This is a genomic window from Burkholderia seminalis (assembly GCF_001718535.1).
Lineage (GTDB): Bacteria > Pseudomonadota > Gammaproteobacteria > Burkholderiales > Burkholderiaceae > Burkholderia > Burkholderia seminalis.
In genome coordinates, this window is the sequence record NZ_CP013398.1 from 1,927,811 (window position 1) to 1,985,481 (window position 57,671).

The window sequence follows — 57,671 nt, forward strand, 5'->3', positions numbered from 1 at the left end:
ACGCGGTGTCGCATTCGGTCGACGACTTCCTCGAAGCCGTCGCCGAAGCCGTCGCGATCGTGCTGGTCGTGAGTCTCGTGTCGCTCGGCCTGCGCACCGGGATGGTCGTCGTGATCTCGATTCCGGTCGTGCTCGCGGTCACCGCCCTCTTCATGTACCTGTTCGACATCGGGCTGCACAAGGTGTCGCTCGGCACGCTCGTGCTCGCGCTCGGGCTGCTCGTCGACGACGCGATCATCGCGGTCGAAATGATGGCCGTGAAGCTCGAACAGGGCTACAGCCGCGCACGCGCCGCCGCGTTCGCGTACACGAGCACCGCGTTCCCGATGCTGACGGGCACGCTCGTGACCGTGTCGGGCTTCCTGCCGATCGCGCTCGCGAAATCGAGCACCGGCGAATACACGCGCTCGATCTTCGAGGTGTCCGCGATCGCGCTGATCGCGTCGTGGTTCGCCGCCGTCGTGCTGATCCCGCTGCTCGGTTACCACCTGCTGCCCGAGCGCAAGCGCCAGGCGCACGAGGCGCACCTGCCCGACGATCACGAACACGACATCTACGACACGCGCTTCTACCGCCGGCTGCGCGGCTGGATCGCGTGGTGCATCGAACGGCGCTTCGTCGTGCTGCTGATCACCGGCGCGCTGTTCGTCGTGTCGCTGATGGGCTTCTCGCTGGTGCCGCAGCAGTTCTTCCCGAGCTCCGACCGGCCCGAGCTGCTGGTCGACCTGCGGTTGCCCGAAGGCGCGTCGTTCGCGGCGACGCTGCGCGAAACCGAACGCCTCGAGAAGGCGATCGACAAGCGCCCCGAGATCGACCATTCGGTGAACTTCGTCGGCAGCGGCGCGCCGCGTTTCTACCTGCCGCTCGACCAGCAGCTGCAACTGCCGAACTTCGCGCAGTTCGTGATCACCGCGAAATCGGTCGAGGATCGCGAAAAACTCGCGACCTGGCTCGAAACCACGCTGCGCGACCGCTTCCCGGCCGTGCGCTGGCGCCTGTCGCGGCTCGAGAACGGCCCGCCGGTCGGCTATCCGGTGCAGTTCCGCGTGAGCGGCGACAGCATCGCGACGGTGCGCTCGATCGCCGAGAAGGTCGCGGCGACGATGCGCGGCGACGCGCGCACGGTCAACGTGCAGTTCGACTGGGACGAGCCGGCCGAGCGCTCGGTGCGCTTCGAGATCGACCAGAAGAAGGCGCGCGAGCTGAACGTCACGTCGCAGGACGTATCGAGCTTCCTCGCGATGACGCTGTCCGGCACGACCGTCACGCAGTATCGCGAGCGCGACAAGCTGATCGCGGTCGACCTGCGCGCGCCGAAGGCCGATCGCGTCGATCCGGCGAAGCTCGCGGGCCTCGCGCTGCCGACACCGAACGGCCCCGTGCCGCTCGGCTCGCTCGGCCGCTTCACGCCGACGCTCGAATACGGCGTCGTGTGGGAACGCGACCGCCAGCCGACCCTCACCGTGCAGTCGGACGTGCGCGCCGGTGCCCAGGGCATCGACGTCACGCATGCGGTCGACGCGAAGCTGAATGCGCTGCGCGCGCAGTTGCCGGTCGGCTATCAGATCAACATCGGCGGCTCGGTCGAGGAAAGCGCGAAGGCGCAGGCGTCGATCAACGCGCAGATGCCGCTGATGGCGATCGCGGTGTTCACGCTGCTGATGATCCAGCTGCAGAGCTTCTCGCGCGTGCTGATGGTGGTGCTGACCGCGCCGCTCGGGCTGATCGGCGTGGTCGCGACGCTGCTGCTGTTCGGCCAGCCGTTCGGCTTCGTCGCGATGCTCGGCGTGATCGCGATGTTCGGGATCATCATGCGCAACTCGGTGATCCTCGTCGACCAGATCGAGCAGGACATCGCGGTGGGCCACGGCCGCATCGACGCGATCATCGGCGCGACCGTGCGGCGGTTCCGCCCGATCACGCTGACGGCCGCTGCCGCCGTGCTCGCGCTGATCCCGCTGCTGCGCTCGAACTTCTTCGGGCCGATGGCGACCGCGCTGATGGGCGGCATCACGAGCGCGACCGTGCTGACGCTGTTCTACCTGCCCGCGCTGTACGCGACGTGGTTCCGCGTGAAGCGCGACGAACGCGACCCGCAGGACGGCCCGCCGCCAGGCGGCAGCGCATCGGCCGCGCCGTCGGGAGCCTGACCATGGATGAATCGATGAACCTGAAAACGAAAGCCGTGCGGGCGCTCGCGGTGGCGAGCCTCGCCGGCCCGCTCGCGGGCTGCGCGTGGTTCGCGCCGAGCGGCGAGCCGCCCGCGATGCCGTCGCCCGCGCACTACGGCACCGTGCCGCAAGTACAGCAGACCGTATCCGCGCAAGGCGTCGCACAACAGTTCGAAGTCGGCGCACAGCCGGTGCCCGACTGGTGGAAGCAGTACCGCTCCGACGCGCTGAACGCGCTCGTCGACGAAGGGCTGCGCAACAGCCCGACGCTCGGCGCGGCGTCGCATTCGCTGGACGCCGCGCGCGAACAGCTGCGCGGGCAGATCGGCAGCTCGATGCTGCCGTCGATCGACGCAGGCGCCCAGGCGACACGCCAGCGCGCGCTCGGCGTGCCGATTCCCGCGCTCGGCGCGCCGACGCTGCTGTACGACACGTTCGTCGGGCAACTGCAGGCCAGCTATACGATCGACCTGTTCGGCGTGTCGCGCTTCGCGAACCGCGCGCTCGCGAAACGCGTCGACGTCAGCGCGTTCCAGCTCGAATCCGCGCGGCGCGCGCTGGCCGCGAACATCGTCACCGCGTCGATCACCGTGTCGGTGCTCAACGCGCAGATCGGCACGACCGAGCGGCTCGTCGCGCTCGCGAACGACCAAGCGCACGACGCCGAACGCCGCTATGCGCTCGGCTCGGCGTCGCGCAGCGACGCGCTGAACGCGCGGCAAAGCGCCGACACGTTCGCGGCGAGCCTGCCCGCGCTGCGCCAGCAGCGCGACTCGGCGCGGCATGCGCTCGCGGTGCTGGTCGGCCGCACGCCCGACCGGCCGCCGGCGGATCTCGCGCTCGCCGATCTGCATCTGCCCGAGCAGGTGCCCGTCGTCGTGCCGTCGGACCTCCTGAAAAGCCGCCCGGACATCCAGGCGGCCGATGCGGGGCTGAAGGCAGCCGCGGCCGAAGTGGGCCTCGCGACCGCGCAGATGTTCCCGCAGCTGTCGCTGTCGGCCGCGATGGGACGAGGCGGCTTCAGCTGGCCGACGATGCTGTCGGGCGCCGGCGCGATCTGGAACGTCGGCGCGTCGCTGAGCCAGCCGATCTTCCACGGCGGCGCGCTGCTCGCGCAGCGCCGTGCGGCGAAGGCGACCTACGAGGCCGCGGTCGACCAGTACAAGCAGGCCGTGCTCGGCGCGTTCCAGAACGTCGCCGATTCACTGGCGGCGCTCGAACACGATGCGGAAGCGCTCGATGCGTCGTCGCGTGCCGCCCTTTCCGCGCGCGGCGCATACGACGACGCGGCGGCCCGCGTGCGGCTCGGCGCGCTGCCGCCGTCGGCCGCGCGCGCGAGCGAGCTGCAGTACCGCAACGCGCGGCTCGACGAGATCCGCGCGACCGGCGCGCGGTTCGCGGATACCGCGCGGCTGTACCAGGCGATGGGCACGCCGCCGGCCGGCAACGGCGACACATCCGCCAAGACCGGCAGCACGGCCGGCGATGCCGCAACCGGCCAGCAGGCCCACGCCGCCGCGCCCGACACCGCCCCTTCGACGCCATGACCGGCCCCTTCGGCCGGCCGCGTGCGGCGCCCCCGCACGCGGCCGGCCGCCGAATGCCGATCTTCCGCTTGACCCTCACGTAGCGTAACGTTCGAGACTCCAGTGTGCGCACCGAACGGAGGAACGAATGCGGCTGAAAGTGGGAGAACTGGCGAAACGCAGCGGGCTGACCGTCCGCACGCTTCATCACTATCACGCAATCGGTTTGCTGACGCCTTCGGCGCGCGCCGACAACGGCTACCGGCTGTACGACCGCCACGACATCGCCCGGCTCCACCAGATCCAGGCGCTGCGTCGCTTCGGCCTGTCGCTCGCCGAAATCGGCGATCACCTGAACCAGCCCGGCACCCCGCTCGTCGAGCTCGTCGCGAAGCAGATCGCGCTGCTCGACCGTCAGTTGGCGCAGACCGCGCAGCTGCGCGAGCGGCTCGTGAACCTGCATGCGCAGCTCGCGGCGGGCACGGAGCCGGAACTGGCCGATTGGCTCACCACACTGGAGTTGATGACCGTGTACGACAAATATTTCTCCGAGGAAGAACTCGCGCGCATGCCGATGTACCGGAAGAGCCAGACGGGCGACGCGGAATGGATCGCGCTCGTCGACGAGGTCCGTGCGCTGTATGACGCGGGCGTGCCCGCCGAGGACGAGCGCGTGCGTGCGCTCGCCGCACGCTGGATGGCGCTGCTCGTGCGCGACACGAACAACGATCCGCGGTTGCTCGCGAAGCTCAACCGGATGCACGAGCACGAACCGGCGATGCAGTCGAAGATCGGCATCTCGACCGCGCTGCGCGACTACGTGCTGCGCGCATCGTCGGAAACGAAGATGCGGCTCTTCGAGCCGTACCTCGCGCCGGACGAGATCCGCTTCATGCGCGCGCACTACGCCGAACGTGCGATGGAATGGCCGCAACTGATGGCCGACGTGCGCGACGCGATCGACGCGGGCACGCGGCCCGATTCGCCGCAAGGCCGCGCGCTCGCGCAGCGCTGGCTCGAACTGTTCCGCAGCTACGCGGGGCACGATCCGGCCACGCACGCGAAATTCCGCGCGGCGCTGATGAACGAGCCGGCGCTGACGAAGGATTCGTGGACCGACGAGACGCTGCTCGGTTTCGTGCGCGAAGCGATGGCGCAACTGGCGCCCGTGCGCTGAGCGCATGACGAGGCGGGCGGCGGACGGGCCGCGGTGTGCCGCCCGCTCACCCTGCACGCATCGGCCGCCGGTCTAGTCGTTGCGTGCGCTGATCCCGCGCCAGCGCTTCGTCATGTAACGCAGAAGCACGGGCTGCGCCTTCAGGTCCGCGTTCGGCACGGGCGCCGCGCCGCCGTCGACGAACTTGCCGTTGACCGTCACGGTTTCCTCGCCGCGCAGCACGTATTTCGTGCCGGCGTCCACCAGGAAATACTTGACCTGATCGGCACTGACGTCGCCGCGGCAGCCGATCTTGTACGCGAACAGGAACTGCTTGCGGCCGTTGCCGAGCAGGTCGCGCATTTCGATCGACTTCGGTACGACGTCGAGGATCACGTCGACCGGACAGGCCTTCACGTAGTCGCGCACCGTCCAGTCGGGATGGCCGTCAAGCGTCGCCGCCACCTTCAACTCGACATCGTCGCCGGACTCGGTCCTGGCCAGCGTCACCGCGTGCGCGCCGGCCGCATCGGTCCACGTATAGTCGGCGGCCTGGGCCGGGTTGCACGAGACGGCGGCCGCAAGAAACAGGCAAGGCGAAAGGAAGCGTCGGTTCATCGGCGAAGAGGCGGAACGGGAATACGTCATTATCGGCAAACCCGCGTACCGTTGCCAGCCGCGCGCGACATGCGTGTTCAACGCTCGCGCGAACCTACGCCGAGCGCCTTCATCCGCCGGTACAGCGTCCGCTCGCTCATCCCGAGCCGCTCGGCAAGCGCCTTGCGCGTGCCGTCGAACGTACGCGCGATACGCACGAGTTCCGCGTCCGGCACGTCGCGCGCGTCCGCCGCGGGATCTTGCGGCGCCGCCGCTGCCGCGACCAGTTCGGCCGGCAGATGCTCGACCCGGATCGTCCCGTCGTCCGCGAACAGGCACGCGCGTTCGAGCACGTTGCGCAACTCGCGGATGTTGCCGGGCCACGCATACGCGTCGAGGCACGCGCGTGCGTGTTCGGTCAGCCTGTACGGCCGCGCATTCGCGTCGCCTGCCTTGCCGCGCGCATTCGCGATCCGTCGCAGGATCGACTCGGCCAGCAGCGCGACGTCGCCCTGCCGTTCGCGCAACGCCGGCAGCGGAATCGGAAACGCGTTGATCCGGTAGTAGAGATCCTGCCGGAACCGGCCGTCGTCGATCATCTCGCGCAGCGGCTTGTGCGTGGCCGCGACGAGCCGGAAATCGGCGCGCAGCGCCTCGACGCCGCCGACGCGCCGGAACGTGCCCGACTCGATCAGCCGCAGCAGCTTCACCTGCATCGGCAGCGGCACGTCGCCGATCTCGTCGAGAAACAGCGTGCCGCCCTGCGCGGTTTCGACGAGGCCCGGCTTGCGCTGGTTCGCGCCCGTAAACGCGCCTTTCTCGTAACCAAACAGTTCGCTCTCGAACAGCGTCTCGGCGATCCCCGAGCAATCGACGACGACGAACGGCCCCATCGCGCGATCGCTCGCCTCGTGCAAGGCGCGGGCGAACAGTTCCTTGCCGGTGCCCGATTCGCCGAGCAGCAGCACCGGCAGCGTCGACGGCGCAACGCGCTGCAGCGCGCCGAGCGCCGCATTGAAGGCGTCGGAGCCGCCGACGAGCCCCTCCGCGCTCGGTTGCGCGGATGCACTGCGCACCGTCGTCAGCCGCTCGACATAGGCGATCACGTTGCCGTCCGCATCGAAGATCGGCCGCAGCTCGACGTCGACATGCTCGGGGCCGCGCGGCGTGTGATGGATGTGCAGCACGCGGTTCAGCCCGCGCGACTCGAGCGCCTGCTTCATCGGGCAATGCTCGCCGGCCTGGTCGCACGGCACGTCGTAGTGATGCGAAACCTGGAAACAGTGCCGGCCCACGTGCTCGACGCCGGCTACACCGAACTGGCGCCGGTACGCCTCGTTCGCCGCGAGGATGCGGTAGTCGGGATCGACCACGATCATCGGCTGCGGGTCCTGCTCGAGATAAGCGACGAGCGCGCGCACGTCCGGCAGCGCGTCGCGACGCGGCGCGGGAACGATCGGAATGGTGTCGTGCGGATGCATGCGGAGGCTCGCTCGGTAAAGAGGCGCCCGGGCGGACTGCCAGGCGGACTGCCAATTCTGCCACGACACTGCCAGTTGTGGCAGTCTTCGTCCGCCACCGGGTGTCGCTGCCACCATCACGAGGCCGCCGACGCACCGAAAACCCGAGCCGAATCAAGCCCCTGCCTGATCGGCCGATGCCGCACCGCTGGCTGGCACGCTTCTTGAAGTAAAGATCGCGATTGCAGATGCAGAACCCGATCGAGGACACCCCGTGAGCAACGCCCCCGCCCTGTCGGTCGAAGGCTTTTTCGACCCGGCGACCCACACCGTCAGCTATCTCCTGCTCGATACCGACAGCCGCGCGTGCGCGCTGATCGACAGCGTGCTCGACTACGATCCGACATCCGGCCGCACGCGCACGGCCAGCGCCGACCGGCTGATCGCCCGCGTCGCCGAACTCGGCGCAACCGTCGAGTGGCTGCTGGAAACGCACGTGCATGCCGACCACCTGTCGGCCGCGCCGTACCTGAAAGCGCGGGTCGGCGGCCGGATCGCGATCGGTTCGCACGTGCGCCGCGTGCAGCACGTGTTCGGCACGCTGTTCAACGCCGGCCCCGGCTTCGCGGAAGACGGCCGCCAGTTCGACCGGCTCGTCGACGACGGCGACACGCTCGCGCTCGGCGCGCTGACGATCCGCGCGCTGCACACGCCGGGCCACACGCCCGCGTGCATGACCTACTGCGTCGACGACGCGACGCAGCGCGCGGCATTCGTCGGCGACACGCTGTTCATGCCCGACTACGGCACGGCCCGCTGCGACTTCCCCGGCGGCGACGCACGCACGCTGTACCGCTCGATCGCGCGCGTGCTCGCGCTGCCGCCCGACACGCGCCTGTACCTGTGCCACGATTACCAGCCGGGCGGCCGCGACGTGCAGTTCGTGACGACGGTGGCCGAGCAGCGCCGCGCGAACGTGCACGTGAAGGACGGCGTGACCGAGGACGATTTCGTCGCGATGCGCACCGCACGCGACGCGACGCTCGACATGCCCGTGCTGATGCTGCCGTCCGTGCAGGTCAACATGCGTGCCGGCCACCTGCCCGAGCCCGAGAACAATGGCGTGCGCTACCTGAAGATCCCGCTCGACGCGATCTGAGCCGCACGCGCTGCCCCAACCGAGACCCCGACATGACCTCCATCCGCAAGCTGACCGACACGCTGTCGGTCTCGCCGCAAATCACCGCGGCCGACCTGCCCGCGCTTCACGCGGCCGGTATCCGCGCGATCGTCTGCAACCGGCCGGACGGCGAAGGCGCCGACCAGCCGACCGTCACCGAAATCCGCGCGGCGGCCGCGCCGCTCGGCATCGACGTGCTTTACCTGCCGGTCGATACCGGCAAGGTCACCGACGACCAGGCCGCGCAGTTCGGCGCGCTGCTCGCGTCGCTCGACGGCCCGGTGCTCGCCTACTGCCGCAGCGGCACGCGTTCGGCCACGCTGTGGGCGCTGTCGCAGGCGGGTCTGCGGCCGCTGAACGACATCATCGCGACGGCCGGCGCGGCCGGCTACGACCTGAGCGGAATCGCGTCGCGCATCGCACCGGGCGGGCGGCAAGCCGCGCCACCCGTCGTCGACGCACGGCACGACATCGTGATCGTCGGCGCGGGCGCGGCCGGCATCGCGGTCGCGTCGAGCCTGCTCGCGCGCGACGCATCGCTCGACATCGCGGTGATCGATCCGGCCGACGTCCACTACTACCAGCCGGGCTGGACGATGGTCGGCGCGGGCGTGTTCCAGCCGGAAACCACCGCACGCCGGATGACCGACGTGCTGCCGCGCGGCGTGCACCGGATCCAGGCCGCCGTCGCGGGCTTCGAGCCCGACGCGCACACGGTCGTGCTCGACGGCTGCCGCCGCATCGGCTACCGCAAGCTCGTCGTGTGCCCGGGACTCAAGCTCGACTGGCACGCGATCGACGGCCTCGCCGACACGCTCGGCCGCAACGGCGTCACGTCGAACTACCGCTACGATCTCGCGCCGTACACGTGGGAACTCGTGCGCGCGTTCCGCGGCGGCCATGCGCTGTTCACGCAACCGCCGATGCCGATCAAGTGCGCGGGCGCGCCGCAGAAGGCGATGTACCTGTCGTGCGACCACTGGCGGCGTGCGGGCCGGCTCGACGCCGCGAACGTCGAATTCCTGAATGCGGGCGCGGCGCTGTTCGGCGTCGCCGACTACGTACCGGCGCTGATGGAATACGTGAAAAGCTACGACATCGCGCTGTCGTTCGGCCACAACCTCGTCGCGATCGACGGCCCGGCACGCCAGGCGACGTTCGCGCGCACGCTGCCGGACGGCGGCAAGGAAACCGTCGTGCGTGGGTTCGACATGATCCACGTCGTGCCGCCGCAAAAGGCGCCCGACTTCGTGCGTTCGAGCCCACTCGCCGACGCGGCCGGCTGGATCGACGTCGATCCGGCGACGCTGCGGCACCGGCAGTTTCCGGACGTCTACGCGCTCGGCGACGTCACCAACACGACCAATGCGAAAACGGCCGCCGCCGCCCGCAAGCAGGCGCCCGTCGTCGCGCACAACCTGCTCGCGTCGCTCGGCCGCGCGCACGGCGATGCCGCGTACGACGGCTACGGCTCATGCCCGCTCACCGTCGAGCGCGGCAAGATCGTGCTCGCCGAATTCCTGTACGGCGGCAAGGTCGCGCCGACCTTCCCCGCATGGCTGATCGACGGCAAGCGCCCGTCGCGGCTCGCGTGGCTGCTCAAGGAGCGCGTGCTGCCGCCGCTCTACTGGAAGGCGATGCTCAAGGGCCGCGAATGGCTCGCGAAGCCCGCCGTCGCACGTTGACCGGAGCGCGATGACGTCATGCTGATTTCCCTCGTACTGGGCAGCTTCGTCGGCGCCGTGCTCGGGCTGACCGGCGCCGGCGGCGGCATTCTCGCGGTGCCCGCGCTCGTCGTCGGAATGAGCTGGCCGATGCAGCAGGCCACGCCCGTCGCGCTCGTCGCGGTAGCAGGCAGTGCCGCGCTCGGTGCGCTCGAAGGCTTCCGCCGCGGGCTCGTGCGCTATCGCGCGGCGCTGCTGATGGCCGTGGCCGGCGTGCCGCTGACCACGCTCGGCGTACGGCTCGCGCACATGTTGCCGCAGCGCCTGCTGCTCACGCTGTTCGCACTGACGATGCTGGTCGTCGCCGGCCGCCTGTTGCGGCAGGCGCTGCGGCAGGCGGCCGGCGACGCCGACGCGTCGCCGCTGTGCGTCGGCCGCGTGAATCCCGATACGGGCCGGCTGGTGTGGTCCTGGCCGGTCGTCGTGGCGCTGGCGTCGACCGGCGCGATGACGGGACTGATGACGGGGTTGCTCGGCGTCGGCGGCGGCTTCGTGATCGTACCGATGCTGCGCAAGTTCACGAATGTATCGATGCACGGCGTGGTCGCGACGTCGCTGATGGTGATCGCGCTGGTCGGCACGGGCGGCGTGCTCGCGACGCTCGTGTCGGGCACGCGTGCGCCGCTCGACGTGACGCTGTGGTTCACCGTCGCAACCGCGTTCGGCATGGCCGCCGGCCGCGGCGCGTCGCGCCGCCTCGCCGCGCGGCACGTGCAGGCCGGCTTCGCGGCCGTGCTCGTGTGCGTTGCGCTCGGGTTGCTGGCGAAAGCCGCGTTCGGCGCATGAGCCACCGGCGGTGCCGCGCACGCGCCGCCAAACGAAACGCCCGGCCCGACTCGTCGTCGGCACCGGGCGTTTTTCATCGCGGCCGCGGCCTGTCCGTCAGCCCGCGTAACCCGCCATCCGCTTGCGTTCCTGACGCAGCATCACGAAGTTCGCGATCACGACACCGGCCGTCACCGCGACGATGAACAGCGTCGCGAGCGCGTTCATCTCCGGATTCAGGCCGAGACGCACGCGCGAGAACACGACGAGCGGCAGTGTCGTCGAGCCGGGGCCCGACAGGAACGCCGACAGCACGAGGTCGTCGATCGACAGCGTGAACGACAGCAGCCAGCCCGCGATCAGCGCCTGCGAGATCAGCGGCAACGTGATCGTGAAGAACACCTTCAGCGGCGTCGCGCCGAGATCGAGCGCGGCCTCTTCCAGCGACGGGTTCAGCTCGCGCACGCGCGACTGCACGATGATCGCGACGTACGAGATGCACAGCATCACGTGGCCGAGCCAGATCGTGAACACGCCGCGCTCGGCCGGCCAGCCGATCCACTTCGCCAGTTCGATGAACAGCAGCAGCAGCGAGATCCCCTGAATGACTTCGGGGATCACGAGCGGCGCGTTGATCATCCCGCTGAACAGCGCGAAGCCGCGAAAGCGCCCCATCCGCGCGAGCACGAAGCCGGCCCACGTGCCGATGAACACCGACGCGAACGCGGTCAGCACGCCGATCTTCAGCGACAGCCACGCGGCCGTCAGCAGCTCGTCGTCCTGCACGAGCGCCGCATACCAGCGAAACGAGAAGCCCGACCACACGGTGACGAGCTTCGACTCGTTGAACGAATAGACGATCAGGCTGAGGATCGGGATGTACAGGAACGCGAAGCCGGCAAACAGCGCCGCGAACTGCAGGTAACGGTTCGGCTTCATCGACGGCCTCCCTGTTCCTTCGCCTGGAAGTGCTGGAACATCGCCATCGGCACGAGCAGCAGCAGCACCATCGCGCAGGTCACCGCCGACGCCATCGGCCAGTCCGCGTTGTTGAAGAACTCGTTCCACATCACGCGGCCGATCATCAGCGTGTTCGCGCCGCCGAGCAGCTCCGGAATCACGTACTCGCCGACCGCCGGGATGAACACCAGCAGGCAGCCCGCGATGATCCCGTTCTTCGACAGCGGCAGCGTGATCTGCACGAACGCCTTCCACGGCTTCGCGCCGAGGTCGTACGCGGCCTCGAGCAGGCGCAGGTCCATCTTCACGAGGTGCGCGTAGAGCGGCATCACGAGGAACGGCAGGTACGAGTACACCATCCCGATGTACACCGCGTAGTTCGTGCGGTACAGCTCGATCGGCGTGTGCGTGAGGCCAATCCACATCAGGAAGTTGTTCAGCAGCCCGTTGTTCTTCAGGATGCCGATCCACGCGTACACGCGAATCAGGAACGACGTCCAGAACGGCAGCATCACGCCCATCATCAGCAGGTTGCGGGTCGCCGGATTCGAGCGCGCGATGTAGTACGCCATCGGATAGCCGACCAGCAGGCACAGCAGCGTCGTGATCGCGGCCACCCACACCGAGTTCACGTAGGTCGCGAAATACAGGCTGTCCGTGAACAGGAACGCGTAGTGCGACAGGTTCAGCGCGATGTGCACGACGCCGTCGGTATACGACGCGAGTTCCGTGTACGGCGGGATGCCGAGCTGCAACTCCGCGAAGCTGATCTTGACGACCAGCACGAACGGCACCAGGAAGAACAGCACGAGCCACGTGAACGGCCCGGCGACGACCGCCGACGCGCCCGTCAGGTTGAAGCGCCGCACCGGCCACTCGAGCAGGGACTTGAACGCGCTCATGACGTCAGCACCACGCCGGCCGTCGCGCTCCAGCGCACGTAGATCTCGTCGCCGAGCCCCGGTGTGTCGAGCTCGGAAATCGCGAGGCTCGACACGTTCGCGATCACCGTCTTGCCCGCGTCGAGCTTCACGTGATACAGCGAATAGCCGCCCATGTACGCGACGTTGCTGATGCGGCCGCGCGCCCAGTTGAACGCGCCTTCGGGCGGCTTGCGCGTGAGCGCGATCCGCTCGGGGCGCACCGACACCGTGACCGGCATCCCGAGCGGGCCCGAGATCCCGTGGCTCACGTACAGCCGGCTCGGCAGCTCCGGCGATTCGATGTACACGTGGTCGGGTTCGTCCTCGACGGTCACGCCGTCGAACAGGTTCGTCGAGCCGATGAATTCGGCCGAGAAGCGGCTGTTCGGGTATTCGTAGACTTCGTTCGGCGAGCCGATCTGCACGATCTGGCCTTCGCTCATCACCGCGAGGCGGTTCGCCATCGTCATCGCTTCTTCCTGGTCGTGCGTGACCATGATGCAGGTGACGCCGACCTTGTTCAGGATGTTGACGAGCTCGATCTGCGTGCGCTGGCGGATCTGCTTGTCGAGCGCGGACATCGGCTCGTCGAGCAGCAGCAGCTTCGGGCGCTTGACCAGCGAACGGGCCAGCGCGACGCGCTGCTGCTGGCCGCCGGACAGCTGGTGCGGCTTGCGCTTCGCGTACTTGCTCATCTGCACGAGTTCGAGCGCGGACGCGACGCGTTCCTTCAGCTCGGCCTTCGGCGTGCCTTCCTGCTTCAGTCCGAACGCGACGTTCGACTCGACCGACATGTGCGGGAACAGCGCATACGACTGGAACATCATGTTCACGGGCCGCTTGTACGGCGGCATCTGCGCGAGGTCCTCGCCGTCGATCAGGATCTTGCCCGACGTGACCGTCTCGAGGCCCGCGAGCATCCGCAGCAACGTCGACTTGCCGCAGCCCGAGCTGCCGAGCAGCGCGAACAGCTCGCCCTGGCGCACGGTCAGGTTGACGCTGCGCACGGCCTCGGTGTCGCCGAATTTCTTGACGACGTCGACGATCTGGACAAAGTTCTCGGCGCGCGCATCGGCGCCGGAGGAGGAAACGGAGAACGGCGCGCCCGCGACCGGCGCACCCGACTGGCTATTCATGATGTGCTGCTTCTCTCCTGCGTTAGACGAACAAAGCCCCCGGGGGCACCAGGGGCTTCATGACTGCGGGTTCACTTCGGCTCGCGTCAGCGGCCCGACTTCAGCTCGGTCCACAAACGCGTCTGCAGACGCTGGATTTCAGGCGGCAGCGGCTTGAGCAGGAACAGCGTCTTCACGACGTCGGCCGGCGGGTAGACGGCCGGGTCGTTCGCGACGTCGGGCCGCACGTACTTGCGGGCCTCGGCGTTGGCGCTCGGGTAGTACACCGCGTTCGTGATCGCCGCGTGTACCTTCGGGTCCTCGATGTAGTTGATCCACGCGAGGGCCGCTTCCTTGTTCTTCGCGTCCTTCGGGATCGCCATCACGTCGAACCACACCGGCGCACCGCCCTTCGGAATGTAGTACTCGACCTTGTACGGCTTCTTCGCCTCGATCGCGCGATGCTTCGCGATCACGACGTCGCCCGACCAGCCGAACGCGAAGCAGATGTCGCCGCCGACCAGGTCGTTGATGTAGCCCGACGAGTTGAATTGCGTGATGTACGGGCGGATCTTCTTCAGCACGTCCATCGCGGCCTTGTAGTCGGCCGGGTTCGTGCTCATCGGATCCTTGCCGATGTAGTGCAGCGTCGCCGCGAACATCTGATCGGGCGCGTCGAGCACCGACACGCCGCAGGTCTTCAGCTTCGACAGGTTTTCCGGCTTGAACAGGATGTCCCAGTTGTCGAGCGGCACCTTGCCGAGCGCCTGCTGCGCCTTCGTCAGGTTGTACGCGAGACCGGTCGTGCCGTACGCCCAGGGCACCGAGTACTTGTTGCCCGGGTCCGCGCCGGCGACGAGCGCCATCAGTTGCGGATCGAGGTACTTGAGGTTCGGCAGCTTCGACTTGTCGAGCGGCGCGAAGATGCCGGCGGCGATCTGCTTGCCCGCGTAGTTGCTGGTCGGCACGACGATGTCGTAGCCCGAGCTGCCGGTCAGCAGCTTCGCCTGCAGCGTGTCGTCGCTGTCGTAGTTGTCGTAGCGGACCTTGACACCCGTCTGCTTCTCGAAGTTCGGGATCGTGTCCTTCGCAATGTAGTCCGACCAGTTATAGACATTGAGCTGCGTATCCTTCGCCGCTGCCGCCGACGCCCCCACGCACAGCGCGAGCGCTGCGAACCGGCCCACTACCTTTGCTTTCATCCCGTTCTCCCTCCGGCCGGACACGTTGCCCGGCTGTCGTCTGCCTCGTCATGGCGGCGCATTCTGGCGCGCCACCCCTCGAAAACCCCGAAAACTACCATCATTCGCGCGCCGTCACAAAAAAAACATGCCGGTGTCGCGCAAACGGAACAGATTCCCGCCGCCGGCCAGCCAGGCTGCCCGCGCGGCGGGGCGTTCCGGGGGAATTCTATCGGGTAATCGGCATCTGTCCACCGGGAAAAACGGTCAGGGGCGAAACCGCGGTCGCATACCGGGCGCGCGGCCGGACGGTCGCGCCGGCGCACCGGGATCGCATGCCGGCCGGCGCCGGCCGACCCGGCGGCCGCGATGCATTAAAATGGCGGTTCACGATTCAACCGCGCGAACCCTTCCGATGGCCTCCAATCTCCACGACCTGCCCGACAGCCCCTGCATCGGCGTGTGCTCGACCCTCTTCGACGAAGTCTGCAAGGGTTGCGGCCGCACGGCCGCCGAAGTGTCGAACTGGGTGTTCCTGAGCGACGACGAAAAGCGCGCGGTGTGGGAGCGCATCACGCGCGAAGGCACCGCGATGCGCTTCCAGTACGACAAGCTGTAAATCCGCCGCACAAAAAAAGAGCGGCATGCCGACCGCCATGCCGCCAACCCCAACTCTGTTCTTTTCCTGCCGCGTCAGAACTTCATCCCGACGCCCACGCCGACGATCAGCGGATCGATGTGCAGCGTGCCGATGCCCTTGTCGCCCAGCGTCGCATCGGTGCTCATCCAGATCTTCTTCACGTCGACGTTCATGAACACCTTCTTCGTCAGTTGCACGTCCACGCCGAACTGCAGTGCGGGGCCGAAGCTGCTCTTGTTGATCGACACGCCCTCCCCGCCGACGTTGAGCCCGTTGTTGTAGAAGTACGTGTAGTTCAACCCGGCGCCGACGTACGGCCGTACCTTGCCCGCGTGGTTGAAGTGATACTGCAGCAGCAGCGTCGGCGGCAGCACGCCCACGCCGCCGAGATTGCCGAGGCTCGACGTCATCTGGTGCCGCGACGTGCCGAGGATCAGCTCGACGCCGAGGTAGTCGCGGATCATGTACGTGAAGTCGAGCTCCGGCACGATCGCGTTGTTCACGCCCGTGTTGATCGCGCCGAGCGTATCGCTCGCGCGCTCGTTCGGCTGGATGCTGATCGCGCGAAGCCGGACCAGTACGTCACCCTGGTTGATGCCGTCACCGGGCGACGCCGCGTGCGACAGCGACGGCATCGCGACGAAGGTGGCCGCGACGGCGGCTGCGGTGACACAAGTTCGAATCGTTTTATGCATGGTACGGACCCCCAAAGAATGGTTTCCATTCTCCATGTAGGGTCTTTTCGTCATCTTGATATTGGTCAAGCCAGCGTAAACGTGGGACGGTTTGCCGCAGGCTCGGTCGCACTGCCCGTCAGCAGCAGGTCGAGCAGATCGCGCACGCTGCGGATCGCGCGGCCGAACGGCAACGCTTCGCGGCCGCGGAAGAACAGCCCGTTCGCGACGTCGCCGCGCAGCGCGGCCGCAAGCCGCGTGTCGATGCAGAAGTGGCCGAATTTCTCGATGCCGTCGCGCAGCCCGCATACGCTCAGGCATTCGAGCGCGGTCGGGCAACGCTGCTTGAACGCGCCGAGCTTGTTGCGAATGCGCGTCTCGTTGCGCAGGTAACGATCGAGCCACGGCGTCTTCACCGCGCGGGCGGGCAGCCCCGTCACGCTGACGAATTCGACGATGTCGTCGGGCGTCGCATCGGCAAGCACGCGCTTGAAGTGCGGATGCGCATCCCCTTCTTCCGTCACCGCGAACGGCGTTCCGACCTGCACGCCATTCGCGCCGGCCGCGAACGCCGCGCGCACCGTGTCGTGACTGTTTACGCCGCCCGCCACGATCAGCGGAATCGTTTCGCGTTCGAGACCGAGCGACGCCATCACCTGCGCGGTCTCGTCGAGCACCCGCGCGAAATCGAAACGCGCGTCGTGCATGTCGTCGATCTGCGTGACGCCGAGGTGGCCGCCCGCGTGCGCCGGATGCTCGATCACGATCGCATCGGGCAGGCGTCCCTTCTTCATCCACTTCTTCAGCACCAGCGCGATCCCGCGGCTGTCCGACAGGATCGGGATCAGCGCGATGTCGTGCCCTTGCGTGAGATCGGGCAGGTCGAGCGGCAGGCCCGCGCCCATCACGATCGCGTCCGCGCCCTCGTCGCACGCGACGCGCACGTAGTCCGCGTGCGCGCTCACCGCCTTCATCACGTTGACCGCGATCATCCCGCGCCCTTCGCTGTACGTCTTAGCGAGACGGATCTCGCGCGCGAGCGCCTCGCGGTTCGCGGCCTCGAGCGTCGCGCGATCGGGTTGCGCGCGGCAGCGTGCGAGCAGGTCCGCATGATGGTGGCGCAGGTCGATGCTCGCGATCGTGCCGACCGCGCCTTCGCGCGCGACGCTGCCGGCCAGCCGGTGTGCGGAGATGCCGACGCCCATGCCGCCCTGCACGACGGGCAACAAGGTGCGGCCGCGAATCGTCAGCGGCGGAAAGGAACTGCGTACGGTCATCTGAAACCTCGTCGGAACATCGGAACCGCGATGATCGACGATCCACCGACGCGCACCTTGACGGCCGTCAATAAAAAAACGGCACGCGAGCGTGCCGTTTCCGTTCCATGCGGCGCGCGGCGCTCAGGCAGGCTTCGCCGGCTTCAGCTGCATCGACTTGTACTCGAGATACTCCTCGAGCCCGTACACGCCGTTCTCGCGGCCGTGCCCCGACTGCTTGTAGCCGCCGAACGGCGCGGCGGCGTTCCACATGCCGCCGTTGATGTCGACCTGCCCCGTACGGAGGCGGCGCGCAACGCGCATCGCGCGTTCGTCGCTGCCGGCCCACACCGCGCCGCCGAGCCCGTACGGCGAATCGTTCGCGATGCGCACGGCTTCCTCTTCATCGCGATACGTGATGATCGACAGCACCGGCCCGAAGATCTCTTCCTGCGCGATCGTCGATTTCGGATCGACGCGGCCGAACACCGTCGGCTTCACGAAGAAGCCCTTCGCGAGGCCGTCCGGCAGGCCCGTGCCGCCCGTCACGAGTTCCGCGCCTTCGTCGATGCCGCGCTGGATGTACGCCTGCACACGCTGCTGCTGCACGGCCGACGCCAGCGCGCCGAGGCGCGTCGTATCCTGCCGCGGGTCGCCCGCGACGTACGCTTCGGCCGCGGCCTTCGCCAGCGCGCGCGCTTCGTCGTAGCGCGCTTCCGGCACCAGCATACGCGTGTGCGCCGAGCAGGTCTGTCCCGCGTTCAGGTAGCACGCGTTCACCGTACCCTTCACGGCCGTCGCGAAATCGGCGTCGTCGAGAATCACCGATGCCGACTTGCCGCCCAGCTCCAGCGCGACGCGCTTGACGCCCGCGGCCGCCAGCTCGGCCACGCGCTTGCCCGCGCGCGTCGAGCCCGTAAACGACACCATGTCGACGTCCGGATCGGTGGCCAGCACCTCGCCGACGACCGGTCCATAACCGCACACGAGGTTGAACACGCCGGCCGGCAGCCCGGCTTCGTGAATCGCTTCGGCGAGCATGAACGCGTTGAGCGGTGCGACTTCGGACGGCTTCAGGACGACCGTGCAGCCGGCCGCGAGCGCCGGCGCGACCTTCAGCGTGACCTGGTTCAGCGGGTAGTTCCACGGCGTGATCGCCGCGACGACGCCGACCGGCTCGCGCACCACGAGCGAGTTGCCGACCTGTGCCTCGAATTCGAACGACTCGGCGAGCTTCGCGTACGCCTTCCAGTTGTAGATCGGGCCACCGACCTGGATCGCGCGCGACAGCTTGATCGGCATCCCGACTTCGCCGGTGATCGATTGCGCGAGTTCCTCGCTGCGCGCCTGCAGATGCTCGACGATCTTGCGCAGGTAGCCCGCGCGCGTCGCGGCCGGCGTGGCCGCCCATGCGTCGAAGGCCGCGCGCGCCGCGCGGATCGCGTCCTGCGCGTCGGATGCGACGCCTTCGGGAATCCGGCCGATCACGGCCTCGGTGGCCGAGTCGATCACGTCGATCGTGCCGGTTCCGGCCGGTTTGCGCCATGCGCCGTCGATGTAGAACTGGTCGTAGATTTTCATCGCTTCCGTCTCCTGTCGACCAGAGTTGGCGCTTTAGCGCCTACTCTGGTCCCATGCCCTTGTGCGGTCGACCCGAGTTGGCGCTTCAGCGCTTGCTCCGGTCCCATGCGTCGCGGGAAAGCCGACATTCTAGCGAGCGTTTCGGTCGGCCGGCATGACGATTGACAGCCATTCGAAAGAATCGGGGAGCCGTCGCGCCGCGTGGCGCTCGCCGGCCGCGCATGCCGCCGGCGGCGTGTGCGCGACCGCCGCCACATCAGCATCGGCCCGGGTGCGCGGGCAGGCCCGCATCGTGCTATGTTTTTAATATCGGCACCGGCTCATTGCATCCGGCGCCGCCCGGAATCGACGCATTTCGTGAGCGCTGCCATGACCGACGCATCCCATACCCTCGGCTCGCAAGACCGCCTTGAGCTGCTCTGCTGGCTCACCTGCGGCAACCTCGGCGCGTTTTACCTCAACGAATCGTGGCCGGACGCCACGTTCCAGGTCCAGGCCGCGCACCGCTGGCTCGACCGCCATCACCGTCAGGCCGACTGGCTCGCGGTCGCGAAGCTCGCGGCGCTCGCGCAGGACATCGCGAAGCGGCATGCGGGGTTCGTCGACGCGTCGTGGGCGCGCGACGCGGTCGAGGAAATCGTCGACACCGACGATCTCGATTACCGCGCGAAACTCGTGCAATGGGTGTACGAAGACTGCTGCAAGGCCCTCGCGGACAAGCGGCTGGCCGACTGAGCCGTGGTGCGCGCGGGCCGCGGCGTCGCCCGGCGCGACGGTCTTGTCGCCGCTGCGGAAGTAACGGCCTGAATGGCTGACGGTGAACGGTGCACGCGCACCGCCCCCTTCGATGCCGGCACGCGCCGTGCGTGCCGCTGTGGTGCTTACAGCAGCGATTTCGCCTGCGTCAGTACCTTGTCGCAGATCTGCCTGGTCACCTGCTGTTTCAGGCCGCCGCCGCTCAGGTCGAGCTTGCCGCCGTTGCCGGCGTCGAGGATCCCGCTCGCGCCGCTCGTATAACCGCTGTCCGACGACGCATTGCCGCCGAGCTTGCTCAGCAGCGCGTCCTTCACCGACGACGCGCCACTGCCGGACGCGCCGCCGAGATAGTTGTTCTGGATGCAGAACTGCAGCAGGCCCGCGACGTTGCCGGTGCTGCCCGGCGTCAGCGACGCCCCGCCGCCGCCCGTCAGCGCGCCGCCGAGGCCGCCGAGGTTGCCGAGCGCACCACCCGCGCTACCGCCCGAATCGCCGCCGCCGACCTGTTTCAGGACATCGCCCAGCTGCGCATGGGCCACCGAAAACGGCGCGAGCAATCCGATCAGCGCGCCGGCAATGGTCGCGCGGTATAGACGTGCATTCATGTGAAGCCTCCCGGTTGTCACGGCGTGAGTACCGCGAATCGAATCCAAGCATACTCAATCCCCCCCTGCATGACAGCCTTCATGCCGGGTCCGAAACGTCAGGCATCGTGATATCGCGGCGATTTGACAATGCTTGACGGCGTGCCGGCCGGCACTGCAAGCTCGACATGCGACCGAAGGCGCGTACCGACGATCGCATTCCGTCTCGCCGGCGCGCATGAAACGTCATGGAATCGTCGCCGCCGGCCGGCCTTCAACCTCGAACCTGAAGGATGCTCGCGTGGCGCTCGCCCATCGCATGCTGCTGATCACCGGCACAGCGGCTGCGCTGATCACCGGTTCAGGCACTGCCCGTGCGGCGCCCGCGGCGGCATGCCCGTCACCGTCGTTCGACCGCTATCCGGCACCGGCCGCGCGCGCGCCGCGCCAGCCGGCCGCATCGCCCCGCTTGGCCGGCAAGGAAGCACGCCTGTACCGCACCGTGATCCGCGACGCATTCACGCAACCGGCCAATTTTGCCGGTCATTATCGCGTCGCGATCTGGGGTTGCGGCACGGATTGCCGGAATTTCGCGATCGTCGACAAGTACTCGGGTGCGACATACACGATGCCGGGCGTCACCGCCATTTCGGGCGTGATGGGCAACGACGACGAGCGCGTCGACTTCCGTGCCGGCAGTACGCTGCTGATCGTCGCCGGCTGCTTCAACGGCGATTGCGACGACAACCACGCGAAGGCCGCCCGGTTCTTCTATACGTGGACCGGCAAGCGCTTGCGTCCGGTCGGCACCTGTCCGCTGCACGTCGAGCCGATTCAGTAGCCGGCGCGAATTGCGCTATCGTTCGTCCGGTACACCCTAGACGGCACGCCCGCCCGCGATGTCCATTCACCTCAGCTTCGACGACGGCCCCGGTCCGTCGACCCCTTCGCTGCTCGACGTCCTGCGCGACGCATCGTGCCAGGCGACCTTCTTCCTGCTCGGTAAACATCTGGCGGGCGCACTCGACGTCGCCGCGAGAATGGCGCGCGAAGGCCATCGCCTCGGCAATCACACCCATTCGCATGCCAGACCGGGCGCGCTGGCGGACGACGCGCTGATCGGCGAGATCGAGGCGACCGACGCACTGATCCGCGACGCCTATTGCCGGGCCGGTATTGCCGCGCCGGACGCGATCCCGTTGCGTCTGCCGTACGGGCTGATGCCGCAGGACGATCGCGCCGGCGTGCTGGCGCGCCTGCGGCGCGAACACACGGGCTGGACCGCGATACTGGACGACTGGCAGCGGCCGGCGCCGTCGCCGCAGGCGCTGTTCGACGCGATGTGCGCGCATGCCGACGCCCGCGCGACGCAGCGTCGCGACGTGCTGTTCTGCATGCACGACGGCTCGCGACATGGCGACGCGCGGCCCAACACGGTCGAAGCCGTCCGCCTGTTCCTGAATCGGCGAAGCTGAAGCAACGGCCGGTCAGTTTCCCGGCGCTGCACTGTCCAGCAACTGCCGCCAGCCGCCGAGAAAGCCGATGCCGGGCCCCGGCATCCACAAGCCGCGCTGTGCCGCCTCCAGATGGATCAGCGTCTGGTCCACGCAGAACAGCGTCATCAACGCATCGCGCTCGGCACGCATCCAGCCCGGTACACCGTCGCGCCGCGTCGCCGCATAGGCGTGCAAGCCGGCCTCCCAGCGCTGCGCATCGAACACGAAACGATCGTCCCTGCCCGCGTCGCGCGACAGCGCGAACAGTGCGAAGGCCGCCTCGAGCCACTGCGCGCCCTGCCCGGCATCGTCGAAATCCAGCACGCCGTTCACCGTGTGGCCGACATACAGCAGGTTGCCCGCGTGATAGTCGCCGTGCAGCCAATGCACCGGCCCCGCCAGCCAGTGCGCGGCGGCGTCGAGATGCGCGCCGATCCGCCGGATCACCGCATCGTAATCGCCGCTCAAACCGGCCGGCAGCGACGGCATCGCGCGCGCCGACACGCGCGCATGACGGGCCGACAACCACGCCAGCGGCGCCGATTCGCTCACGGGTATCGCGACCAGTGCCGCATGTAGATGCGCGAGCGCGCGCATCGCATCGATCGCCCCCGCTTGCGCGTCATGCGGCAGGCCGGGATCGCCGTCGACAGGTTCGAACAGGTGCAGCCAGCTTCCATCGTCGATGAGCACGCCGGATTGCGCATCGACGGTCGGCCTCAGCCGCGGCAGCGCGGGTAATGCCGGCACCGTACGCGTCTCGCCGAGATGACCGAGTATCGACGCCTCGCGACGCACCTGCTCGGCCGGCTTGCCGGGCCACGACACGCGCAGCACCGCGCGCCCCGCGTCATACTCGACGAGATACGTTTTGTTAGTATGGCCCGATGCCATCGCCTGCACGCGGGCCGGCACGATGTTCCAGTACCGGCGCAGCCACGGTTCCAGCGTTTTCACGTCACTCCTACTCGTTGCATTGACCATGTCAGAGCGTCCTTCGGCCCGCATGCGGGACCTCAATATCGAATGGCTGACGCGCGCCGCCGAATTCGACCATCTGTTCCAGACGCGCTGGCTCGGCGAGCGCTTCTTCCATCTGCCCGGCGACATGCTTGCGCTCCAGGAACTGATCTGGCGCGAACGCCCCGACTGTATCGTGCAGACCGGCATCGCGGCGGGCGGCGGTGTCGTGTTCTCCGCGTCGATGCTGGAACTGGCCGGCGGGCACGGCCGCGTCGTCGCGGTCGAACCGCGGCTGCGCGACGAGGTCAGGCAACGCCTGCAATCGCACCGGCTGGCCCATCGCATGGTGCTGATCGAAGGCGAATCGTGCGCGGCCGACACGCTCGCGGCGGTGCACGCGCAGCTCCGCGACGGCGCGCGCGTGATGGCGATCCTCGATCTCACGCATACCCATGCGCACGTGCTGCGCGAACTCGAATGCTATGCGCCGCTCGTGACGCCCGGCAGCTATGCGATCGTGATGGATACCATCATGGAGTATCTGCCCGCATCGATGTTCGACGGCAAGCCGTACGGCCGCGGCAACAACCCGGCCACGGCCGCGCGTGAATTTCTCGCCCGCGACGACCGTTTCGAGGCCGACCACGACATCGAGGACCGCGTGCTCATGACGCTGTCGCCAGGCGGTTTCCTGAAGCGAGTGCGCTGATCAGGCGAGCGGCTTGCGCGGAGCCGTCGCGCGCGGCGTAGCTGTCGCGAATCCGTGCCGCATGCTCGCGCAGCGGGCCCGGACGCAACAGGCGCTCGAGCGCAGCGGCAATCTCCGCGACGCCGGCACGCTGCAGATCGAGCACGCACGCCGCGCCGGCCCGCTCGACGAAGTGCGCCGAATGAAACTGGTCGTTGCAGAACGGCGACAGCAGCATCGGCACACCGCACGCGAGCGATTCCATCACCGAATTGGCGCCGCCATGGCTGACGAACGCATGCGTGCGCCGCAGCAGCGCCAGCTGCGGCGCATAGCGCACCGCGATCACGCGCTCGTCACCGGCCGGCAGCAGATCCGAATCGACCAGTTCGCCTACCGACAGCACCAGTTGCGCCGACGTCGCGCGCGTCGCGTCGATCACCTTCGAGAACAGGTCCGGATGGTAGTAAAGCTGGCTGCCGAGCGACATGTAGACGAGCGGGCGACCGGCGTCGATACGCGCCCACGGAAACGCCGTCTCGTCGCCGCGCGGCCCCGACGGCATCGCGGGGCCGACCAGCTCGACACCCGGCGGCGGCGCACCGACCAGCGCGTCGGTCGTGAACGCGAGCGTCAGGTGCGGCGACAGGACATCGCACCCGCGAAAACGCGCATCGAGCCCGTAGCGCGCAAACAGCCCGGCACGTTCCGGCGCGAGCCATCGCACCGTGCGCAGCAATTCCGAATCGAGATCGTCCGGCAGCACCGGATTCAGCGAATTCGACATCGACACCCACGGCAGCCCTTCCAGCTCGGCGGCGATCGCCGCCGCGTAAAGCAGCGGATCGATCACGACCACATCGGGCCGCCAGTCGCGCAGCACCGCACGGATGCCGTCCACCTGCGACGGCGCCAGGTCGATCAGCAGCGTGCGGATCCAGTGCCGCAGCCAGTCGGCGTCGCGGATGTTCGCGGCGAAGCTCGCGCCGCGCGACAGGTCGTGGCGCTCGGGCGTCTCGCGCGGCCCGACGAACGCGAAGTCGCCGGCGCCGTCGAGCTGTTCGCTGATATCGGCCGGCGCGTAGAACGCGACGTCGCAGCCGGCCGCGCGCAGATGCTGGGCCGGGCCGATGCACGGATTGACGTGGCCCTTCTCGGGCACGACGCAGAACAGGATGCGTGTCATGAGCGGTTCAGGTTGGACGATGCGCGGCATCGAGATGAAGGTGCTCGAGATGATCGAGGATCAGGGTCAGCGTCGCCCACAGCACGCGCTCGGTATCGGCCCGCAGCGCGGGCGCGGCAAGGCCGAGCGTACCGGCCAGCGCATGCGTGCGCTCGCGATCGAGCAGCGCGCCGAGGTCCATCGCCGGCGCGAGTCGTCCGCGCTTGGGGCCGTGCACCAGACGGTCCGGCAGGTTCAGGCGCGCACCGAGATCGCGCAGGCATTGCTTGTTCGGGTCCGGCGCGATGCTCGTCAGATGCGCGACGACCTCCGCATCGACGAACGGCGGATGCAGGTCGACCGCCGCCGCGTCGAACAACGCGTGGCACAGCGGCAGGTAATTGGCCGACCGGTCGCGGCGCAACACCTGATCCGCGCCGTCGCCGGTAATTGCAACCTCGATGCCGTCCGCCGCCATGGCCTCGGCCAGCAACCGCTTCGCGACCGGATGCAGATTGAACATCGGTTCCTCGACCGCATGGGTCGTTCTCGGCAGCGCCGCGACGAAATCGGCTTCATTCGCCCGCACGATCTTCACGTTCGCCTGCATCTGCGTCGCGAGTTCAAGCGCCGCGTCGAGCTCGCAATAGTCGGGCATCTCGGTCGCGAGCACGTAGGCCGTCACGTGCGGCAGCGCGCCGAGTTCGCGCAACAACGCGAGCAGCAGCGCCGAATCGAGGCCGCCGCTCAGCGCCAGTGCAACGCGCTTGCCGCTGTCGAGCGCGCGTTGCAGCGACGCGCGCAGCACGGTGTCCAGATCGGCATGCCGCGGCCGCTCGGGCGACGGCTGCACCGTCAATCCTTGCGGCGAACGGATCAGCGCATGCCCCGGCGGCACCGCGAGCACGTCGCGCAGCACGGTGCGGCCGACGAGCCGCTCGCCGCTCAGGTAACCCGCGATCGCGGCCGTGTCCGGCGCGCCGGCCGGCTGCGCCGACGCGCGCAGGACAGCGCGGATGCCGGACGCCGACACGCCGCTGCGCGGATGGTAGTGAAGACGATCGAACCCGAACGGGTCGCGCGTGCCGACGATCATGGATAACGAGCCTTCAGGATGTCCACTTCAATGCGTTTCAGGATGCGATGCGGCGCCACCGGCGCGCTGCCGCCCTGGCAATGCAGGCACGCTTCGAGCGGCGCGTCGCGCTGCAGATAGGCGAGCATTGCGTCGAGCATGTCCTCATCGTCGCGCAACGGCAGGCCGTCGGCCTGGAAATCCTTCTCGCCCCGGTAAAGTGTATGGAAATGCGCGGGACGCGTGCACGTGTAGAACATGCCGTCGCGAATCATATGGCAGCGCTCGCGAATCCAGCAATCGTGATAGAGACGCTGCGCTTCGTCGCGGTCCGTGCCGGGCTGGGCGCGATTCATCGTCGTGAACACGTCCTGCACCTTCCAGTTCAGGCGTACGCCGAAACGCGCGGCCTGGCGTTCGACGTGCGCGATCAATTCGGGCGAAAGCGCCGGCTTCGGATAGCGCGAGATCGTCAGCGCATCGACCGCTTGCCAGAACGCGTCCGGGATCTCGCCGAGTTTTAGGCCGTTGGTCGTGACCGAGATCACGGGCGCGATACCCGTGCCGCGCACGCGTTCGACGATTTCGACGAGCGCCGGATGCAACAGCGGCTCGCCGCCGACCAGCTTGAACATGCGCGGGCTCAATACCTTCGCGGCCATGCGCAGATCGGCCTCGATCGAATCGGGGCTCGCGTGCCACGCCGGCAGGAGCGGCGACAGCGAGCAGCATTCCGCGCAGGTCAGGTTGCAGTGGTCGACGATATGCGCTTCCAGCGAACGCGTCCGGATGCGGCCGTTTTCGACCCGGTAATCGCGATCCAGCGGCGGCGGAAACACATGCTGGCGCTCGCCGGACGGCGGCGGATTCGGGATCTCGTTCGGATTCACACTCACGTCAGTTTCCTGCTTCCACGCAACGGGAAAAGAAATCGATCAGATGGCCGCGTGCGTCCACCATCGCGGATGCCATCGTCACCGCGCCGCTCAGGTGCGACGCGAAGCGCGACGGATCGTCCAGCCAGCCTTGCACGATCCACAGCTTGAGTGCGTGCTGCAGACACGCCGCATCGACCGCCCAGGCGATACGCGCCGGATTCACCGGCCGCACCCGCTGGTAGGCACGCACGAACGCTTCCGCCCGTTGCGGCGCTTCCAGCGGCAGATGATTCAGGCAGCGTACCAGTTCGTATTCGCGCGGCGCGCCGATCGACGCTTCCCAGTCGAGGATCAGCGGCGGCAGCCGGCCCGTGAACAGATAGTTGAACTGGTTGTAGTCGTTGTGGATCGGGTACTGCGGGTCGTCGGCGGGAAACGCGTCGAGGCTGCCGGGATAGTAGCGATCGAGCATGCGCAGCGCGAGATCGACGTAACGGCGCAAGTTCGCGGCGTTGTCGTTCGAGCGCGAGCGATTCAATGCATCCAGCAGGCTGCGGCGCACCGCATCCGCGTCGATTGCAGCCAAGCGCGCGCGAATCGTATCAAGCGACAGCAGATGAAGCCGTTCGAGGCCCAGGTGCAACGCAGCCAGACTCGCGCCGAGCGCATCCCATTCGGCCGGTGAAAACGTGTCGTAGGTCCTGAACTGCCCGGCCTCCCAGCGCGTCAGCATCGCGTGCGAGTGTTGCCCCGTCCACAGCGGATCGCCGTCCGTCGTGCGCTTCAGCGTCTGTACATGGAACCGGGTATCGCCGTGAGTTTCGAGGTGCGCGAGGATGGCAGCCTCCTTTGCCGCGCGTGCATGGTGCTCGGACGCGTAAAGCTTGACGGCCATATCGCCGCCGTCGGCCGGCAGATGCCACACGCGTTCACTGACCCGGCGCGGCGCGGGACCGCGGCCGAGCGCGTAGGCCTCTCGAATCTCGTCGAAGGTGGCGGCGAGCGGCCCCATTCAGATATGCTCGGCCGGCCCGTGCCGATACGGATGACCGGTCAGGAACGTGTTGTGCCCGACGTAGCGCAGCTTGTACATCGCCGGCCGGAACAGCACCGAAGGATCGTTGTTCGCGATGCCCAGCAGCGGATACAGGTCCTGCCGCACGAAGAACGCGTTGTTGCCCATGTCGTCGCAGCAGACGAGTTCATAGCCCTTTTGCCTGCCGAGATGAACGAGCGATTCGAGGCTTGCGCCGTAATAGGTCGAGCCGTCCCATTCGTGATCCGGGTTGAAGCACATGACCCAGCGCTCGGGCGGCGTGTAGTACGGGTTGTACTCGATCACGACGATGCGCGGCTTGAACGCTTGCAGCCCACGCCAGACCCAGTAGTCGTTGCCGTCGATGTCGATCGATAGCAGGTCGAAGTCCTCAGGCGTGTCCGCATTGGCGAGCAGGTGGTCGACCGTGTCGGGCTGGACGCGGTCGTGATGCAGCCGGACGCGCCCTGCGCCCGCGTAGTGAGCGGCAAGCTTGCCGAACCGGTATGCGCTGCCTTCCACCAGTACGCCGGCCCAATCCTCCTCACGCAGCAGCCGCGCGGTGTTGCTGTTGCGCAGGCCGTCGCTCGCGCCGATATCGACGCAGAAGCGGTTGGTCGGGGCGATCCGCTCCATCAGCCGCGACAGGATGCTTTCCTCGGTGCCCTGCGCGTACAGGCTTGGCGCAAGATCGGACAGGTCGAGCGGGAGAGGATGGTCCTGCATCGAGAAACGGGCTCCGGGTCGGAATGGGGAATGGCGACATGCGTTTGGAGTGTAATTTACCCGAAGTCGATTGAGCAGAGGAAACCGGAGTGTGCGACGCCAGCGGGCGTCGCAACCGGCGGAAACAAAAAGGGCCGCCAAGTACAACTCGGCGGCCCTCTTGGGTGCAACGGATCAGGTACGACTCAGGACACTTACTCCTGCCCCTGACTCGTCAGGAATTCCTCGTAATTCCCACCGAAGTCGAACAGCGTGCCATCCGTGCGCACTTCGATGATCCGGTTCGCCGGACATACCTTGTAAGTCTTCTATCCACGGGCTGCTCGAAGTTCAACCGCCAACTGTTCCAGTAATCCCGTAACTTGGGTCATTGGCGCAGCCATATACGAAACTCGGGTTACAGCGCTCAACAAGCGTATGCGCAACACGATTTGCGGCGATGCTCGCATCCAAATCGTTCGCTTCCCCCGTCCCGATCGGCTTGTTTCTTCCTACCCGGTAAAGGTTCAGGTCGTAGGCGACAATCGTAAGCGGCCGTTGTCCTGATGATTGAAGAATCGATTTGAAGATCGGCTTTCCAACGTAGAGCGCATACGTTGCCCCCAAGGCGACGGCATCCCGGTCGCGAACTTCCTGCGTCGGCGGCTCTTCGGTCGTCACGGACACGATCCTTGCATTGATGCCTTCCGCAGAGATCGCCGACGCAATCGACGCGTTGAATTTGTTGCACATATTGAGCAACTGATTCATCCTCCGACGACGGTTCTCATACTTGATTTCAACCGTATCCCAAACGTATTTCGATAGCGTGCCGTCAAGCTGGTAATTGCCGCACGACTCGACGTACACAACAACCGGTGCGAGTTTTTGCTCGCGCGGGATGTCCGCCATGTTCGAAGCACAGCCGGCAAGTGTCGCCGATGCTGCCATGAGAATCAGCGCAGAATTTTGTTTTATCGATTTCAAGGTTTTGTCCCCTTTTGTACTGCACTGAAAATCTGCACGCTAGACTTCTTGTCATCGCGGTCGGGAAAAATGGTCAGAATTGAGCCGTCACTTGAAACCCGAGCGTGACGCGCGCGGTCGGAAATCCAGACGGCTTGTAGACCGGCGTACCGGCGAACAGGTCATAGCCGTAGCCGCCGAAACGCGTCGCGACGCTGCCCTTGATGCCGATTACGGCACCGGCCAGTTGCGTACCGACCAACGCAACCGGTTGCGGCCCCCAAACGCGACCGTAATCCAGTCCCGCATAAATCACCTGTCCGGTCTGTCCGATCGGCATCTGCAGTTCGTTGCGCCAGTAGGAGCCGCGCGCCGCCGCCAGCATCGTTTCGCCGTCGAAACCGCGAACTGTGTAGCGACTGCCGATCGTCAAGTCATCGATGTAGTACAGCGAGTTCCCGGTATATTGGCCGTGGATGCTCGTCACGTACCGGAACGGCTGCTTCGCGATCGCGAACGGCACCGAGAGGTTCGCGTCGAGTACCGCCATCTTGAAGCGGTAAGTCGGACCGCCACCGAGAGCAAGAATGTCGTCCTGCGCACCCAAGCCTCCGACGCCCTGCCGGTACGCCAGCGTGCCGTCGAACTGCGCCCCGTCGAAGTAGTGACGATCGGTCAGGCCGAATTCAACGAACGTGTTGTTGCGGCGCTGCTGCGAGATTTCCGTATCTTCGATGAAACTCTGGCCGAAGCGACGGGACAAGCGGACATAGCCGCCGAACACGTCGTTCTGACTGCGTGCAAGCACTCGGGCAAGCTTGAAATCGATCGTCTTCGAATTGCCGCTCGCGACGAACGTCTGGTTCACACCGGCAATCTGTTGATAGTAGGTGTTCGTATAGGCCGCAACCGTAGCGGTCCAGTAGCCCCACGGAATCGAGTAGAAGCCGTTCCACCCGTGTGACCCAAGGCGCTTGTCGCCGAATTCGAGGTCTTGACTGACGCCGACGTTGAACACGTCGTTCAAGCCGAGCGGGTTATCGATGCCGATCGACAGGTTGCCCTGTAGCTTGCCCGTTGCGCGCGTGCCCGAATTGTCGATCGATGCGACGACGGTCCACGGCTTGCCACGCTTCACGTCCAACACAACATCGCTTTCGCCCGGCTGGTCAGCGGGGACGATCTGCATCGATACGTCCTGACTGGTGACGCGCTTCATTTGCTCCAGACCTTGCTCAAGGTCGCGCAGGTTCAGCACTTCGCCGTCACCGGTCGGGAACGCGGTCTTCCACGTGCCGCGCAATTTCTCGTCGGCAAAGCGCACGTGTCGGATGATGCCGGGAATCAGCGCGACTTTCAGCGTACCAGTCGTCAAATCCTGTTCCGGCAGTACAACGCGCGTAGTGATGTAGCCCCGCGCCAAGATCGCGCGCGACAGCCCCTTGACGATCGTATCGACACCCTGCTTGCCGACGCACCGACCCGCGTAGTGGGCGAGCCATTCGCGCGCAAAGGCGAAGCGATCCATCGGCAGCGCGGACGCGCCGGCCGACTTCGCAGCGGCCGGCATCGAGTCCGGCACGTCGAGCGCGAAGCGGTCGATCCGGAAGCACAGTTGTTCGCTCGGCAGCGGTGGATACGTTTCAGCGCGCGGCACGTCTGAACGCACGGACGGGGCACGCAGCGCCGCGTCGCGCTGTTGTGCGTCGCGTTGCTGCTGCGCTTGTCGATCCTGTTCCGCGTTCGCGCGGGCGGCGGCGGCTTGGTCGGCAGGCGTCGGGGCCTGCTGTGCTTGTACCCCGAGCGATACCAAGGCTGTGATCGGTAAGGCCGCCAGCCGTTTTCTAATTTTCATTGCTTATCCAGCGTTATATGTCGTACGCAAAGACCTCAGCCAATACGCTTGAAACGGCGAGTTTTCACCCTCATCAATCTATAACTTATGCTCATTTTCCTGCAAGATAAGAATGTTCTCGCCAAATTTATCCTTAAGAGATTTTGATGCAAATCCAATGAGATTGGCGGACTCCTTAATATTCAATGAAACCATGCAAAACGATTTCGCCGAAAATCCAAATTCATCTGCCACCTCGGCAAGCATTGAATCCACATCCTTTGCTGGTGAAATAACAAAAACACTACTGAATAATCTACCGCAATCCCTAACAAGCTCATCACGCCCAACATCAACGATTTCTCTATCGACGGAGAAGTAGCAAAATAGATCAATTGCCATTTAATGCCCCTTGATTGTCAAAGGAACAACCTTACCAGATTTGTCAATCACAATCACCTGCTTAAGACCCGGAATCGGATAGCTATTGAGTTGCGCCTCCAGTGCAGCAGGCGTCAAAGAGCTGTCGGCCAAGTTCACAACAATATTGCTTGCCTGCCCGGAGCTCACTTTATTGGAAATTGTTGTTGCAACATTTCGCACATTTCCTGTGGATGGCGCGTAATTATCAAAAACCTGACCATTAACTAAATAGTCGGGATTTTTTGGGCCAGGCACATCCGGATTCTGAACAACATCATATCCATTATTAGCCAGTGTTGTGGCACTCTGATTTTCGCGTACCAAAGAGCGAGCTGTAGCGTCGTCAGAAAACGGTGGAATTTGTGTTGCTTTTCCCGACAGCGATCCGGCCGACGAAGAGCTATCACTCTTTTCGGCAGTCCCGCTCAGCGATTGCTGAGACGAATCATCTCCACTGCTTCCGCTCGATATGGTGGCATTAGGAGATGTACTTCCCGACACAGTCTGTGCAATACCGCCAGCTTGCCCCGTGGTCGAATTTACCAAGACCGCTCCCGAACTAGTCGGCGGCTTACCGCCGCCCGTGCCGACGACCGCACCCGCTCCAGTTGCTACGCCCTGAGCAATCAAGTCGGTAGGTCTCTCGTGAATTTTGGTATTCGCGTCGTTTTGCGCCATCCCAACGAGCTGTCCGCCCCAGCGAGTCATATCGTCGACTGGGTGTCCGTACGTCTCTTTAGCCCAATTGACGAAGCTATCCTTGGCTCGATTGATCGTGTCAAGAAGTTCGCTTCCCGTGCTGCAAGTGCCGTTGACGTTGCATTGGCTACGGTTATACAGATCGGCATTCGATGCCGTGAATGCACCCGACGTACCGCCAATCAGAGCACCACCAGCGCCGGCCAGCACGTTCGACAGAACATTACCGGCCAGCAGCGAACCCGTGCTGTTGCCGACCGCATCGGCAAGGCTATTCAACTTGCCTGCCACCGTTGACGACAGGGCAGCGCCGGCAGCTCCCGCGAACGCATTCCCACCACCCAATCCCGCCAGCGCTGCGCCGGCCGCCGTGTGCAACAGCACGCGATTGGAACCGCCTTCTGCCCACGAATCGGCTTCGGCCTGATAAGCGGCCTGCGCTGTTGTGTCACCCGCAAGCTTGGCCGCATCGGCCGCGTGTTGCGCTTCGGTATGCTTCAAATCCGCGTAAGCACCAATGCCTTGCGCGACGACTTGGCCGGCGGCCTGTCCCGCATTCATCAGGTCCGCTTGCTTATCGAGCAAGTTTTGCACGTCCGGTGTCTTCGACACCGTTCCGTTCAGATTCGACGTATCGCGATTCAGGTTAGCCAGTTCCTGCGTCTGTCCTGCCGGGTTCGTGATGTTGATCGTCCCTGCGCTGACACCGCTACGGGTGGTCGCGTTCTCGCTACCACTATCCGATTGTGAAATCATCGGCGTCACGCCGCCCGAACCGCTAACCGCTCCCGGACCGATCGCTTTACCAGTGACGCCGACGCCTGCACCTGCGCTGAAACCGCTGCTGTCGGCGTTGTAGGTCGCATGGTTTTGGATGTCGTGGAAAGTCAGCGTGCCCGTCGTCAATGTGTTCTTCGACGGATCGGCCGTGCTGGCGATCGCCGCACCCGTCAGGTCGGTATTGCCCTTGACGTTCACATTGAACCCGCCGTCGCCGGCTTGAATTCCGGCCTGTTCAGCGACACCGGCATAATTGCCGTTCGCACTGCCGTGCGACGAACTGAAACTGGCGCTGCCGCCCATCGTACTGACACTGACGCCGCCGCCTGCGCTGCTTTGATTTGCGCTGCTGACGGTCGTATCCTGCACGCTTCGAATGTTCAGGTTGCCGCCTACGTCGGCCGTCACGGCGCGACCCGACACATCCGAACCGACGATGTTCGTATCGCCGCCGCTGATCATGGTGACGCTGTTCGCCCCGGTCACGTGCGTATTGTTCTGCATCACGGCATCGCTGTTGCCGTCGCCATGCGCACGCGACATGGCGGCCGACACCCCGATGCCATTCGTGCCGATCGACACGCCGACGCTTGCGCTTGACGACGAATTCGAGCTGCGCGTCGAATCAGTGTTCGTCGTGTTCTGCAGGTCGATCTGATTCTTCGCGGCCAGCAACACATCGTTGCCCGACACGTTAGAACCCGCCACGGTGATATTACCGCTGCCCGGCGTGTCGTTGCCGGTCGCAATCAGCGACGTGGTGCCGCCGGCCGACAGGCTCGATCCACGCTGTGTCGTCTGGTTTTCCGACGTGTCGAGTCTGCTATGGCTCGATCCCACGCTGACTTGAACGCCGATGCTCGGCGTACCGCCGCCAGCCAGCGCGCCGCCGCTCAAGCCCGCTACGCCCATCGCGGCATTACCGGCCGCAGCAATTGCGTGCAGCGCCGTTGCACGGCTGTCGCCGGCACCGCTCTTTGCTGCCTGCGCCTGTTGATACGCACCGTTGATCGCGTCGCCGATGCTGCCCGACAGACCGAGCGTGACCCCGCTGCTGCTGGTCGTCTCGCTATGGGTCTTGTTGCTCGTATCCGTTGCGGAATCGATCACGACGTTCGCAGCGCTGCCCGTCAGGTTCTTTCCGGCAATCAGGTCGCTACCCGTCACGTGCAGGGTGTCGCCGGCCTTGACAGTCAGGTTGCCATTAATCGAACCAACCGTGCTCGCGTTGTTCGTGACGGATGAAGCATGATCCGTATCCGCCTTCTTCTGCGTGCCGATACTCACGCTCAGGCCGCTTGTACCGATGCCCGAATGCGTTTCGCGATAGTAGCTGTCCTGCGTGACCGTATCCTTGGAGGTCGTGATATTGACGTTGTTCGTTGCCGCAAGACTCACATCGTTCGTACCAACGACGGTACTGCCTTGGACAGTCAGGTCGTGGCCCGATTGAATGTTGACGGTATTGCCCGAGACCGTACTGCCGACACCGACGTTCGCATGCGTGTCCGTCATGCCATCGGTCTTGGTGCTGCTGACGAAGCTGCCGCGTTGAACCTGCACCGATTGGTACTTGTCGTGTTCCTCACGGGCTTCGTTCACCGTGATGTTGCCCGTTGCAACGATGTTCGCCGAACCGGTGGCATTCTCAACGCCGTTCGTCATGCCAGCGGTGAGGGACGAACCCGTGAGCGTCACGTTGCCTTTCGACGCGTCGGTGCTCGCCGCCCCGAGCGACGCATTGCCGCCTGCCGTGAACTGCGTGCCGACGGCGTGTTCGTCGTAGTTGTGATCGACTTCTTTACGCGTCTTGCTGTCCGCCGCAACGTTATCGAGCTTCGCGGTATCCGTGACCGTCGTCGCCGTCAGGTTGCCGCCCGCAAGCACCGACAAATCCTTACCGGCGGTTACCGTCACGCCTTTGAGCGTCGTATCGTTGCCGCTTTGCATCCCCACGCTGCCGCCTGCGGTGATGCCGCTCGTCACGTTCTTCGTCGTGGATTCTTCCCAATGATGCTGATCATTCAGATACATCGATTGGTTCGTCGTGGACTGAACCGTATCGACGTTGATATCGCGGCCCGCCGTGACCAGCGCATCGCCGCCGGCCGACAGATTTGCACCGTGAAGCGTCAGGTCGCGACCAGCCTGCACGGAAAGGTCGCCCGTTGCCGCGATCGTGCCTTGCTGGCCGATCAAGCTTGTATTGGCCCTGCTTGCGCCCGATGTACCGGTCGCGCCCACGGCATCAACCAGCGTCGTGTTGACGATATCCCGGCCAGCGCTGACTGCAACCCGGTTGCCAGTGATCATCCCCGACGAGTTCACCACGTCGTTGCTGGCCGATACGACCGTCGTGCCATTCGCGCTGCTGCTCGAAATCGTGCCGCCGCGATTCAGGATATCGGTCGCGGTGAGAACCGTCTTCGTGCCGCCCTTGATGACGCCCGTGTTGGTCGTGCTGCCCGTCGTGTGAATCTCAACGTCGTCCGCCGCAATCAGGGCACCGGTCGGTTGCAGATCGTTCGCATGCGTTTGCGCCATGTAGACGACCGGAGCCAACACGTGCGTCGTGCTGCCGTCGGGCAGCGTCACGGTCTGATCAACGAGCCAAACGATATCGCTCGTCAGCGCGTCCATTTGCGCGGCCGTCAGTGCCATACCAGGCACCAAACCGAATGACTTCGCGTAGTTCGCACCGTTCGTCATCAGCGCACGATACTCATCTTCGGCGCTCGCGTAACCCGGCAAGAAAGTGCGCCCCGTCAGTTGCGTAATCTGATTGCGCACCATCTGCTGCTCATACATCCCGTCGCCCAAGCGCTTTTCGATGCTCGCCGGGTTCAGGTTCAACTGGCCGAGCATGTAGTCGCTCGAAATGAAATTCGTATAGCTCGTCAACCGCGGATCGGTGACGATCAGATACGGCTGGCCAGGCGCGTCGTGAATCGAATATAGACCGCTCGTCGGTAACGTGATCGGCAATGCGCCGGACGCATTCGCCACCGATTGCTGCGCACCAACAGGCGTCGATGCCCCGCCTGCGGCACCGACCGGCGTCAACTTTCCACCGGACACGCCCTCATTGGCCGAATTATTTCCAAGCGTGCCGCCAGTTGCGCCCGTCGAAGAATTCTGAGCCGCGACATTCTGGTTGTTGACATCCTTCGCGTCGATGATCACCGACTGGTTGGCGACAATCGTGCCCCCCGTGCCGCCGATGGCAACGGGTGTATAGACCTTCGAAGGCTGAACGATCGTTCCGCGATCCCGCGTCGTATCCTCGTTCCACGCGTACATCGATACGATACTGTCGGTCTGATACTGATACAGCGTCCGCCCGACGTTGTTCACGACCGTGCCACCGTAGCTGCCTGAACCTGCACTGCCGGACACATCCGAGTCGCCTATTTTGATCGACCCGCCCGCCGCAATTGAGCTGTATTCGTTGTTGATCGTCCCGACGTTCTTCATCACGATGTTGTTGCCAGCCACGAGTTGCGCCTGTTGCGCCTGGCTCGTTACCTTGTCCTGCTGGACCGTGGTTGTCGTGTCGCGCCAGATTTCGACACGCTGATAGCCGTTGTGGCCATCGCTGCGCGTCGTGTATTCCGTATCCGGAACGTAGTTGACGTGCGGATCGTATGCATCCCAATAGTTGACCGTAACCGTACCGTCCGCGTTGGTCGTCAGCGTGTTGTAATAAATCGTTTGCTGCTTGCCGTTCACGTTCACGACCAATACCTTGTCAGTCGCGTTTGGTCCGGACGTTTCCGATACAACCTGCGAAGGACTATAGGTTGAAGTGAGCGGCGTCTTGTAACCGTTGACCCACATCGCCTGCGAACACCCGCCGTTCGGGTCTGCGTTCATCGTCGCGCACACGATGTACTTCTGACGTTTGGTTTCGTGCTTGCTCGTCGTGCTCGTGGTTTCAGTAGTCACTACGGGAGCCGGACGTGTGTTCGTGAACGTACCAGCCGCGAGTTCGACGCTGCCTTGCGCTTCGATCGTGGACTGATCGTTCAAGACATTTTGCGTACGGTTCGCGAGAAACCCGTTCGCGTCGCGCTGACCGTTCGCGGCGATATTGATATCGCCCGCGCTGAAGATATTCGCGCCGCCCGTGTTCGACAACTGGTTGGACGCGAACAAATTCACCCGTTCGGCTGCCGCAATCACGGCTGCCGCACCGGTATTGTTGATCGTGTTCGCAGTGGTGCTGACTTCGCGGCCGATGATCGTCGCGGTGTTGTTCAGCGTCGCGCTGTTGGTCGCAACCGTATCGCCTTCGATGCGACCTGCGTTATCGATCGCGCCGCCGTTCGCGTTGACCGTCGTCTTACTGGAATTCAGATCGGCGCCTGCTTGGTTCTCCACGTTCGCAGCGTTCACGGTCAGCGCGCCGTTGGCATCCAGCACGCCTTGGTTCGTCAGTTTTCCCGACGTGGAAAACGTGAGGTCCCCATTTGCGTGCAACTTGTTCGCCGTGGTCTGCGTGTAATCGCTACCGAGTGCCACCGCACCGTTTCGGCCCGCCACAATCGAACCATCACCGCTCAACGTGCTCGCGGTTAGCGTCAGATCCTGATCGCTGCCGAGCACGCCATTCTGGTTGGTAAGCGTGCCGGTCTGAATTAAGACACTGCCGCCGGTGCCAGTGTCGTTGCCGATTTTGCCGAACGCGTTGTCGATAGACGCAGTGTTGAGCGACAGCGCGCCATTTGCACGAATCGATCCAGCCTGATTCGACAGTGCTGCCTTTACCGCGCTCAACTTGAGGTTGTTCGCGGCTGACAGCACGCCACTCGCATTCCTTACGTCGTTTGCAATATTCAGCGTCAAATCTCGCCCGGACAGCGTCTGACCACCTTGTGCATTCGTGAGCGTCTGCGCGGTCAGCGTAACATCGCCGTTTCCGCCAATCGTGCCTGCCCCCGCTTTTCCGGAGGCGTTCGTGTTTGTGATCGACGTACCGCCATCGATCGTTGTCGCTCCGCTACCGATATTGACGATGCGCCCGTCGCTGTTGTCGACACTGCTCCCCGACAGCGCGAGCGCCGCATTCGTACCGTTCGCTTCGATTTGCCCTGCGCTGTTGTTGATCGCGCCTTGTGCTCGCAGCGACAGATTCCCATTCGCCTGGACAAGACCGGCAGCATTCGTGATCGTGCTGTTCGACTGTACTGAAAGCGCCTGTCCCGCGAGCAGCGAGCCGCTGGAATTATCGATGCTGCCCGCTGATACCGAAACGTCTCCGTTGCCGCCGATGGTGCCGCCCGCCGTATTCGTCAGCGCGTTTACTGTCGTGACTGACAGCGCGTCTGCACCCACGTTTTTAAGTGAGCCTCCATCATTCGCGAGACTGTCGGCCGTCACTGAAACGCCGTTGTTAGCTTCGAGCGTGCCAGTACGGTTATCGACACCGCCTTGAGCTTTCAGCGTCATGCTGTCCGCACCGACATAGCCGCCCGCACGGTTATCGAACGACTGCACGTCAAGCGCCGCGTGACGCTGCGCGGCCAGCGTACCTGCGCTATTCGATACGGCTGAGGCTTTCAGGCTCAATGCCCCGTTGGTCGCGATCGTGCCGCCTTGATTCGACAATGCACCGGTGAAAATCGACAGCGCACCGCTCCCGGCATGAGCAATTTTTCCGTGATCGTTGATCAGTGTCGCGGGCGTGAGGTTCAGGTCCGTGCTGTTGGTCTGAATCACTCCGTTGCTTGAGTTATCGAGCATGTTCGAGACGGCAACATTCATTGTGCCCGTCCCGGTTTGTGTAATCGTGCCGCCATGGTTCGACAAATTCGTCGCCACGAGCGACAACTGTGCCGCCTGTACCGAACCCGCATCATTATTCAGCGACGCGGCATCCACTGTCGCGGATTGTCCGGCGGTGATACTGCCCGAACCATTCGTCAACCGCGCACCTGCATCGATCACCGCGTTTTGCGCAGCTGACAACGCACCGCTGCCATTGTCGAGTGATTGCGTGCCGACGTTCAAATTCGTTTGTGCACTGACCGTGCCGTGGTTCACGACGCTGCCCGATTGAATCGCCACACTGCCGTTACCGCCAATCACACCGCCTTGTGCGCCAAGTGCGGTCGTACCGGCGTCATTCGTCAGTTGCCCCGTCGTCGTAATGGACAAACCATCCGAATTCAGCGACGTAACGCGACCCGCACTGTTGTCCAACGAGCTTCCCGAAATGTTCATTCCGGCCGCGCTCTGGATCGTACCTTGGTTGTTTGCGATCGCACCGCCGCGCACCTGTACCGAATTTTCCGAAACCAGCGTACCGCCCTGATTCGCGATCGCACCGTTCGATTGCACGTTCAACGAACCTTGCGCCGATATCTTGCCGCTTTGATTTGAAATGCTGTCCGCGGTCAACGTTGCGTTGCCTTGGCTCGACAGCGCGCCTTGATCGTTGATCAACGCACCCGCTGCCTTCGCATTGAGTGCCCCCTGCGCACTCGTCGTCGCGTTCGCAAGGTTCAGGTCGCCCGCGTTCGCGTTCAGCGACACATTGCCGTTCGCGGCCGTCTGGCTGCCTGCGAGATTGACGCCGCTGCCGGAAATCGACGCGCTCCCGCCCGCGACGTTCTGCCCGGTCGCCGTCAGTTGTCCCGTGCTCGACAGATTCAGGTCGCCGCCTTTTCCGACTGAGCCATCGTTATTTACGCCCGCACCGAGCGTTCCGGTCGAGTTGATGCTACCTGCGTCGACCGTCGTATTTTGCTGCGCAGCGAGCGTCCCGCTGTTCGACAACACACCGGCTGCTGAAACGTTTGCGCTCTGTTGCGCATACGTCGTTCCGGTGTTTTGAATACTGCTCGCCGTTGCGGAAAGATTACCGCTTGCAGTCGTCTTGCCCGTTAGTACAAGCTGGCCGTTGGATTGCAGCGTCAGGTCGCCTGCTTGTGCCGCGATCGTCCCGGCGTTCGCGACACCGACACCAAACTCGTTCGATACGAGAAAGACCCTGTTCGCGTACATGCCGCCGAGTTGGCTCACGTCGATTGCGATCGCCGGTGCCGCACCATCGCCAGCGATCGGTGTCGCCGCGAGCGTGTCGTGGTTGACTTGGTTCGAACCTGCGACGACGTTCAGATTCTTGGCGTAAATCGCTGCGTTGGCCTGCACCGCGCGCGAAATCAAGTCAACCTGATCGACGTTCGATGCGTTCAGGCCAGCACCGCTCACGGAAATCAGGCCGCGCGATACGTTGAATCCACCGAGTGATCCGTCCGTGCCGTAGTAAGGCGTACCGGTGGTGAGGACGGCTCGCGACGTATTGATAAACCCGCCACCGTCGACCTGAATACCCGCACTGTTCGACAAGATCACTTCGGCACGGTTGCCCGCCACCTCAACGTAACCTCTGAGTTGCGAAGGCGCATTGCTGTTGACCTGGTTGACGATGATCCGCGCGGACTGGCCGACACCGAAATTCGGGTTGCCATTGATCATCCCCGCCTGCTGCGTGTTCGCGATCGTCGGCGAGTTGTTCAGTATCGCGCCTGGTTTTTGAACATCGAACTGGTTGTACGTGTTCACCGAGACGCCTGCGCCAGACGGCGCGGCGATATTCACTTGCGGAATGCCGTTCTGCGTCTGGATCACGTGTGTGCTCGTGCCAGGAGTCGGCGCGATTTGCGCGAAGCTGAATAACGGCACACCGAACAACAATGCGGCCGCCATCGCAATCGGCTGCCATACGATTCGCAACCCCGGCAAGCCCGATGGTGCGCGCGCTCCTTGTGAATTCCCTACTGCGCGCGACGAACTGCCATTTTCCTGAACGACCATCATCGCGCCCCGTGCGCGATTGAACACAACCCGATAGCGTTTCTTGTTCATTCTTCGTTGACGCAAACTGCGCCCCTGCTTGCGATCTTGTTTGAATTCAGCGCCGATAGGACCAAACGCAATTCGTCGTCTAGTCTTGAACGCGCTTGCAACGGATAGTCAGCGCAACAACGTCTCTCATGCTGTCACGATTGCGAGCCAGCGCTCGCAATTGGTCCCCTCTTATCCACTGAGCGATCCTAGCAGAAGTAACCACCGCTGAATGTCAGGAATGATTAATGCGATGCACGTGGCATCGATTACATCCGCTCTAAAACTTGGGTATTCTGTAAAAACACGCTCGATTTAATATTTTTAATAATTCTTTCAAATTATCAATTCGAGGCAAGATCCGACTTTATTGGGATAGGCGAGATGTTGTTTTAAACGCTGTGCCGGCGCCCTTTTCCTGACGTCGATGGCGCCCATCCTCTTTTTCCTCATTTTTGCAGCGGCAACTAAAGCGCGATGCCAGCACTGTCAATTTCGAGCGAAGGCATCGCTCTCCTACCCTCGTCACACCCATCACGATTCGAATCATGAATATCCCAAGCTGATTGGTGGGTTGAGTACAACAAGGTCCGCTTCTACATACCGCAACAACGGCGAGTGCCTCGCCCAAAATGGAAAAGCCCATACAGGCATGCCGCCAGTACGGGCTTCAGGCTTTACAAGACTTCCCTGAGATGCTTTAGCGTTCGCTCGCCAAGAAGGGGCACCAGGAAGCCGGCCGTCCCAACGGGACAATTCCGCGGGACAAGCCGAGACGCATGAAAGGTGGTCTTGGGACAACCCGGCAGAATTACTCCTGCCCCTGACTCGTCAGGAATTCCTCATAATTCCCGCCGAAGTCGAACAGCGTGCCGTCCGTACGCACTTCGATGATCCGGTTCGCCAGCCCGCTCACGAACTCGCGGTCGTGCGACACGAAGATCAGCGTGCCTTCGAACTGCTCGAGCGCGATCTGCAGCGACTCGATCGACTCCATGTCCATGTGGTTGGTCGGCTCGTCCATCAGCAGCACGTTGTGGCGGCCGAGCATCAGCTTGCCCCAGATCATGCGGCCCTTCTCGCCGCCCGACAGCACCTTCACCGACTTCTTGATGTCGTCCGACGAGAACAGCAGGCGGCCCAGCGTGCCGCGCACCATCGTTTCGTCGTCGCCGTCCTTGCGGTACTGGTCGATCCAGTCCATCAGCGTGATGTCGTTCGGGAATTCCTCGTACGTGTCCTGCGGCATGTAGCCGACATTCGCGTTCTCGGACCACTTCACCGTGCCGTGATCGAGTTCGAGCGCGCCGAGCAGCGAGCGCAGCAGCGTCGTCTTGCCCGCGCCGTTCTCGCCGATGATCGCGATGCGTTCGCCCGGCTGCACCGACAGGTTGAAGTTCTGGAAGATCGTGCGCTCGTACTTCTTCGTGATGTCTTCCGCGACCACCGCGACGTTATGCAGCTTCTTCTCGAACTCGAAGCGGATGAACGGGTTCTGGCGCGACGACGGCTTGAATTCCTCGATCTTGATCTTGTCGATCTGCTTCGCACGGCTCGTTGCCTGGCGGGCCTTCGACTTGTTCGCCGAGAAGCGGCGCACGAAGTCCTGCAGTTCGGCCACGCGCTCCTTCGCACGTGCGTTCGCCGCGGCCTGGCGCTCGCGCGCCTGTGCCGATGCGAGCATGTAGTCGTCGTAGTTGCCCGGCCAAACCTTCAGCGTGCCGAAGTCCATGTCGGCCATGTGCGTGCACACCGAGTTCAGGAAGTGACGATCGTGCGAGATGATGATCATCGTCGAGTTGTACTCGTTGAGCGTGTGCTCGAGCCAACGGATCGAGTTGATGTCGAGGTTGTTGGTCGGTTCGTCGAGCAGCAGCACGTCCGGCTTCGAGAACAGCGCCTGCGCGAGCAGCACGCGCAGCTTCCAGCCCGGCGCGACGTCGGCCATCGTGCCGTTGTGGAATTTCTCCTCGATGCCGATGCCCAGCAGCAGCGCGCCCGCGCGCGCCTCGGCGTCGTAACCGCCGTATTCGGCGAACTTGCCTTCGAGTTCGGCCGCGTGCATGTAGTCGTCGTCGGTGGCTTCCGGGTTCGCGTAGATCGCGTCACGCTCGGTCATGGCGGCCCACATTTCGGTGTGGCCCATCATCACGACGTCGAGCACGCGCACGTCTTCGTACGCGAACTGGTCCTGGCGCAGCTTGCCCAGGCGGACGTTCGGCTCCAGCGCGACGTTGCCGGCGCTCGGCTCGAGGTCGCCACCGAGGATCTTCATGAACGTCGACTTGCCACAGCCGTTCGCGCCGATCAGACCATAGCGGTTGCCCTCGCCGAATTTGACCGAGATATTCTCGAACAGGGGCTTTGGCCCGAATTGCATCGTGATGTTGGCAGTAGAAAGCACGGCAGGTCCCGTTAAGAGAGAAATCGACGGAAAACCGTGTATTTTAGCAGGAGTCGGAGAAACTGCCGACCATACTGCCCGGGCAGCGTATTCGAGGCCATCTGGCCCTCCGCCCGGCGGCCCGCCAACACGGCGGCACGCGCCCCAACGCCGCCCGACCGGAATCCAGCATGCTTGCCAGCCAGCTTCGCGAACAACTCGTCGGCGCATGGCGCCTCGTGTCCTACGAAGTCCGCCCGCGCGACGGTAGCGCGACCGCCTATCCGCTCGGCCGCGACGCGCGCGGATGGATTCTCTATACGCCGGACGGCTACATGTCCGCCCAGCTGATGGCTACCGGCCGGCCGCCCTACGCGAACGGCGACCTGCACCACGGCACCGACGCCGAGTACGCGGCCGCCGCCCGCGGCTACATCGCCTATTCCGGCCCCTTTCAAGTGACCGACGACGGCACGCTGACCCATGAAATGGACGTCAGCCTGTTCCCGAACTGGCTCGGCAACGTCCAGCAGCGCGCCGTCATGCTCGACGGCGACCGCCTTCAGCTCGGCACCGCCGCGCCGGTGCGGATCGACGGCCGCGAAGTGGACGCCGTGCTGCTGTGGGTGCGCGCGGGCCGTTGACGCGCGTCACTTGCCGGCCTTCGCGGCCGCCTTCTGCGCGGCCTTCGCCTTCATCTGCCCGAACAGCTCGGAGCACGGCACGTCGCGGTTGTTGCTCGGCGCGATCAGCGGGATCAGCGCCGCGAACGGGTTGATCAGCCCGAGCCCGACCATCGCGCCGGCGCGCAGCGCGAGCGCGGTCGCATCGACGCCGACCTTCGGGTCCTTGAACGTCCCCTTCGCATACAGCGGCGAGCGCAGCGAGAAGATCCGGAACCCCTTCGTATGCGGGTGGATCTTCAGGTCGAGCGATTCGTCGCGCAGGCTGATCGGGCCGTCGACGTTGATCAGCGCATCGTCGGTATCGAGCGCGAACACTTTCGGGTCGAGCATGCCGTTGGTCGCGACGAAATCGATCGCCGCGCAGTTGATCTTCACGTCGTTGTTGCCGAACAGCTTCTCGTAGACGACGTTGGCCACGTTCAGCCCCGCCGCTTCCATCAGCAGGCGACTGATGCGGCCGTCCGTCACGAGCGCCTTCACTTCGCCGTTCGACGTCGCGGCGAGCGCCGCCGGCGAGTTGCCGGTCGCCGACAGCGACGCGTCGCCGTTGATTTCGCCGAGCGCCGACTGCATGACCTTCTGCGTCGGGAACAGTTGCTTGAGCTTCAGGTGCCGCGCGGCCACCGTGAAACGGCCCTTCAGCGGCGTGCCGCTGCCGTCGAGATGCGCGGTCGTCGCGAGCGTGCCGCCCGCGACGCCGAACTGCAGCGGCTCGAGCGACAGCACGCCGTCCTGCATCAGGATGTGCGTATACAGGTTCGTGATCGGCAGGTTCGAACTCTTGACCAGCTTGCGGCCCGTGAACTTGACGTCCGCGTCGAGCGCCCGCCAGCGGTCGGTCCGGAACGTCTCGACCGGCAGCACGCGGCCCGGCGGCTGATGCGTCGTGTCGCCTCGCTTGGCCTTGCTCGCGGCCGTATCGGCACCGATCACCGGCGCGAGATCGGAGAACTGCAGCAGGTTCGACACGAGTTCGCCCGACAGCTTCGGTCGCGGCTCGCGCTGCGCATACGTGAGCGTGCCGCCGAGATCGCTGCCGCCGACGCGGCCGTTGAAGTTCTCGTAGCGGAACGTGCTCGCGTGCCGCTTGAAGTTGCCGATCAACCGCCCTTCGGTCGCGTAAGGCGGCGTATCGGGCAGCGTGATGCCGGTGAGCGGGTAAAGGTGCGACATCGACGTGCCCTGCAGCCACAGCCGCAGGTCGATCGCCGCGAGATGCATCGGATCGGTCAGCGTACCGACGATCGCGAGCCGCGTATCGCCGGCCTTCACGTCGGCCTGCAGCGGGAACGGCCGCGATGCGTCCTGGATCGCGAGCACGCCGCCGAGCTTGCCGGTCCCGTTGATCGGCACGTTCTTGTAGCGGCCGTCGACCTTCAGCCCGAATGCATAGGTCGGGCCGGACGGCTTCGCGGGCGCCGCGGCGCCGGATGCGCCGGATGCCACGGCAACCGTCGATGCGGAAGAAGCAGAAGAAGCGGACGAACCGGACGCCGCCGAAGCGACGGAAGCCGCAGCCGACGCGCCCGTCGCCGATGCCGCACTCGCCGCCTGCGCGCCGGAAGCGCTCGATGCGGCTTCCGCATTGGCCTTCGCGCTCAACTGCGCGGCGCCATGCTTGCCGACACGCTGCGCGGACGCCGCGCGCGACGTCTGCTCCTGCTCCTTGAGCACGTCGCCGAGCGGGATCGGCTGGCCGAGCGTATCGATCGCGACGGTCAGGTCGGCCTTCGTGATCGCATCGCGATACGTGACGGTGCCCTTCGCGAAGCCGAAGCTGTCGAGCCGCACCTTCCACGGCGACGGCTGCGACGATTGCTTGAACTGGAAGGTCCACGTGTTGCGGCCGTCGGCAAGCCGCTCGAGGTCGACAGCCGGATTCACGACGTCGATCGACGGAATGACGATTTCATGCGCGAGCAGCGGCAGGATCGCGAGATCGAAGTGCGCGGCATCGAGCGTGACGAACTTGGGCGACTTCGCCCAGTCGGGGTTGCCGATCTCGAGCTGCGTGGCCGAAAAGCTCGGCCAGGGCACCCATGCGCGCCAGCCGGTCTCGCCGTCGGGGCGACGCCAGCCGACCTTGAGATCGCCGTTGATCGCGAACGGGCGGCCGAGTGCGGCGCTCACCTGTTCGTTGACCCACGGTTTCGCGCGGTTCCAGTCGAACGTGAAGAGAAAGACGCCGGCCGCCGCGATGAGCACCGCGACGATACCGACGACCCATGCAGCCGATTTGCCGATGGCTCGGGTTAGCGTCATGGCGGTTCCGTTGTTGTTCTGAAGTGTTGCCGCGCCATGCCGGACCGCTTGCGTGAACGAACGGCGCACGACACCCGCGGCTTTTCAATCGGTATTATGACGCACGCGGTACCGCCTCTTCGGCGCCATTAACGCTTTTTTTCATTTGTGACATGACAGCCCCCACCGGTCTCATCGATGCGCGGCACATCGCGCGGCGCGACGCCAGCAGCGGCAAGACGCTGCTGGCGCCGACCGATTTCAGCCTCGCCGCGGGATCGCGAATTGCTATCACGGGACCGTCCGGCTCCGGCAAGAGCGTGCTGCTGCGCGCGCTCGCGCTGCTCGATCCGCTCGACGGCGGGCAGATCCTGTGGCGCGGCCGCCGGATCCGGCGCGGCGCGATTCCGCGCTACCGGCGCAGCGTCGCGTACGTGCGCCAGCGCCCCGCGCAAATGGACGGCACCGTCGAATCGCAATTGCGCTATCCGTATTCGCTCGCGATCTATCGCGACGTCGCATTCGATCGCGCACGTGCCGAAGCGCTCGCCGCGCAGGCCGGCCGCGGCCCCGACTTTCTCGACAAGCGCGCGAGCGACCTGTCCGGCGGCGAAGCGCAGATCGCCGCGCTGCTGCGCGTGCTGCAGCTCGACCCCGACGTGCTGCTGCTCGACGAGCCGACGTCCGCACTCGATCCCGACTCGGCGCGCGCGATCGAGGCGCTGGTCGGCGCGTGGTTCGACGCGGCACCCGACACGCGCGCCTACATGTGGATCTCGCACGATCCGGCCCAGGCCGCCCGGATCGGCACGATGCGGCTCGTGATGCAGGCAGGCGTCATGCATGTCGCGAACCCGACGGAGGCGGCGCAATGAGCCCGGCCCTGCAGGACCTGAGCCTCGTCGACGTCGGCATCGCCGCCGCGCTCGTCGCCGTCAACGGCGCGATTTCGGCGGCCTTGTCGCTCGGCCTCGGCCGCAAGCTCGCGCTCGCGGCGGTGCGCACCGTCGTGCAGCTGCTCGCGATCGGCTACGTGCTCGGCTGGGTGTTCGGCCATCCGCACTGGTACGTCGTGCTGCCGCTCACCGCGCTGATGACGCTGATCGCCGGTTTCGCCGGCGCCGGCCGCGGCAAGCGCACATATCGCGGCCAGCGCATCGACAGCATTGCGTCGATCTGGTTCAGCAGCTGGTTCGTCGCGGCGGTCGGGTTGTTCGTCGTGATCCGCATTCATCCATGGTATGCGCCGCAATACGCGATTCCGATCCTGGGGATGATTCTCGGCAATACGCTCACGGGCGTGTCGCTCGGCGTCGAGCGGATGATGGAAGAACTCACCGCGCGGCGCGATCGGGTCGAGACCGCACTCGCGCTCGGCGCGACGCGCTGGGAAGCCGCGCAGGATGCCGCGCGCCAGGCCGTACGCGCGGGCATGCTGCCGACGCTGAACCAGATGGCCGTCGTCGGCGTCGTCAGCCTGCCGGGGATGATGACGGGCCAGGTGCTGGCCGGCCAGTCGCCGCTGCAGGCCGTGCGCTACCAGATCGTGATCATGTTCCTGATCGCCGCCGCGTCCGCGCTCGGCACCGTCGGCGCGGTACTGATGACCTATCGCCGGCTGTTCTCGGCCGATCACCGCTTTCTCGCGTCGCGGCTCGAAGAGCGCGCGCCCTGACCGGCCCGGGTACCGCGCGATGCGTTCGCGCGCCGGACGGTCAGCGCGCGACGCGGCGCTTGCCGATCGCCTGCCGCAACGCGGCCGCGACGTCCGCCTCGGGTGCGAGCCCGTCGACCGACGCAACGAGCCGCACCGCGCGCGGCGTCGTCACATAAGCCTGCGCGCCGACATAACCGCCGCTGCCGGCCGAACGCGTCGTCACGACGAGCGCCTGCGGTGCGCGTGCGCCGAGGTCGGCCGTGAACACATCGGTGACCGTACCGTCGCGCGCATGCAGCGTGCCCGTCACGTAATCGTCGGTATCGAAGCCCGGGGCGGCGTGCGCGGTCGAGTACACGCGTACCGCGTAGCTGCCGGTCGAGCACGGTTCGAGTGCGCCGCTCGACACGACGGCTACCTGCTGCCGCGACGGCAGCCCGACCTTCTTCACGAAACTGCAGTCGTCGGCCGCGTGCGCATGCACGGCGACGAACGCAATGGCAGACAGCAGCACGCGCATTCGAGGTTTCATCGGAATCGTTACGGGGAGGAAAGGAAGCGGGTGAACGTCACGCGACAGCTGCATGACGTCACGCACGGCCGCCGCACGGCAGCGGCACCGTCCCACGAAGAAGATGACGGGAAAACATCGCGACGCCTGCACGCAGCGCTCATGCGCCGCCCCGCCCACGCCACCCGTCGAATCCGTTGCGCGCGCACCGGGCGAAACGCCGGCCCGCGCGCGCCGTTCAGCGCTTGATCGACACCGTCACCTTGGTGCCGTCGCTCATCGTCACGGATTTCGACCCGCCGTTGGTCGGAATCGACACCCACTTCACCTGGCTGACCGACACGACGTCCGGGCATTGCAGCGACTTGCCGCCGGCCGTCACGCTGCGCGTACCCTTCGGCGCGGCCGCCTGGAAGCTCAGCTGCACGTTGGCGACGCCCTTCGCGTCGACCGACGGCGCGAGCCGTACCTGGGTCTGGCGCACCATCGCGCCGTTCGCGTCGCGCGGCAGGGTGTCGGCGTTCGGGCAGCCGTCCGGCATCGCGACCGCGCCGCTCGGCGGCACCGACTTCCAGTTGAAATCGTCCGTCTCGCCCGAGCGGATCTTGCGCGTCTCCTGCGTATTGCCGAAGGTCTTCGAATCGACCTTGACGGTGTATTCGAGCTGTCCGGTACCGCCGCCCTTCAGGCTACCCTTGACCGGCGGCGCCGCGAATACGCTCGCGCTGACGCACGCCGCCGCGAACACGACCGACCACGATGCGGCGACTGACAAGCTGCGTTGGCTCATGCTGACCTCCTTGTAATGCGGCGGCACGCGCGTGCCGCGCGGTTTTCGATGCATGATGCGCTGCCAGTCTACCGCCAAGCTCGATGCAATGCGCCGCAAACGCATCGGGTGTTACCCCGCTTGCGTTCGCGGCGCCGCAACCTTATGCGCGCGACGGAATCAGAAACCGCTCAGCACGAGCTTGCCGATCGCGCGGCCGCCCTCGAGCAACTGGTGCGCGCGCCGCACGTTCGCCGCGTTGATCGTGCCGAGCTGTTCGCCGAGCGTCGTGCGCAGCGTGCCGCCGTCGACGAGCCGCGCGACTTCGCCGAGGATCCGGTGCTGCTCGATCATGTCCGGCGTCTCGAACATCGCGCGCGTGAACATGAACTCCCAGTGAAACGCGGCGCTCTTCGCCTTCAGCAGTTCGACCGGCACCGGCTTGTCGTTCTCGACGATCGTGCAAATGCCGCCCTGCGGCCGGATGACTTCCGCGGCGGCAGGGAAATGACGATCCGTGTCGTTGAAGATCAGCACGTAGTCGACGTTCGGATGGCCGGCCTCGCGCAACTGCGCCGGCAGGTCGCCGAAATGGTCGACCACCGCGTCGGCGCCGAGCGCGCGCACCCAGTCGGCCGACGCCGGCCGCGACGCGGTCGCGATCACGTGCAGCTTGCCGAGCGTCTTCGCGAGCTGGATCGCGATCGACCCCACGCCGCCCGCGCCGCCGATGATCAGCACCGACTTGCCGGCGTCCGCGCCCTGCGGCGACACGCGCAGCCGGTCGAACAGCGCTTCCCACGCGGTCAACGCGGTCAGCGGCAGCGCGGCCGACGCGGCGAAGTCGAGCGTGCGCGGCTTCAGCGCGGCGATCCGTTCGTCGACCGTATGGAATTCGCTGTTCGCGCCGGGCCGCGTGATGCTGCCCGCGTAGAACACCTCGTCGCCGGGGCGAAACAGCGTGACGTCGGCGCCGACCGCGACGACCGTGCCGGCCGCATCCCAGCCGAGCACGCGCGGCGTCTCCTCGACCTGCGGCTTCGGCGCGCGCACCTTGGTGTCCACCGGGTTCACGGAAATCGCCTCGACCTTCACGAGCAGGTCGCGCGGGCCCGGCACGGGCTGCGGCAGTTCCACGTCAAGCAAGGCTTGCGGGTCGTCGATCGGCAGATAGCGGGTCAGTCCAACGGCTTTCATCTCGATACTCCTTTCAGGGAATTCGGGCGGGCCGCGGCGCGGCCCCATGAACATCATCGTAGGCAACCCGATCCTTCGAGAAAACCGCTATATTTCCTGAAACATTTTCAGGAATTTCAGAATAATGGCGTCCGATCCGATTCCGGCACCCGACAAGCCGCTCGACCTGCTCGACGTCGCGCTGTTCGTGCGCGCGGCGCTGCTCGCGAACGTCACGGCGGCCGGCCGCGAGTTCGGCGTGTCGGCCGCCGTTGCCAGCGCGCGCATCGCGCAGCTCGAACGCCAGCTCGGCGCACGGTTGCTGCACCGCACCACGCGCCGCATCAGCCTCACGCAGGACGGCGAAATCTTCATGGCGCGCGCCGACGCGCTGCTGTCGGCTGCCGACGCCGCGCGCGCCTCGGTCGGCCATGGCCGCAGCGAGCCGTACGGGCGGCTGAAGGTGTCGATGTCGTCGTCGTTCGGCCGCCAGCACGTCGCGCCGGTGATTCCCGCGTTCCTGCGCCGCTATCCGTCGGTATCGCTCGACCTGCGGCTGTCCGACGAGATCGTCGATCTCGTCGACGACGGCTACGACGTCGCGATCCGCCTCGGCGCGCTGAAGGACTCGACGCTCGTCGCGCGCAAGCTCGCTACCAACCGCCGCGTGCTGTGCTGCTCGCCCGCGTATCTCGCCGAGCGCGGCACGCCGCGCCATCCGGCCGACCTGACGCAGCACGAATGCGTGATCCTCGGCGACCAGCGCGACTGGTCGTTCGCGACGCCGCAAGGCCCGCTGACCGTGCGGGTCGCCGGCCGGCTCGTCGCGAGCAACGGCGAGGCGATCCGCGAAGCGCTCGTCGACGGCTTCGGAATCGCGATCAAGTCGACCTGGGACGTCGGCCCGCTGCTCGCGAGCGGCACGCTCGTCACGGTGCTCGACGACTATCCGTTCGCGGACGAGGTGGCGATCTGGGCCGTCTATCCGAGCCGCGCGCACGTGCCGTTGAAAACGCTCGCGTTCATCGCGTTCCTCGCCGAGCATTTCGGCGATCCGCCGTACTGGGATCGAGCGGACAGGCGATAGGCATCGATGTCCGCGCGCGTGCCGCGGCGTTGCCGCTTCGATTCCGCCCCCCGGAACCGAAACGGCCGCGTCCGCCCCGCCCCCGCCAACCGGCTACAATGGCGCGTTCGCCACGCAAGGGCCCGACGCCGGACGGGGCCCGCATCGGCAGGCGGCCGCCCGTTGGCCGCACACGCATTTCATTTGCTTTCCAACCACTCGTCATGACCCACAATCTCGTCATCCAGAGTCTTGCGCCGCTGTCGGACACCCATCACAAACCGCTGCTCGCGCTGTCGCGCGGCACCCGCATCGTGCAGACCGACGATCACGCGCTGCGCATCGAAAACGCGAACCCGGCGCAGCGCCTCGACATCGACGCGTATTGCGGCACGCACGCGCTCGATTTCGGGTTCGTCGAGGCCGGCCGCACGCTCGGCGACTTCGGGCTCGCCGTGATGGACATGGACTCGACGCTGATCACGATCGAATGCATCGACGAGATCGCCGATTTCTGCGGGCTGAAGACGCAGGTCGCCGAGATCACCGAAGCGTCGATGCGCGGCGAGATCCGCGACTTCAACGAAAGCCTCACGCGCCGCGTCGCGCTGCTGGCCGGGCTCGACGCGCGGGCGCTCGAACGCGTGTACGAGGAACGGCTGCAACTGTCGCCGGGCGCCGAGACGATGCTGGCCGGCGTGAAGGCCGCCGGCATGAAGACGCTGCTCGTGTCGGGCGGCTTCACGTTCTTCACCGAGCGGCTGAAGGCCCGTCTCGGCCTCGACTACGCGTACGCGAACACGCTCGAGATCGTCGACGGCAAGCTGACCGGCAAGGTGCTCGGCGAGATCGTCAACGCCGACGTGAAGGCGCGCCTGCTGCGCGACACGTGCGCGTCGCTCGGCCTCGAGCCGAGCCGCGCGATCGCGATGGGCGACGGGTCGAACGACCTGAAGATGATGGCCGAAGCGGGGCTCTCGGTCGCGTTTCACGCGAAGCCGGTCGTGCGCGACGCGGCGACGGTCGCGTTCGACCATGTCGGCCTCGACGGGCTGCTGCGGCTGTTCTGATCGCGCCGCACCCCCCATGAAAAACGCCGGCGCGATCGTGCATCGCGCCGGCGTTTCGTTTTTCCGCGGGTCGTCGCGACCGGCGATCAGCCGAGTACGTCCTGCAGCGCGCGCTCGATGTCCGCGCGCAAGTCGGCTTCGTCCTCCAGACCGACGTAGAAACGCACCAGCGTGCCGCGATGCGGCCAGTCCGGGCGCATCGACGCGACGTCGTAAGGCATCGCGAGGCTGCATGCGCCGCCCCAGCTCCAGCCGATCGCGAACAGGTCGAGCGACTCGACGAAGCGATCGATCTGCTCCGCGCTATAGCGTTCGTCGAACACCACCGAGAACAGCCCGCCCGCGCCCGTGAAATCGCGCACGAACGACGCGTGCCCCGGGCAGTCGGCGATCTGCGGATGCAGCACCGCCGTGATCTCCGGCCGCGCCTTCAGCCATTGCGCGAGCGCGAGCGCGCTCTTGCTGTGCGCATCGAAGCGCACCTGCATGCTCGGCAGGCTGCGCAGCACGAGCGAACAATCGTCGACCGACACGCCGATCCCGCAGCGCATCCGCGCGAGCTTCAGTTGCGCGTGCAACGCCGCGTCCGCGGTGATCGTCGCGCCCATCAGCACATCGCTGCCGCCCGACTGGTACTTGGTCAGCGCCTGCACCGAAATGTCGACGCCGTGCTCGAACGGCTTGAACGCGAGCCCGGCCGAGAAGGTGTTGTCGATCGCGGTGACGATGCCGCGCGCCTTCGCGGCCGCGGTGATCGCCTGCACGTCGGGCACTTCCATCGTTACCGAGCCCGGTGCCTCGATCCAGATCAGCCGCGTGTTCGGCTGGATCAGGTCGGCGATGCCGGCGCCGATCAGCGGATCGTAGAAGCGCGCGGTGATGCCGAAATCCTTCGCGAGCCAGTTGCCGAAATCGGCGTTCGGGCCGTATACGTTGTGCGGAATCAGCACGTCGTCGCCCGCTTTCACGATCCCGAAGTAGACGTTCATGATCGCCGCGAGCCCCGACGGCTGCAGCAGCGCATGCGCGCCGCCCTCGATCTCGGCGAGCCGCTGCGCGAGCGCGAGCGACGTCGGCGTGGCATGCAGCCCGTAGCGCCACTGGTTGTCGTTGTGCCAGACGAGCGCGCGCATCGTCGCGAGATCGGGGAACACGACCGTCGACGCGCGCGCGACCGGCGGCACGAACGACCGGAAGCCTTCCGGAATGACGTCGTCGGGTTGAACGATGCGGGTTTGCAGCGCGCGCTTGGGGGTGGATGCAGTCATGTCGGGAAGCCGGGCACGAGGCCGTTCGGTTGCGGAATATGCCGCTAGATTAGCCAAAATCGGCGCGCTTGGCCCGGTACAATGCGCGCCGCGCCCGCCGAGCCAGCGCGCGCTCAGTCGTCGGTGCGCAGGTTCACGACGCCGCCCACCGTCTCGATTTCCCGCACGCGGCCGTCGCGCACCTGCAGCGCCGCGCGCTTGCCCGGTGCGAGATGCAGCACGACCGGCTGCGGGTCCGACTCGTCCGAGTTCATCCGGTCGGCCTTCAGGTCGCCCGTCGCGTCGAAGCGGCCGATCCACACGCCGGTGATGTTCGTGCCGTCGTTCGACTCCTCGATCTCGAGTGTGTCGCCGTCGCGATCGCCCGCCAGCAGCACGACCTCGCCGGTATCGGCGAACTGGTACTCGCCGTGCACGCCCTCCTCGTCCGTCTTCGGGCCGAGATGCACGACGATCGGCCGGTCGCCGAGCGTGCCTTCGTAGCGCGGCAGGCGGGCAAACTCGGGATTCGGCTTCAGCGGCCGCGCCGGTGCCGGTTCATCCTGCTGCACGCCCGGCGCGACGGCCTGCGCCGCGACCACGCGCGGCATCGCGAGGCCCGCGGCCAGCGCGCCTGCGACGACAAGCACCCGTTGCCATTCCGAATATCGACCCACCTTGTGTTGCTCCTTGCTTCAGATTCGCTCGAAAATCGCGGCGACGCGCCGCCCGTCGTGCGGAACCACGGCCGGCGCGCGTATTTCGCGTCAGCCCTGCATCAGGCGCGCGACCGCGTCGCGGTGCGGAATCGGCGCGACCGCGCCGTAACCCGTCGTCGACAGCGCCGCCGCCGCGTTCGCGTAACGTGCGGCCGCGAACGGATCGTCGCCCGCGACGATCCGCGCGACGAAGGCGCCGCCGAAACAATCGCCCGCGCCCGTCGCATCGACGGCCTCGACGGTGAAGCCCGGCACGACGCGCCGCTCGCTCGGCGTCGCGACATACGCGCCTTCCTTGCCGAGTTTCAGCGCGACGACCTGCGGCCCGTGTTCGAGCATCGCATCGACGATCGCATCGCGATCGTTCGCGCCCGTCAGTGCCGTGACGTCGTCCCAGCTCGGCAGGCAGATGTCCGTCTGGCGCAGCGCCTCGCGCATCACCGCGCGGGCCCGCGGCAGCGGCCACAGCTTCAGGCGCAGGTTCGTGTCGAAGCTGACCTTCGCGCCGTGGCGGCGCGCATGGTCGATCGCCGCGAACGCCGCGTCGCACGCGGCCGTGCTGATCGCCAGGCTGATGCCCGACAGGTGCACGGCCTTCGCGGCCGCGAGCGCGTCGACCGGCAGGTCGGCCGCCGCATAACGGCTCGCCGCGGAACCCGCGCGCAGATAGTCGAACTGGTGACCGTCCGCGCCATGCGTGACGAAATACACGCCGGTCGGTGCCGTGCGGTCGATCCGCACGTACGTCGTGTCGACCTGTTCCGCCTGCCACATGCCGGCCAGCAGCCGGCCGAACGGATCGTCGCCGATCGCCGACACGAAGCCCGTCGACGCGCCCTGGCGCGCCGCCGCGATGCAGAAGTTCGACGTGTCGCCGCCGAAGCCCTGCAGGAATTCGGGACGGCCCGGCTGCGACTGGTTGAATTCGATCATCGCCTCACCGAGCGCGAGGATCTCCGGAAAGGCGGCGGCCATCGCTTACACCTCGCCCCACAGATCGTGACCGTCCGCGCCCGTGATCTTCACGGACACGAAATCGCCGACCTTGTAGCGCTTCGATGCCTTCGCCGCCGGTTCGACATAGACGACGCCGTCGATCTCCGGCGCGTCGGCCGCGGTGCGGCCGATGCCGCCTTCCTCGCTGACTTCGTCGATCAGCACCTTGAGCGTCTTGCCGACCTTGCGCTGGATGCGATTCGCCGACACTTCCTCGGCGACTTCCATGAAGCGCGCGCGGCGTGCCTCGCGGACGTCGTCCGGCAGCGCGCCGTCGAGTTCGTTCGCGGTCGCGCCTTCGACCGGCGAATACGCGAAACAGCCGACGCGGTCGAGTTCCGCCTCGCGGATGAAGTCCAGCAGCGTTTCGAACTGCTCTTCCGTCTCGCCGGGGAAGCCCGCGATGAACGTGCTGCGGATCGTCAGGTCCGGGCAGATCTCGCGCCACTTCTGCACGCGCTCGAGCACCTTCTCGGCGTTCGCCGGGCGCTTCATGCGCTTCAGCACCTCGGGGTGCGCGTGCTGGAACGGCACGTCGAGATACGGCAGCACGTGGCCCTTGAACGGACCTTCGGCCATCAGCGGAATCACTTCGTCGACGCTCGGATACGGGTACACGTAGTGCAGGCGCACCCACGCGCCGTACTGCGCGGCGAGTTCGCCGAGCGCGGCGACCAGGTCGGTCATGCGCGTCTTGATCGGCTTGCCGTTCCAGAAGCCCGTGCGGTACTTCACGTCGACGCCGTAGGCGCTCGTGTCCTGCGAGATCACGAGCAGTTCCTTCACGCCCGACTTGAACAGGTTCTCGGCTTCCAGCATCACTTCGGCGACCGGGCGCGACACGAGGTCGCCGCGCATCGACGGGATGATGCAGAACGTGCAGCGGTGGTTGCAGCCTTCGGAAATCTTCAGGTATGCGTAGTGACGCGGCGTGAGCTTGATGCCGGCGGCGGGCACGAGATCGGTGAACGGGTCGTGCGGCTTCGGCAGGTGCGAATGCACGGCCTGCATCACTTCGCCCACCGCGTGCGGGCCGGTGACGGCGAGCACCTTCGGATGGACTTCCTCGATCAGGTTCGAGCCGCTCGCGCTCGACTTCGCGCCGAGGCAGCCGGTGACGATCACCTTGCCGTTCTCGGTCAGCGCTTCGCCGATCGCGTCGAGGCTTTCCTGCACGGCTTCGTCGATGAAGCCGCAGGTGTTCACGACGACGAGGTCGGCGCCGTCGTAGGTGCCGGAGATTTCATAACCTTCGGCGCGCAACTGCGTGATGATCTGTTCGGAGTCGACGAGCGCCTTGGGGCACCCGAGGGATACGAACCCTACTTTGGGGGATTGGGACATCTGGAATGTGGGGGCGTGGCAGCAAAAGCGTGAGTTTACAGCGATTTAGGGGTGGCGAGGCAAAACAGGCGGTCGGCGACGGCGTCGACCGTCAAATCGGCGGCACGACGCGTCAACGGCCTGTCATGCGAGGCGACTTGATGCGTCCCTTTTCATTCTGAAACAATCGCCTGCCCACCGTTGCTCGCCGGCAGACCTCGGCGCGATGCGCCATCGAAAGACGTCCGGGCCCGACAATCGCGTTCAGGTGACCTGCACGTTCAACGGGTGCATCCCGGCGGCGATGCCCTCGCCACGCACCATCGCTCAACGCGCATCGGAAAATATGAAAAACTTCACGTTCGCCGCACTCGGCGCAGGTCAGGTCGACCGACCGTCGAGCCGGCGCCCGATCTTCCGCGTTCATCCCGCCCACACGAAAGGACGTTTCATGTCAGTACGACGTTTGATATGCACCGGGCTCTCGTTGTACCTGTTGATTGCAGGCACCGCGATGGCTCAACCCGTCGAGGTCGCGGGCTTTACCCACGTGCGCTCCCTGGGCGGCATCGACGAATACCGCCTGGATGCCAACGGCCTCACCGTGCTGGCCCTGCCCGATCCTGCAGCGACGGTGGTCAGTTTCCAGGTGCTGTACCAGGTGGGTTCACGCAACGAGGCCGCCGGCACGACCGGCGACACCCACCTGCTCGAGCACCTGATGTTCAAGGGCAGCCAGCATTACAACAAGGCGCTCGGCAATTCGCTGAACAGCTACATGGAGCGCGTGGGCGCGACCTTCAACGCAACCACCTCGATGGACCGCACCAACTACTTCGGCACGCTGGGGCGCGACGCGCTGGAAGGCTACATCGCCATCGAGGCCGACCGCATGCGCAACCTCCTGCTGCGCCCGGAAGACCTGGCCAGCGAGATGACGGTGGTACGCAACGAGTACGAGCGGGGCGAGAACAGTCCTGTCACCGCGTTGTTCCAGCAGGTCATGGCCACGGCTTACCAGG

At 65.7% G+C, this 57,671-nt stretch carries 46 protein-coding genes and 1 pseudogene (2 of these 47 running past the window's edge); 17 read left to right on the forward strand and 30 right to left on the reverse strand.

Going from position 1 to position 57,671, the window contains the following annotated elements:
* The 3 genes from WJ12_RS08735 to WJ12_RS08745 form a co-directional block, all read left to right on the forward strand.
* Positions 1 to 2,150 carry the 3' portion of an efflux RND transporter permease subunit gene (locus tag WJ12_RS08735; protein ID WP_069245632.1) on the forward strand. The gene continues 1,000 nt to the left of window position 1, outside the view, so 2,150 of the gene's 3,150 nt are visible here — the last part of the coding sequence; its start codon lies beyond the left edge, outside the window; its stop codon occupies positions 2,148 to 2,150.
* 2 nt (positions 2,151 to 2,152) lie between these two features.
* Positions 2,153 to 3,718: an efflux transporter outer membrane subunit gene (locus tag WJ12_RS08740; RefSeq protein ID WP_059557633.1), complete on the forward strand. Its 1,566-nt coding sequence runs from the start codon at positions 2,153 to 2,155 to the stop codon at positions 3,716 to 3,718.
* A gap of 127 nt (positions 3,719 to 3,845) precedes the next feature.
* Positions 3,846 to 4,874, forward strand: coding sequence for a MerR family transcriptional regulator (locus WJ12_RS08745; RefSeq protein WP_059557632.1), 1,029 nt, complete (start codon positions 3,846 to 3,848; stop codon positions 4,872 to 4,874).
* A gap of 72 nt (positions 4,875 to 4,946) precedes the next feature.
* Here WJ12_RS08745 and WJ12_RS08750 read toward each other — a convergent pair whose 3' ends face one another.
* Both WJ12_RS08750 and WJ12_RS08755 read right to left on the reverse strand, forming a co-directional pair.
* Positions 4,947 to 5,471, reverse strand: coding sequence for a M949_RS01915 family surface polysaccharide biosynthesis protein (locus WJ12_RS08750; protein WP_034186817.1), 525 nt, complete (start codon positions 5,469 to 5,471; stop codon positions 4,947 to 4,949).
* Positions 5,472 to 5,548: 77 nt separating this feature from the next.
* Positions 5,549 to 6,931 carry a sigma-54 interaction domain-containing protein gene (locus WJ12_RS08755; RefSeq protein WP_059557631.1) on the reverse strand — a complete coding sequence of 461 codons (1,383 nt, stop codon included), beginning with the start codon at positions 6,929 to 6,931 and terminating at the stop codon, positions 5,549 to 5,551.
* Between the two features lie 253 nt (positions 6,932 to 7,184).
* On the opposite strand from WJ12_RS08755, the gene WJ12_RS08760 reads away from it, so the two are divergent.
* Genes WJ12_RS08760 through WJ12_RS08770 form a run of 3 tightly spaced genes read left to right on the forward strand, consistent with a single transcriptional unit; the run spans position 7,185 to position 10,600 of the window.
* The gene (locus WJ12_RS08760) at positions 7,185 to 8,069 is read left to right on the forward strand and encodes an MBL fold metallo-hydrolase (protein ID WP_034186815.1); all 885 of its coding nucleotides are present in this window, start codon (positions 7,185 to 7,187) and stop codon (positions 8,067 to 8,069) included.
* Positions 8,070 to 8,101: 32 nt separating this feature from the next.
* Positions 8,102 to 9,775: a bifunctional protein tyrosine phosphatase family protein/NAD(P)/FAD-dependent oxidoreductase gene (locus WJ12_RS08765; protein WP_059557630.1), complete on the forward strand. Its 1,674-nt coding sequence runs from the start codon at positions 8,102 to 8,104 to the stop codon at positions 9,773 to 9,775.
* Positions 9,776 to 9,793: 18 nt separating this feature from the next.
* A complete protein-coding gene (locus WJ12_RS08770; protein ID WP_059557629.1) occupies positions 9,794 to 10,600 on the forward strand; it encodes a sulfite exporter TauE/SafE family protein in 807 nt (268 codons plus the stop codon).
* 96 nt (positions 10,601 to 10,696) lie between these two features.
* Here WJ12_RS08770 and WJ12_RS08775 read toward each other — a convergent pair whose 3' ends face one another.
* From WJ12_RS08775 to WJ12_RS08790, 4 genes are all read right to left on the reverse strand, one after another.
* On the reverse strand, positions 10,697 to 11,518 hold the full coding sequence (locus tag WJ12_RS08775; protein ID WP_034186812.1) for an ABC transporter permease subunit: 822 nt from the start codon (positions 11,516 to 11,518) through the stop codon (positions 10,697 to 10,699).
* Positions 11,515 to 12,441 (reverse strand): ABC transporter permease subunit, encoded by a 927-nt coding sequence (locus WJ12_RS08780; RefSeq protein ID WP_059557628.1) that lies wholly within the window; start codon positions 12,439 to 12,441, stop codon positions 11,515 to 11,517. Before WJ12_RS08780 ends, WJ12_RS08775 begins: the two co-directional genes overlap by 4 nt.
* Positions 12,438 to 13,598 carry an ABC transporter ATP-binding protein gene (locus WJ12_RS08785; RefSeq protein ID WP_059557627.1) on the reverse strand — a complete coding sequence of 387 codons (1,161 nt, stop codon included), beginning with the start codon at positions 13,596 to 13,598 and terminating at the stop codon, positions 12,438 to 12,440. The genes WJ12_RS08780 and WJ12_RS08785 overlap by 4 nt, the downstream gene beginning before the upstream one ends.
* A gap of 86 nt (positions 13,599 to 13,684) precedes the next feature.
* On the reverse strand, positions 13,685 to 14,779 hold the full coding sequence (locus tag WJ12_RS08790) for a polyamine ABC transporter substrate-binding protein (protein ID WP_059557626.1): 1,095 nt from the start codon (positions 14,777 to 14,779) through the stop codon (positions 13,685 to 13,687).
* Between the two features lie 394 nt (positions 14,780 to 15,173).
* On the opposite strand from WJ12_RS08790, the gene WJ12_RS08795 reads away from it, so the two are divergent.
* Positions 15,174 to 15,377 (forward strand): DUF1289 domain-containing protein, encoded by a 204-nt coding sequence (locus tag WJ12_RS08795; RefSeq protein ID WP_006493160.1) that lies wholly within the window; start codon positions 15,174 to 15,176, stop codon positions 15,375 to 15,377.
* A 74-nt stretch (positions 15,378 to 15,451) separates the two neighbouring features.
* On the opposite strand, the gene WJ12_RS08800 is transcribed toward WJ12_RS08795, so the two are convergent.
* The 3 genes from WJ12_RS08800 to WJ12_RS08810 form a co-directional block, all read right to left on the reverse strand.
* Positions 15,452 to 16,093, reverse strand: a complete 642-nt coding sequence (locus WJ12_RS08800; RefSeq protein WP_034186808.1) for an OmpW/AlkL family protein — start codon at positions 16,091 to 16,093, stop codon at positions 15,452 to 15,454.
* A gap of 65 nt (positions 16,094 to 16,158) precedes the next feature.
* Positions 16,159 to 17,349, reverse strand: coding sequence for an NAD(P)H-dependent flavin oxidoreductase (locus WJ12_RS08805; RefSeq protein ID WP_034186807.1), 1,191 nt, complete (start codon positions 17,347 to 17,349; stop codon positions 16,159 to 16,161).
* A 123-nt stretch (positions 17,350 to 17,472) separates the two neighbouring features.
* Positions 17,473 to 18,909, reverse strand: coding sequence for an aldehyde dehydrogenase family protein (locus WJ12_RS08810; protein WP_034186806.1), 1,437 nt, complete (start codon positions 18,907 to 18,909; stop codon positions 17,473 to 17,475).
* Positions 18,910 to 19,278: 369 nt separating this feature from the next.
* On the opposite strand from WJ12_RS08810, the gene WJ12_RS08815 reads away from it, so the two are divergent.
* Complete coding sequence (locus WJ12_RS08815; protein WP_034186805.1) at positions 19,279 to 19,644, forward strand: hypothetical protein; 366 nt, start codon at positions 19,279 to 19,281, stop codon at positions 19,642 to 19,644.
* 146 nt (positions 19,645 to 19,790) lie between these two features.
* Here the strand turns inward: WJ12_RS08815 and WJ12_RS08820 are convergent, their stop codons facing one another.
* A complete protein-coding gene (locus WJ12_RS08820; RefSeq protein ID WP_034186804.1) occupies positions 19,791 to 20,270 on the reverse strand; it encodes a YjjA family protein in 480 nt (159 codons plus the stop codon).
* A 280-nt stretch (positions 20,271 to 20,550) separates the two neighbouring features.
* Between WJ12_RS08820 and WJ12_RS08825 the strand changes: the two genes are divergently transcribed.
* Entirely contained in the window at positions 20,551 to 21,090 is a 540-nt protein-coding gene (locus tag WJ12_RS08825; protein ID WP_059557625.1) for a hypothetical protein, read from the forward strand.
* A gap of 58 nt (positions 21,091 to 21,148) precedes the next feature.
* On the forward strand, positions 21,149 to 21,724 hold the full coding sequence (locus WJ12_RS08830) for a polysaccharide deacetylase family protein (protein WP_059557624.1): 576 nt from the start codon (positions 21,149 to 21,151) through the stop codon (positions 21,722 to 21,724).
* Positions 21,725 to 21,736: 12 nt separating this feature from the next.
* Here the strand turns inward: WJ12_RS08830 and WJ12_RS08835 are convergent, their stop codons facing one another.
* The gene (locus WJ12_RS08835; protein ID WP_034186801.1) at positions 21,737 to 22,702 is read right to left on the reverse strand and encodes a phosphotransferase; all 966 of its coding nucleotides are present in this window, start codon (positions 22,700 to 22,702) and stop codon (positions 21,737 to 21,739) included.
* Positions 22,703 to 22,727: 25 nt separating this feature from the next.
* Here WJ12_RS08835 and WJ12_RS08840 point away from each other — a divergent pair, with 25 nt between their 5' ends.
* Positions 22,728 to 23,417, forward strand: a complete 690-nt coding sequence (locus WJ12_RS08840) for a cephalosporin hydroxylase family protein (RefSeq protein ID WP_034186800.1) — start codon at positions 22,728 to 22,730, stop codon at positions 23,415 to 23,417.
* Here WJ12_RS08840 and WJ12_RS08845 read toward each other — a convergent pair.
* The 11 genes and pseudogenes from WJ12_RS08845 to WJ12_RS08885 all read right to left on the reverse strand — a co-directional run bounded on the left by WJ12_RS08845 (position 23,374) and on the right by WJ12_RS08885 (position 43,209).
* The gene (locus tag WJ12_RS08845; RefSeq protein WP_034186799.1) at positions 23,374 to 24,582 is read right to left on the reverse strand and encodes a glycosyltransferase; all 1,209 of its coding nucleotides are present in this window, start codon (positions 24,580 to 24,582) and stop codon (positions 23,374 to 23,376) included. The genes WJ12_RS08840 and WJ12_RS08845 overlap by 44 nt on opposite strands.
* A 7-nt stretch (positions 24,583 to 24,589) precedes the next feature.
* The gene (locus tag WJ12_RS08850) at positions 24,590 to 25,657 is read right to left on the reverse strand and encodes an asparagine synthase-related protein (RefSeq protein WP_059557623.1); all 1,068 of its coding nucleotides are present in this window, start codon (positions 25,655 to 25,657) and stop codon (positions 24,590 to 24,592) included.
* Positions 25,654 to 26,532, reverse strand: coding sequence for a GTP 3',8-cyclase MoaA family protein (locus WJ12_RS08855; protein ID WP_059557622.1), 879 nt, complete (start codon positions 26,530 to 26,532; stop codon positions 25,654 to 25,656). The genes WJ12_RS08850 and WJ12_RS08855 overlap by 4 nt, the downstream gene beginning before the upstream one ends.
* Position 26,533: 1 nt before the next feature.
* Positions 26,534 to 27,526 (reverse strand): phosphotransferase enzyme family protein, encoded by a 993-nt coding sequence (locus tag WJ12_RS08860; protein ID WP_059557621.1) that lies wholly within the window; start codon positions 27,524 to 27,526, stop codon positions 26,534 to 26,536.
* A complete protein-coding gene (locus WJ12_RS08865; RefSeq protein ID WP_059557620.1) occupies positions 27,527 to 28,276 on the reverse strand; it encodes an FkbM family methyltransferase in 750 nt (249 codons plus the stop codon).
* Positions 28,277 to 28,470: 194 nt separating this feature from the next.
* Positions 28,471 to 28,563: pseudogene (locus WJ12_RS37175) on the reverse strand (ABC transporter ATPase); the annotation flags it as partial.
* Positions 28,564 to 28,606: 43 nt separating this feature from the next.
* Entirely contained in the window at positions 28,607 to 29,242 is a 636-nt protein-coding gene (locus WJ12_RS08870; protein ID WP_141727494.1) for a hypothetical protein, read from the reverse strand.
* Between the two features lie 73 nt (positions 29,243 to 29,315).
* Positions 29,316 to 31,076 carry a ShlB/FhaC/HecB family hemolysin secretion/activation protein gene (locus WJ12_RS08875; protein WP_069245633.1) on the reverse strand — a complete coding sequence of 587 codons (1,761 nt, stop codon included), beginning with the start codon at positions 31,074 to 31,076 and terminating at the stop codon, positions 29,316 to 29,318.
* Positions 31,077 to 31,154: 78 nt separating this feature from the next.
* The gene (locus WJ12_RS35855; protein ID WP_156444768.1) at positions 31,155 to 31,457 is read right to left on the reverse strand and encodes a hypothetical protein; all 303 of its coding nucleotides are present in this window, start codon (positions 31,455 to 31,457) and stop codon (positions 31,155 to 31,157) included.
* Entirely contained in the window at positions 31,458 to 40,826 is a 9,369-nt protein-coding gene (locus WJ12_RS08880; protein ID WP_167361870.1) for a two-partner secretion domain-containing protein, read from the reverse strand.
* 790 nt (positions 40,827 to 41,616) lie between these two features.
* Entirely contained in the window at positions 41,617 to 43,209 is a 1,593-nt protein-coding gene (locus WJ12_RS08885; protein WP_034186793.1) for an ABC-F family ATPase, read from the reverse strand.
* A 170-nt stretch (positions 43,210 to 43,379) separates the two neighbouring features.
* On the opposite strand from WJ12_RS08885, the gene WJ12_RS08890 reads away from it, so the two are divergent.
* Positions 43,380 to 43,832, forward strand: coding sequence for a lipocalin-like domain-containing protein (locus WJ12_RS08890; protein WP_034186792.1), 453 nt, complete (start codon positions 43,380 to 43,382; stop codon positions 43,830 to 43,832).
* 6 nt (positions 43,833 to 43,838) lie between these two features.
* Here the strand turns inward: WJ12_RS08890 and WJ12_RS08895 are convergent, their stop codons facing one another.
* Positions 43,839 to 46,136 carry an AsmA family protein gene (locus WJ12_RS08895; protein WP_059557617.1) on the reverse strand — a complete coding sequence of 766 codons (2,298 nt, stop codon included), beginning with the start codon at positions 46,134 to 46,136 and terminating at the stop codon, positions 43,839 to 43,841.
* A 152-nt stretch (positions 46,137 to 46,288) separates the two neighbouring features.
* Here WJ12_RS08895 and WJ12_RS08900 point away from each other — a divergent pair, with 152 nt between their 5' ends.
* Together WJ12_RS08900 and WJ12_RS08905 are read left to right on the forward strand one after the other, a co-directional pair.
* A complete protein-coding gene (locus tag WJ12_RS08900; RefSeq protein ID WP_059557616.1) occupies positions 46,289 to 46,990 on the forward strand; it encodes an ABC transporter ATP-binding protein in 702 nt (233 codons plus the stop codon).
* Positions 46,987 to 47,790 (forward strand): ABC transporter permease, encoded by an 804-nt coding sequence (locus WJ12_RS08905; protein WP_034186789.1) that lies wholly within the window; start codon positions 46,987 to 46,989, stop codon positions 47,788 to 47,790. The genes WJ12_RS08900 and WJ12_RS08905 overlap by 4 nt, the downstream gene beginning before the upstream one ends.
* Positions 47,791 to 47,830: 40 nt before the next feature.
* On the opposite strand, the gene WJ12_RS08910 is transcribed toward WJ12_RS08905, so the two are convergent.
* The 3 genes from WJ12_RS08910 to WJ12_RS08920 all read right to left on the reverse strand — a co-directional run bounded on the left by WJ12_RS08910 (position 47,831) and on the right by WJ12_RS08920 (position 50,249).
* On the reverse strand, positions 47,831 to 48,304 hold the full coding sequence (locus WJ12_RS08910; RefSeq protein ID WP_059557615.1) for a PliI family lysozyme inhibitor of I-type lysozyme: 474 nt from the start codon (positions 48,302 to 48,304) through the stop codon (positions 47,831 to 47,833).
* Between the two features lie 217 nt (positions 48,305 to 48,521).
* A complete protein-coding gene (locus tag WJ12_RS08915) occupies positions 48,522 to 49,073 on the reverse strand; it encodes a DUF6013 family protein (RefSeq protein ID WP_034187004.1) in 552 nt (183 codons plus the stop codon).
* Positions 49,074 to 49,232: 159 nt separating this feature from the next.
* Positions 49,233 to 50,249: a zinc-binding alcohol dehydrogenase family protein gene (locus WJ12_RS08920; RefSeq protein ID WP_034186787.1), complete on the reverse strand. Its 1,017-nt coding sequence runs from the start codon at positions 50,247 to 50,249 to the stop codon at positions 49,233 to 49,235.
* Positions 50,250 to 50,373: 124 nt separating this feature from the next.
* Here WJ12_RS08920 and WJ12_RS08925 point away from each other — a divergent pair, with 124 nt between their 5' ends.
* A complete protein-coding gene (locus WJ12_RS08925) occupies positions 50,374 to 51,315 on the forward strand; it encodes a LysR family transcriptional regulator (RefSeq protein WP_069245634.1) in 942 nt (313 codons plus the stop codon).
* A gap of 203 nt (positions 51,316 to 51,518) precedes the next feature.
* A complete protein-coding gene (serB, locus tag WJ12_RS08930; RefSeq protein WP_034186785.1) occupies positions 51,519 to 52,364 on the forward strand; it encodes a phosphoserine phosphatase SerB in 846 nt (281 codons plus the stop codon).
* Positions 52,365 to 52,450: 86 nt separating this feature from the next.
* Here the strand turns inward: serB and WJ12_RS08935 are convergent, their stop codons facing one another.
* From WJ12_RS08935 to rimO, 4 genes are all read right to left on the reverse strand, one after another.
* On the reverse strand, positions 52,451 to 53,632 hold the full coding sequence (locus WJ12_RS08935) for a cystathionine beta-lyase (RefSeq protein ID WP_059557614.1): 1,182 nt from the start codon (positions 53,630 to 53,632) through the stop codon (positions 52,451 to 52,453).
* Positions 53,633 to 53,745: 113 nt separating this feature from the next.
* A complete protein-coding gene (locus WJ12_RS08940) occupies positions 53,746 to 54,288 on the reverse strand; it encodes a hypothetical protein (protein WP_034186783.1) in 543 nt (180 codons plus the stop codon).
* Positions 54,289 to 54,378: 90 nt separating this feature from the next.
* Positions 54,379 to 55,305 carry a sugar kinase gene (locus WJ12_RS08945; RefSeq protein WP_059557613.1) on the reverse strand — a complete coding sequence of 309 codons (927 nt, stop codon included), beginning with the start codon at positions 55,303 to 55,305 and terminating at the stop codon, positions 54,379 to 54,381.
* A 3-nt stretch (positions 55,306 to 55,308) separates the two neighbouring features.
* Positions 55,309 to 56,670: a 30S ribosomal protein S12 methylthiotransferase RimO gene (gene rimO / locus WJ12_RS08950; protein ID WP_034186781.1), complete on the reverse strand. Its 1,362-nt coding sequence runs from the start codon at positions 56,668 to 56,670 to the stop codon at positions 55,309 to 55,311.
* A 325-nt stretch (positions 56,671 to 56,995) separates the two neighbouring features.
* On the opposite strand from rimO, the gene WJ12_RS08955 reads away from it, so the two are divergent.
* Positions 56,996 to 57,671: the 5' end (the start) of a M16 family metallopeptidase gene (locus WJ12_RS08955; RefSeq protein ID WP_226103849.1), read on the forward strand. 794 nt of this gene lie beyond the right edge of the window; 676 of the gene's 1,470 nt are visible here — the first part of the coding sequence; its start codon is at positions 56,996 to 56,998; its stop codon lies off the right edge, out of view.

What these genes read in the sequence shown, in the direction of transcription:
- WJ12_RS08740 (WP_059557633.1), top strand. Translation starts at nt 2,153, where the DNA reads ATGGATGAATCGATGAACCTGAAAACGAAAGCCGTGCGGGCGCTCGCG.
- WJ12_RS08745 (WP_059557632.1), top strand. Translation starts at nt 3,846, where the DNA reads ATGCGGCTGAAAGTGGGAGAACTGGCGAAACGCAGCGGGCTGACCGTC.
- WJ12_RS08750 (WP_034186817.1), bottom strand. Translation starts at nt 5,471, where the DNA reads ATGAACCGACGCTTCCTTTCGCCTTGCCTGTTTCTTGCGGCCGCCGTC.
- WJ12_RS08755 (WP_059557631.1), bottom strand. Translation starts at nt 6,931, where the DNA reads ATGCATCCGCACGACACCATTCCGATCGTTCCCGCGCCGCGTCGCGAC.
- WJ12_RS08765 (WP_059557630.1), top strand. Translation starts at nt 8,102, where the DNA reads ATGACCTCCATCCGCAAGCTGACCGACACGCTGTCGGTCTCGCCGCAA.
- WJ12_RS08770 (WP_059557629.1), top strand. Translation starts at nt 9,794, where the DNA reads ATGCTGATTTCCCTCGTACTGGGCAGCTTCGTCGGCGCCGTGCTCGGG.
- WJ12_RS08775 (WP_034186812.1), bottom strand. Translation starts at nt 11,518, where the DNA reads ATGAAGCCGAACCGTTACCTGCAGTTCGCGGCGCTGTTTGCCGGCTTC.
- WJ12_RS08780 (WP_059557628.1), bottom strand. Translation starts at nt 12,441, where the DNA reads ATGAGCGCGTTCAAGTCCCTGCTCGAGTGGCCGGTGCGGCGCTTCAAC.
- WJ12_RS08785 (WP_059557627.1), bottom strand. Translation starts at nt 13,598, where the DNA reads ATGAATAGCCAGTCGGGTGCGCCGGTCGCGGGCGCGCCGTTCTCCGTT.
- WJ12_RS08790 (WP_059557626.1), bottom strand. Translation starts at nt 14,779, where the DNA reads ATGAAAGCAAAGGTAGTGGGCCGGTTCGCAGCGCTCGCGCTGTGCGTG.
- WJ12_RS08795 (WP_006493160.1), top strand. Translation starts at nt 15,174, where the DNA reads ATGGCCTCCAATCTCCACGACCTGCCCGACAGCCCCTGCATCGGCGTG.
- WJ12_RS08800 (WP_034186808.1), bottom strand. Translation starts at nt 16,093, where the DNA reads ATGCATAAAACGATTCGAACTTGTGTCACCGCAGCCGCCGTCGCGGCC.
- WJ12_RS08805 (WP_034186807.1), bottom strand. Translation starts at nt 17,349, where the DNA reads ATGACCGTACGCAGTTCCTTTCCGCCGCTGACGATTCGCGGCCGCACC.
- WJ12_RS08810 (WP_034186806.1), bottom strand. Translation starts at nt 18,909, where the DNA reads ATGAAAATCTACGACCAGTTCTACATCGACGGCGCATGGCGCAAACCG.
- WJ12_RS08815 (WP_034186805.1), top strand. Translation starts at nt 19,279, where the DNA reads ATGACCGACGCATCCCATACCCTCGGCTCGCAAGACCGCCTTGAGCTG.
- WJ12_RS08820 (WP_034186804.1), bottom strand. Translation starts at nt 20,270, where the DNA reads ATGAATGCACGTCTATACCGCGCGACCATTGCCGGCGCGCTGATCGGA.
- WJ12_RS08830 (WP_059557624.1), top strand. Translation starts at nt 21,149, where the DNA reads ATGTCCATTCACCTCAGCTTCGACGACGGCCCCGGTCCGTCGACCCCT.
- WJ12_RS08840 (WP_034186800.1), top strand. Translation starts at nt 22,728, where the DNA reads ATGTCAGAGCGTCCTTCGGCCCGCATGCGGGACCTCAATATCGAATGG.
- WJ12_RS08845 (WP_034186799.1), bottom strand. Translation starts at nt 24,582, where the DNA reads ATGACACGCATCCTGTTCTGCGTCGTGCCCGAGAAGGGCCACGTCAAT.
- WJ12_RS08850 (WP_059557623.1), bottom strand. Translation starts at nt 25,657, where the DNA reads ATGATCGTCGGCACGCGCGACCCGTTCGGGTTCGATCGTCTTCACTAC.
- WJ12_RS08860 (WP_059557621.1), bottom strand. Translation starts at nt 27,526, where the DNA reads ATGGGGCCGCTCGCCGCCACCTTCGACGAGATTCGAGAGGCCTACGCG.
- WJ12_RS08865 (WP_059557620.1), bottom strand. Translation starts at nt 28,276, where the DNA reads ATGCAGGACCATCCTCTCCCGCTCGACCTGTCCGATCTTGCGCCAAGC.
- WJ12_RS08875 (WP_069245633.1), bottom strand. Translation starts at nt 31,076, where the DNA reads ATGAAAATTAGAAAACGGCTGGCGGCCTTACCGATCACAGCCTTGGTA.
- WJ12_RS35855 (WP_156444768.1), bottom strand. Translation starts at nt 31,457, where the DNA reads ATGGCAATTGATCTATTTTGCTACTTCTCCGTCGATAGAGAAATCGTT.
- WJ12_RS08880 (WP_167361870.1), bottom strand. Translation starts at nt 40,826, where the DNA reads ATGAACAAGAAACGCTATCGGGTTGTGTTCAATCGCGCACGGGGCGCG.
- WJ12_RS08890 (WP_034186792.1), top strand. Translation starts at nt 43,380, where the DNA reads ATGCTTGCCAGCCAGCTTCGCGAACAACTCGTCGGCGCATGGCGCCTC.
- WJ12_RS08895 (WP_059557617.1), bottom strand. Translation starts at nt 46,136, where the DNA reads ATGACGCTAACCCGAGCCATCGGCAAATCGGCTGCATGGGTCGTCGGT.
- WJ12_RS08900 (WP_059557616.1), top strand. Translation starts at nt 46,289, where the DNA reads ATGACAGCCCCCACCGGTCTCATCGATGCGCGGCACATCGCGCGGCGC.
- WJ12_RS08905 (WP_034186789.1), top strand. Translation starts at nt 46,987, where the DNA reads ATGAGCCCGGCCCTGCAGGACCTGAGCCTCGTCGACGTCGGCATCGCC.
- WJ12_RS08910 (WP_059557615.1), bottom strand. Translation starts at nt 48,304, where the DNA reads ATGAAACCTCGAATGCGCGTGCTGCTGTCTGCCATTGCGTTCGTCGCC.
- WJ12_RS08915 (WP_034187004.1), bottom strand. Translation starts at nt 49,073, where the DNA reads ATGAGCCAACGCAGCTTGTCAGTCGCCGCATCGTGGTCGGTCGTGTTC.
- WJ12_RS08920 (WP_034186787.1), bottom strand. Translation starts at nt 50,249, where the DNA reads ATGAAAGCCGTTGGACTGACCCGCTATCTGCCGATCGACGACCCGCAA.
- WJ12_RS08925 (WP_069245634.1), top strand. Translation starts at nt 50,374, where the DNA reads ATGGCGTCCGATCCGATTCCGGCACCCGACAAGCCGCTCGACCTGCTC.
- serB (WP_034186785.1), top strand. Translation starts at nt 51,519, where the DNA reads ATGACCCACAATCTCGTCATCCAGAGTCTTGCGCCGCTGTCGGACACC.
- WJ12_RS08935 (WP_059557614.1), bottom strand. Translation starts at nt 53,632, where the DNA reads ATGACTGCATCCACCCCCAAGCGCGCGCTGCAAACCCGCATCGTTCAA.
- WJ12_RS08945 (WP_059557613.1), bottom strand. Translation starts at nt 55,305, where the DNA reads ATGGCCGCCGCCTTTCCGGAGATCCTCGCGCTCGGTGAGGCGATGATC.
- rimO (WP_034186781.1), bottom strand. Translation starts at nt 56,670, where the DNA reads ATGTCCCAATCCCCCAAAGTAGGGTTCGTATCCCTCGGGTGCCCCAAG.